Here is a 43,923-nt window from a genome sequence, read left to right as displayed (position 1 = left end):
CGCGGCCGGACGGCGGCGGGGACGGCGCGCGCGCTGCCGCCGGACCGGTGGCCGCCCGCTTGTCGGCCGTCAGCGCCACCATTGCCGCGGTGATGCCCGGGATTTCACGGACCACCCGCTCGGCGGCGGCGCGCAGGGGATCCAGCTCGCGTGCCCGCTCCGCCGGCACGGTGATGGAGAAATAAGCCTTGCCGTCGGCGATGAAAACGTCCGACACCAGACCGAGGTCGACGATATTGTCCTCCATGTCCGGGCCGCGCACCGTCCTCAGACGATCGAGAATCTGTTCCTTGCTGACATCCGTCATGATACCCCCGAGACTTGCCGCGGCATTGGTCCGCGCCTGAGGCGTAGATAATGTACCCAGCCGCATTCGCCAAACAATTTAGCCCCTGAAAGCCGGATGCGATTTGCCGCAGGCAGCCGGCGGACGAGGAAAACCGTGTCGTTTCCGGACCTCAGGCGATCAGGCCGCGGCGGATCGCCTTGACCACGGCCTGGGTGCGGTTCACCGCCTCCAGCTTCCGGGTGACCTGGTTGAGGTAGTGATTGACGGTATGTTCGGAAAGCCCGAGGATTTCGGCGATCTCCAGGCTGGTCTTGCCGGCGGCCGTCCAGCTCAGACATTGCACCTCGCGTTCGGTCAGCGTCACCTGTCCCGATTTCCAGGCCGCGCCGATTTCGGCGAGACGATTGAAAAGGTGAACCGAAATCATCTGCAACATCAACCGGTCGTCGCGCGGCAGCGCGGCGTTTTCGCCCGACCAGAGGATCGCGCCACGGTTGCCGAGCGCATCATGGACCGGAAAGAAGTGCCCGACGCGCATGCCGTGCGTATCCATCAGCGCCCGCAGGTCGCCGGATTCGGGCGCGTCGTTCGATTCTCCCAGCCACTCCTGGAGATCGTAGGAAAAGGGGACCGTGGTGACCCGCAGCTTGCGAATGCCCGCGCTATAGCGGATCATCCGCAGCGCATCGTAGCGGGCGAGCACTTCCTGCGGCCAGTTGCTGACGATCGAATAGGCCGACAGCTTCTCGGCCTCGAAGCCCGGCAGGGTGAAGGCAAGGAAATAGCGCAGGCCGTATTCCTCGCATTTGCGGCGCATGTAGCGCACGATATCGAACTGGGTTTCAAGGGCGGCGATCTCGACGCCTTCCTCGAAATCGTCCGGGATATCGTCTCCGGTCCGCGCCGCCGTCACGACACGACGCCTTTTGTCGGTTCCCGGCTTGCCGGGCGGGCGGGAAGCGGAACGGGGATCGGAGGGACGCACGCTTGATTCTCCATCAGTTCAGCAGCCCGGCACGGACGGCCTTGGCGACGGCCTGGGGCCGGTTGACGGCATCGAGCTTGCGCGTCGCCCGGTTCAGGTAATGATTGACCGTATATTCGGAAAGACCGAGGATTTCGGACATTTCCAGGCTGGTCTTGCCCGCCGACGCCCAGGAGAGGCATTCGATCTCGCGGCGCGACAGATCGGCGCGCGCCGACCGATCGGCCGTGAGGGCCACCATGCGGGTGAAGACGTGATTGGCCACGGCATTCAGCTCGATCATTTCCCGGGCCGTCAATGCCGCGCGACGGCCGCCGAAGGCGAGCGCGCCGCGAAGCCCCGCCGAATTGTGGGCTGGGAAATAGGCGCCCCGCGGAAGACCGTATTTCTCAAAAAGGCAGGCCGCGATTTCCGCCTTGCCGTCGGCGCGGCGGCGGTTGGTCGCTTCGCTGTCATAGAGAAAGGGGATAGTGCTGTTGCGAAGCCGCTCGATGACCGGGCTGCCGAAGACGAGGCCGGCATGATCGTAGGACTTCAGCATCTCTTCCGGCCAGGAGGTCAGGAGGACGCTGGAGGAAAAATCCGTCGAGGTCTCGCCGGGAACCGTGATGAGCACGTAACCGGAAAGGCCGTAATCCTCGACGAGGGCCGAAAGGCTCTCGGCGATGAGAGCCGGCGTATCGAGGGCCGAAGGCGCGCGCTGCTCCGAGCCCTCCAGGCATGCAGGCGCCGTGTCAAGTCGCTCCGTCATGTCCGCCCCCTCCCGCGCCTTCCCTGTTTCGCCGGTCTTTCCCTGCATCGATGGAGCTTCCACGGACCTGCCGCGCCCCGACGCCGCCTCCACCGCCACGCCGAATGGGCCAGCCTCGCAAGAGCTGCCCTGATCCTCCATGCCGCTCCCTGAAAGGACGAGGGGCGACGCATTCCCGACGAATGCTTCAGCGGAAGCTAAAGGCGCACGCCCGACCGCGTCCAGCGGGTTTTTCCAGTTTACCGTAAAACAGGCGGGCAAAACAGCCGCATGCGGTAGGTCCGCGCGCCACGGCTCGCCCTATCGTTGCGGCCCCGGCCGCACCATCGTTCGTCCTATCGTTGCGGCCCCGGCCGCGCCGGCAGTTCGTCCTATCGTTGCGGCCCCAGCCGCGCCGGCAGTTCCGCCATGATGGCGCGCGCCGCCTCGACCACTTGCGGGGCCCAGAGCGCGAGTTGCTCCTGGCTGACGCGATAGGCCGGGCCGGTCACGGATATGCCGGCGAAGAAGGTGCCTTCGACATCCCGGATCGGCGCCGCCACACAGCGGATACCCGGCTCGTGCTCCTCGCGATCGAAGGCGACGCCTTCGGTGCGGACGGTCTCGAACTCGGCGAGAAGCGCAGGCAGGGCGGTGATGGTGTTCGGCGTGTAGCGGCGTCGTTCCGGCCCGCGCAGCGCGGCGTCGAGCGCAGCGGGGGGCAGCGCCGAAAGCGCCGCCTTGCCGATGCCCGTGCAATAGGCGGGGGACGCGTTGCCGATCTGGGAATTCATCCGCACCGCCTGCCGGCTTTCGACCTTGTCGAGATAGATGATCTCGCGGCCGCGCAACACGCCGAGATGGACGGTCTCGCCGGTGTGGCCGTGCAGCCTCTCCAGATGCGGCGCGGCGACGACGCGGAAATCGTTGCGCGCCCAGCTCGCGGCGGCAAGCTTCAGCAAGCGCAGGCCCGGCACATAGACATGATCGGGCGTCAGATCCAGCAACCCTTCGCGCACCAGATGGGAAAGCTGGCGATGAAGCGTACCGCGCGGCTGTCGCGTTACGGCAAGCACGTCGGTGAAACGCATCGGCCGCTCGGCAAGCGTCACCGTTTCCAGCACGGCCATCGCCTTGCCGAGCGTTCCGGTGCCGCCCTCGTCCGTGTCGCGTTCCGTCTCCATGCTTTCCCGCCCTTTCTCTTGACAGTTCGCGAGAGTAGCGAAATAATTCCGAATAATCAAACTAGGTTCCAAATAATGGAACAATCATTGTCAGCAGCGAGAATCATGACCCGCCCCTGTCCTTGCCCGGCGTCGGACGCCGCCGTCACCGCACAAACACCGATCGCCGATGGAGGCATGTTCCGATGACCGAACCCGCCTATGTCGCCATCGACTGGGGAACCACCAGTTTCCGCCTGTGGCTCATCGACGAGACCGGAGAACCGATCGCCACGCGCCGCAGCGGCGAGGGCATGACGACCGCTGCGCGGACCGGCTTCCAGACGGTGCTCGACAGTCACCTTGCCGCCGTCGGCGCGCCGCGGGACCTGCCGGTGCTGATCTGCGGCATGGCCGGGGCGAAACAGGGCTGGATCGAGGCGGGCTATCTCGATACGCCCACCGCCCTTTCCGCCATACCCGCCGCCGCCGTGCGCATTCCGGACGTGGACGCGGATATCCGCGTCCTGCCGGGCCTTGCCCAGCGCGCTCCCGCCGCCGACGTGATGCGCGGCGAGGAGACGCAACTGCTCGGCGCCGCCGATGCGCTTGGTGCCGGAGACCGGCTCGTCTGCATGCCGGGCACCCATAGCAAATGGGTGCGGCTTGCCGGCGGCCGGGTCGAAGGTTTTTCCACCTTCATGACGGGCGAATTGTTCGACGCCATCGCCCGGCACACGATCCTTTCGCATTCCGTCGACGGCTCCGGCCCGGTCGATGGCGACAGTCCCGCCTTCCGCGACGCGGTCGAATCGACCCTTGCAGCGCCGGGCCTTGCGACGAACCGGCTGTTTTGCGTGCGCGCCGCCGGGCTTCTTGCCGGCCTTGCCCCCGCCGACGCCCGGGCGAGGCTTTCCGGCACGCTGATCGGCCTGGAGATCGCCGGCGCCCTGTCGCTTGCCGAGAGCGGCACGCCGGTCGCCCTCGTGGCCTCCGGCGGGCTCGGCGCACTTTACGAGACGGCGCTTGCCGCCGCCAACCTCACCCCCTTCCGCATCGACGCCGACGACGCCGTTCGCACCGGCCTCGCCTATGCGGCGAAAGCCCTCTGGTCTCTCTGAACACGCAAGGCCCTCCCCCGCTCCTTTCGAGAAAGCCGAAACAATGAACCGCACTCCCTTTCCCCCCATGACCTATCCCCTGATCGCCATCCTGCGCGGCCTCCGGCCGGAAGAGACGGAAGCCGTGGTCGGAACCCTGATCGAGACCGGCTTCACGGCCATCGAGATCCCGCTGAACTCTCCCGATCCGTTCCGCTCCATCGGCATGGCGGTGCGCATGGCCCCCGCCTCCTGCCTGATCGGCGGCGGCACCGTTCTGACGGTCGAGGATGTCGACCGGCTCGCCGACGTCGGCGGCCGGCTGATGGTCAGCCCGAATGTCGAACCGGCGGTCATCGCCCGCGCGGCCGAAAAGGGGATGGTGACGATGCCCGGCGTCTTCACGCCGACGGAGGCGCTGGCCGCCGCCCGCGCCGGGGCGACCGGGCTGAAGTTCTTCCCCGCCAGCGTCCTCGGCCCCGCCGGCATCCAGGCGATCCGCACCGTGCTGCCGGCGGAACTCGAAATCGCTGCGGTCGGCGGCGTCTCGGAGAAGAACTTCGCCGATTATGCGCAGATCGGCATTCGCAGCTTCGGTCTCGGCTCCAGCCTCTACAAACCCGGCATGAGCGCTGCGGACGTGGGCGAACGCGCCCGGGCTACCATCGCGGCCTATGACGCCGCCTATGGAGCCGATGGATGACCAAAGCCGTAGCCTTTGCCGGCCGCACGCTCTGCGACACCGCCTGCCGGCTCGGCGAAGGGCCGACCTACGACCCGGCGACCGACACCGCCTTCTGGTTCGACATTCTCGAGCGCAAGCTGCATGAGTTGCAGCTTGGCACCATGCGCAAGCAGGTGCACGACATACCCGTTCACGGCAGCGCGCTGGCGGTGATCGACGGGCAGCGCCAGTTGATCCTCGCCGATGCCGGCCTGTTCATCCGCACGGTCGCGGACGGGCGGCTGACGCCCTTCGCAAAACTGGAGGACAAGCCGCAAAACCGCTCCAACGATGCGCGCGTCCATCCGTCCGGCGCGCTTTGGGCCAGCACGATGGGACGCTCCGCGCAAAAACATTCCGGCGCCATCTACCATGTGGCCGGTGAGCGGGTGACGCGGCTTTTCTCCGGCATCACGATCCCCAACAGCATCTGTTTTTCGCCTGATGGCGCGACCGCCTATTACACCGACACCGACGTCAACCGTCTGATGCGCGTGGCCATCGATGCGAAAACCGCGCTTCCGCAAGGCCAGCCGGAATGCCTGAGCGATCGCTCCGGCGAGCCGGGCGGTATCGACGGCTCCGTCTGCGACGCCGACGGGCTCATCTGGAACGCCCGCTGGGGCGCAGGCGCGGTGGACGTCTACCGGCCCGACGGCACGCGCATCGCAAGCCATTCCATCCCGGCGGCACAGACGACCTGCCCGGCCTTCATCGGCGCGAAAGCGGACCGGCTGCTCGTCACCTCCGCCTGGGACGGGCTCGATGCGGCGGCGCGCGCGGACGATCCGCAGGCCGGCCGGACATTTGAACTCGGCCTGCCGGTCAAGGGACGCTTCGAGCCGAAATTCCTGCCCTGATCAACAACACGCCGGTTTATTTTTATCGGAACCAAAAACCCGTCCCGCCGTTCATCGTGCATCAACAGTGCGCAGGACACTCCCAATCCGGGCGCGCCTTGATGCCAACGCAGACGAAAGGCAGGTTACGATGACTACGAAACTTTTCACCTCGGTTGCCGCTGGCGCACTTCTTCTGGGCGCGTCCCTCGCCCCGGTTGCCTATGCGCAGGACAGCGGCGATCCGGCCGCCGGCCAGACCATGGAACAACCCGGGGCCACGCCGGAACCCGGCACTCTCCCCGACGACACGGCGACCACGCCGGACGCCGCTGCGCCGGACACGACGACAGGCGACGCCACGGACGGCACGACGCCGGATGCAACGACCCCGGATGCCGCGGCACCGGATTCCACGGCCGGCACGGCGACCACCGATACGGACGTCAGCGCTGCGGCGGGTGAGAAATACATCACCGCCCAGTCCGAAAGCCAGGTCAGCGCCAATACCTATATCGGCCAGACGGTCTATAATGGCGCCGAAGAAAACATCGGCAAGATCAGCGACCTGATCATCGAGAAGGACGGCGGCATCGCGGCGGCGGTCGTGGGTGTCGGCGGCTTCCTGGGCATCGGCGAGAAATGGGTCGCGGTTCCCTTCGACACCATTTCCATCACCCAGGCTCCGGATGCCGACGATGTCACGCTGACGACCACCGAGACCTCGGAAAGCCTGAAGGCCGCGCCTGAATTCAAGACCCGGGCGCAGCAGGTCGCCGAACGCAACGCTGCGGCGGCCCCGGCCGACCCGGGAATGGGCGCAGCGCCGCAGCCGGCGCCGTAAATCCCGGTGCGATACCGGCACTGACCTCCAGACCCGGCGGCATCCCTGCCCGCCGGGCTTTTCATTGCCGGGGCCAGCGCCCCTTCATCCGACGGATCAGTACCAGGCGTCGGCCATGGCGGCTTTCCGCCGTTCGACATAATCGACCAGCGCCGCGTCGATCGCCGCATCGAGCGGCGGCGGCTCGTATTCGGCAAGCGTCTTCTTCCATTGGCGATTGGCACGGGTGGCGATATCCGTCGCGCCGCCTTCGTCGCTCCACTTTTCGAATGGCTCGTTGTCGGACAGCGTCGAATCCCAGAAGGCCGTCTGGTAATTGCGCATCGTGTGGGCGGAGCCGAGGAAATGGCTGCCCGGCCCGACCTCCTCGAAGGCGTCGAAGGCAAGCGTATTGTCATCGACGGCAATGCCGGCGAGATAGGTGTGGAGCGCGCCGCAGAGATCGGCGTCCATGACGAATTTCTCGTAGGACATGGACAGCAGCCCATCGAGGAACCCCGCCGAATGCAGGATGAAGTTCGCGCCGCAATGGATGGCCGACAGCATCGACATCAGCCCCTCCTGCATCGCCTGTCCGTCGGGAAGCTTGGAGTTGGTGAAATTGCCGGCGCAGCGCAGCGGCAGGTTCAGCCGTCTTGCAAGCTGGCCGACGACCATCGAGCCGATGGCGGGCTCCGGCGTCCCGAAGGTCGGCGACCCGGAGCGCAGCGACATGGAGGACAGGAAATTGCCGAAGATGACCGGCGCGCCCTTCCTTTCGAGCTGCGTCAGCGCACAGCCGGCAAGCGTCTCGGCATAGGCCTGCGCGATGGCCCCGGCATTGGTCACCGGCCCCATCGCGCCGCCGAGGATGAAGGGCACGATGACCGCCGCCTGATTGGCCCGCGCATAGGCGCGCAGCGACGTCGTCATCGTGCCGTCCCAGACGAGCGGCGAGTTGACGTTGACATTGCCGAGGATGACGCAGTTCCTGTCCACGAAATCCGCACCGAACAGGATGCGGGCCATGTCGATGGAGTCCTCAGCCCGTTCCTCCGCCGTGACCGAGCCCATGAAGGGACGGTCGGAATAGCGGATATGGCTGTAGACCATGTCGAGATGGCGCTTGTTGACGGGAACGTCCACCGGCTCGCAAATCGTGCCGCCGGAATGATGCAGCCATGGGCTCGATTGGGCGAGCTTGATGAAATTCCGGAAATCCTCCAGCGTGCCGTAGCGTCGGCCGTTGTCGGTATCCATCACGAAGGGCGAGCCGTAGGCGGGCGCGAAGACGACGTTCTTGCCGCCGATCTGCACATTGTTTGCCGGGTTGCGGGCATATTGCGTGAATTCCGCCGGCGCGGTCGCGGCGATCTCGCGCAGCATGCCGGGCTCGAAGCGGACGAGGACGCCCTCCACCGATGCGCCGGCGCGCTTCCAGTGGTCGAGGACCGCCGGGTCGTCGCGAAACTCGATGCCGATCTCCGCAAGGATGCGGTCGGCCGTCTTCTCGATCCTTTGCAGGTTCTCCTCCGACAGGACGTCATAGGTCGGGATATTGCGGATGATATAGGGCGCGCCCGGCATCCTTGCCGCCTCCTCGCGGCGACCGGTCCGCGCCGCCCGCCCCCGCCTCGTTCCCACGTCCGCCACCAGAGCCTCGACCATCGCTTCCTCCATAATCCCGCTGCGAGGCTAGGCGGGAAAAAACCCTTTGTAACGCTGGAAAAAACTTGGTGAAGCGATAAGCTCCATTTATGGATAGCTTTCGCCGCCTGCTCCCGTCCGCCTCCGGCCTCATCATTTTCGAAGCGGCCGGGCGGCATCAGAACTTCACCCGCGCCGCCGAAGAACTCGGCATGACGCAGGCGGCGGTCTCCTATGCGGTGCGCAATCTGGAAAGCCAGCTCGGCGCACCGCTCTTCCAGCGCGTTCACCGGGCCGTGCGGCTGACGGAGGCGGGGGAACGTTTCCATGCCGATGTCACCCTCGGACTGTCGCGCATCCAGAAGTCGGCCGAGGACATCCGCAGCAAGGAGCGCGCGGCGAATGTCACGCTTGCCGCCTCCACCGCCTTCGCCTCGATGTGGATGCTGCCGCGGCTGGCCCGGCTGCGCGCCGATCTGCCCGATATCGACCTGCGCATCCAGACGAGCGTGCGCGACATCGATCTCGACGACGAGCCGATCCCGCTCGCGGTGCGCGGCGGCGACCCGTCGATGTGGCCGCGCGACCACGCCGCCCTTCTGGCTCCCGAAGTCATCATCCCCGTCGCCAGCGCCGCTTTCATCGAAAGCCGGGGGCTGCCGGAAGGTCCGGCCGACCTTCTCGGGCTGCCGCTGATCCATCTGGAAGAACCGCTGCGGCGGGCCTGCGACTGGCCCGAATGGTTCGCAAGCGCCGGCATCCGCTACCCGCCGCAGGCGCGCCGTCTGGCGATCAACGATTATGTCCTGGTCATTCAGGCGGTGCTGGCGGGAGACGGCGTGGCGCTCGGCTGGCAGCATCTCATCGAGCAGCAGGTGCGCTCCGGCGCGCTCGTCGCCATCGGCAATCACGTCCTGCGGACGGGATCGGCCTTCCACGTCGTCTGGCCGCGCTCGCGCGAACTCAACAGCCAGGCCCGGCGGGTGCGCGACTGGCTGCTGGAGGAAGGCCGGCGCGGCGGAACGCAGACACCTTGATCCCGGGCGCGCTGATCCCGGCCCTCAGCCCCGCAGCACCGGCGTCGCCGCCCTGTGGAAGAAACGGAAATAGGAGACCACCTGGGCGGCCGCGCGGCTGGTCATGCGATAACGCAGCCCCATGCGGCCATTGACGTACCAGCAGACGATGCCTTCGATCGTCCCCAGTTCCTCGGTCACCACCTCGACAGTCTGGCCCGGCGTCACCTGCAACGGCCGCTCGATATCGAGCGCCATGCCCTGTTGCGACAGATCGACGACCCGCATCGGGCTCGACTGCCGCATGACCCTGACCGTCCCGTAAAGGCGAACCTTCGACCGGCTCGCCGCCCTCTCCCTGCGCATGACGCCGCTCCTTTGCATGACCCCTTCCCCTTTCCGGCTGCCGCCCGACGATGAACCAACGGGCCGTCCCGATACGACACAGGTTAGCGGCATCGGGTTGATGGCCGGATAAGGAAAAGGTTCGGATTCTAGCGACTGGCAAGCCCGCTCCCCGCCGGAGCCGGGACGGACGGCGCGTCAGCGGGCGATCGCCTGCTTGTGCGTGCCGGCCGATCGCTCCGCCAGGAAGCGCAGGGTGGCGGCGGCATCGGCCGGGCGACCGTAGAAATAGCCTTGCCCCATATGGCAGCCCAGCGCCTTCAGCTTCAGCGACTGGGAATATTCCTCGATCCCCTCGGCCACGACGGCAAGGTCGAGTCCCTCGCACATGGCCACGACGGCCTTGACGATATGTTCGGACGCGCGGTCATCGGTGATCTGCGAAACGAAGGCGCGGTCGATCTTCACCTTGTCGAAGCTGAAGTCGCGCAGCCGCCCGAGGCTCGACTGGCCGGTGCCGAAATCGTCGAGGGAGACGCGCACGCCCGAGGCGCGCAATTCCGCCACGACCTTCTGCGCCGTGTCGGCGTCGGTCATCACCGCCGTCTCGGTGATCTCCAGCTCCAGCCGGCGCGGATCGAGACCGACCCGGTTGAGGATCGCCAGCGTGTTGAAGGCGGTCTTCGGATCCATCAGCTGGGCGGACGACAGATTGAAGGAGAGAAACAGTTCCTTCGGCCAGGACAGCGCCGCCTCGGCCGCCCGCCGCAGGAGCGTATCGGAGAGCGTGTCGATGAAGCCGCGCTCCTCGGCCAGCGGCACGAAGACGGCCGGCGAGACATAGCCGAGGTCGGCGTCGCTCCAGCGCGCCAGCGCCTCGAAGCCGATCACGGCGCCGTCGCACAGGTCGACGATGGGCTGGAAATGAACATCCACCTCCTGGGCGATGATCGCATTGCGCAGCGCCTGTTCGAGATGGGTCGCCCGCTTCATCTCCTCGGCGATTTCCTGGGAATAGACCGTGATCTGCCCGCGTCCGCGCCGCTTGGAGCGATAAAGCGCCGTATCGGCGCTTTCCAGAAGATCGGCGAAGTCCTCGCCGGCGAAAGGATAGATCGCAAAGCCGAAGGAGGCGGAAAGCCGCACGTTCCGGTCGCCGAGGTCGAAGGGCGCGGAGAGCACCTCGCGCAGCATCTGGCCGAGCTTCTCCGCCCCCTTGCGTTCGAAGACCAGCGGCAGGGCGAAGGCGAATTCGTCACCGCCATGGCGTGTGACGGTCGCCCCGTCGGGAACGCAGGCCTTGAGGCGGTGGGCGACCTGGCACAGGATCTCGTCGCCGGCGCGCGGGCCGAAAAGATCGTTGATCGGCTTGAAGCCGTCGAGATTGGCGATGCCGATGGTGAAGGGAGCCGGGTCTTCCGCCCTTTCATGGGCGATCTGGCGCACACGGTCGCGCAGCCGATACATATTGCCAAGGCCCGTCAGCGGGTCCGTATAGGCCATGGCATGGAGATCGGTATGGGAGACTTCCTGCGTGGCGTGGTTAGCCGATTTCATCGATGTTTTTCCGTATCTGCGCTGTGTCTCCCTGGATAGCTGCAGGATGGGGCATGAGCGTTAACAAAGTCACTCGCTCGCCTGCCGGAAAACCCGCCCGCACACCCCGAATTCTGGGGGTTGACCCGCCGTCGCTTGTCGGTATCGCGTCAGGCGACCGCATATTGCCCCATCCTTGCGACATGGCGGCGGTAGACGGCCTCGATCATGTCGGGACTGACGGGCTTGGCGATGTAATCGTCCATGCCGGCGGCAAGGCAGCTCTGCCTGTCGACGTTCAGCGCCTGCGCGGTGACGGCGACGATCGGCGTGCGGATGCCGAGCGCCTGCTCCGCTTCACGGATTTCACGCGCAGCATCGAAGCCGTTCTTCACCGGCATGGCGATATCCATCAGCACGAGGCGGGGCCGATGCTTGCGCCACAGCATCACCGCCTCCTCGCCGTTTTCGGCGATGCGGTGGGAAATTCCAAGCCCTTCGAGGATCTGCGAGAAGACGAACTGGTTGATCTGGTTGTCCTCGGCCACCAGCACCTCGATGTCGCCAGCTGCGGCAAACAGCGCGGTCGCATCGTCGGTGGTGATGTACCAGTCGTCATCCGGCGTCGCGGGAAAGGATGCGTCGGGCGCGCTTTCGCCCTGCGCCGGCAGCCAGGCCTGCGCCGCGACAAGGGCACGCAGGAAACCGGAGCCGTCGCCATCGGGCGCGACGCGCAGCACCGGGATGCCGTGGCTCTCCTCGACACGATCGCGCTCGGGCAGATCGCCATCCAGCACCACGAGGTCGACCGGAGCACGCCATTCTGCCGCAAGACCAAGAAAGGCAAGGTATTCACGCGCGCTGCGCACCGCGCAGCAATCCGCGCCTTCCGCCCTGAAGGCCCCGACCAGGATTTCCTCGACGCGCGGGCTTGCCGTCACCACGAGCACCCGCTTGCCCGCCGCCTGCAAGACCGCTGCGGCGACCTGCTCGAGCAGGAGGCGGCGGCCGGCGTCGCGGACCGGATCGAAACAGTTCTGTCCCTCGGCGAAATCCGCCGCCGTGCGGCCGGATGCATCCTCCAGACAGGTGACGAGCACGGGATGATCCGGCGTGCCGATGCGGTATTTGCGGATCATCGCGTAGAGATCGGACCCGTCGACCCGCACGATATGTTCGGCGGCGCTGAAGGGACGCCCCGTTTCCAGCACGGCGCGATCGCTCTGCTCGATCCGGGCCGCCGTCCCGGCGTCGGTCAGATCCCAGGCGGTCCGGCCGAGCACGGCGACCGTCTCCATGCCGTGGAGATCCCGGAACGCGCGGTTGGCGGCGATATGGACGAGATTGCAATCCTTCACCATCAGGGGAGCGGGAAGGGTTTCCAGAAGTTCTTCGAGGAGCACCGTCCGCTCCCGGTCGATCCGCGACTGCTCGTCCTGCTTCCTTTGTTCCGAGATATCGGTGAAGGTCGAAAGGCTGTAGCCGTTCGGCAGGCGGCGCTTGCGGAAATGAACCCAGCGATCGCGGCCGATCCGGTCGTCCGCCTCGTGATACTCCCGCCAGTGGGCCGAGATCCGCGTGGAGATCCATTCTTCCCGGCTCATCGGCCGGTCGAGCCTATCTGCGCCGATGCCGTAGTGCACACCGCCGTCGAACAGGGCGCCCAGGACGTCGCGAAGCCGCGTTCCCGGCACGAGAATGTCGGCTGAAACAGGAAAAAGGCGTGCAAACTGGCGGCTGGCGAAGACCAGCGTATCGTTCCTGTCGTAGACGACCACGGCGGTGGCGACGGTCTCGCATACCGCCTCGAGCATATCGAGCCGGATGTTCGCGTCCTGCGACGCCCCATCATTCATCTGTCCGCCCCCGCCTGTGAAAAGGATACCTGCGCGACATGCTGATGGATGCCGGAAAACATCCTTGGACGGCAAGGCAATGGCAGCGACCAGCGACGCTGCAAACGTCCGCCGGCGGGAGCCGGCAAGCTCGTGCTCATACGAGCGTGTCCCAAGCTGGCAGCATTTTATTAAACTCCGATTAAGGATCGGGCCGCCTGCGGCGGGAGTGCGGGATAACCGGCCGCGGCCACTGGCGTCGTTGCGGCGAATCCACGACAATGCCGCCATGACCATCAGGCATCTTTCCGAAACCCTCATCAACCAGATCGCCGCCGGCGAGGTGATCGAGCGGCCGGCCAGCGCCGTCAAGGAGCTTGTCGAAAACGCCATCGACGCCGGCGCGACCCGTGTGGAGATCGCCACCGCCGGCGGCGGCAAGACCCTGCTTCGGGTGACCGACAACGGCTCCGGCATGACGCCGGAGGACCTCGAAATGGCGGTCCGCCGCCATTGCACCTCCAAGCTGGCCGACGACCTTCTCGATATCCGCACGCTGGGCTTTCGCGGCGAGGCGCTGCCTTCCATCGGCTCCGTGGCGAAGCTGACGCTGCTCAGCCGCCCGGCGGGCGCAAGCGAGGGCGCAGAGATTTCCGTCACCGGCGGCAGGATCGAACCCGCGCGTCCGGCCGCCGCCAATCGCGGCACCGCCGTCGAGGTGCGCGATCTGTTCTTCGCCACGCCCGCCCGGCTCAAATTCCTGAAGAGCGAGAAAGCCGAGGCCGCCGCCATCTCCGACGTGGTGCGGCGCATGGCGCTCGCCTTTCCGGCCGTCCGCTTCGTGCTTTCCGGCGCCGACCGCTCGACGCTCGAATTCCCGTCGACCGGCGGCGACCGGCTCGCGCGCATCGCACAGGTCCTCGGCCGCGATTTTCGCGACAACGCCATCGAGATCGACGCGGCGCGCGAGGAAGTGCGGCTGACCGGCTTTGCCGGGGTGCCGACCTACAATCGCGGCAACAGTCTCCATCAGTTCGCCTTCGTCAACGGTCGCCCGGTGCAGGACAAGCTCGTCTGGTCGGCGCTGCGCGGCGCTTATGCCGAAACGATCCCGCAGGGACGCTATCCCGTCGCGGTGCTGTGGATCGACATCGACCCGGCGCTGGTCGACGTCAACGTGCATCCGGCCAAGTCGGACGTGCGCTTCCGCGATCCCGGACTGGTGCGCGGCCTGATTGTCGGGGCGATCCGCGAGGCGCTGGCGCGCGAGGGCGACCGCGCCGCCACCACGGGAGCAGCCGGCATGATGCGCGCCTTCCGGCCGCAGGCGCCGCATACCGCCGCATCCCGTCCGGCCGCACCCTGGACAGCCGCCGCCTCGCCCTATCGCCCGCTCGAACCGCGGGCGGACGAAGCCGGCTTCGGGGAAAGGCAGGCCGGCTTTTCGGCCTTCGCCGAGCCTTCGGCGCGCAGCGAACCCGCTTTCGATCCAGCCACACCATCCGGGCATGACGAGCCCGCGCGCCATCCGCTCGGCGCGGCGCGCGCACAGATCCACGCGAATTATATCGTCGCCCAGACCGACGACGGGCTGGTGATCGTCGATCAGCACGCCGCCCATGAACGCCTCGTCTTCGAAGCGATGCGCACGGCGCTCGACACGCGGCCGGTGCCCGCGCAGGCACTGCTCATCCCGGAGATCGTCGACCTGCCGGAAGAGGACTGCGACCGGCTGGTTCTCCATGCGGCGGATTTTTCACGGCTTGGCCTCGGCATCGAGCGCTTCGGTCCCGGTGCGATCGCCGTGCGCGAGACGCCGGCCATGCTCGGCGAGATGGACGCCGCCGGACTGATCCGCCAGCTTGCCGACGAACTGGCGGAATGGGATACGGCCAGCGGCCTGAAGAACCGGCTCGACTATCTGGCCGCCACCATGGCCTGCCACGGTTCCGTCCGTTCGGGCCGGCGGCTGCGGCCGGAGGAGATGAACGCCCTCCTGCGCCAGATGGAGGCGACCCCCGGATCCGGCCAGTGCAATCACGGCAGGCCGACCTATATCGAGCTGAAGCTTGCCGATATAGAACGGCTCTTCGGCCGGAGCTGAAGACCGATGCGGCGAAAAGGCTGGATATTTGCGGGCCGGCGCGATATGGCAGCCGGACCCGCCGCAAACCGACGACCGAGGCTGAGAGCGATGATGAACCGTTTGGAAGGACGTGGCAGCCGCGAGGCGAAGATCCGATATCTCGACGGGGATTTCCAGATCCTGGTGCCCGGCTCGCATGTCGTCTGCGCCATCACCGGCGAGATCGTGCCGATCGACGAATTACGCTACTGGAGCGTGGCGCGTCAGGAGGCCTATAGCGGCGCCGAGGCTTCGCTCGAAGCCGAAAAACGCGCCGGCAGGCTGCCGGCGCGCACGCCCTGAACCGCCGAAACCCGCTGCTCTTTCCGTTCCGTTCCGAATTTCAACCGGCGATGCGGCGTTTCAGCTTGCGCCGGCGGGCCGCCGCAATGGCCGCGTCGATGATGGCGTCCGGGCCGCGCGGATCGTCGAAGCGCATTTCCACGGCGATCACCCGACTTCTTTCCCGCAGTTCCGCCGAACGGCCGTGGCCGCCGGCGAGCCTCACGCTGTCCTTGGCGGTCGTCACCAGCCGGTAGCCGAGCGCCTCGGCGTGGTCGAGAATTTCCTCCACCTCGTCGTCGGAGAGATAATGATGATCCGGGAAACCGCGCGTCACATAGAGATGCGCGCCGGTTTCGGTCACGGTGCGGAAGAACTTCTCGTTGTCGCCGATGCCCGACCAGGCCATGACGACCTCGCCGTCGAGGTCGCCCGCCCCCACCGTCACCAGTATCGCCTCGTGGATCGCCTTGCCGGCGCGGGCGGCCTGACGGATGACCCCGTCGGCGGCATCGCCGTCGCCGATGGCGAGCAGGGCATCGGCAAGGCGGATCTGTTCGGCAAGCGGCGCGCGGACAGGCCCGCCGGGAACGAGATGGCCGTTGCCGATGCCGCGCCGCGTGTCGATGACCAGAAGCGCGTAATCGAAGACGATCTGCGCGCTCTGGAAACCGTCGTCCATGATGATGAGGTCCGCCCCCTCCTCCACCAGCTTGCGCGCGCCCTTCAGACGCCTGCGGGCGATGACCGTCAACGCCTCGCGGGCCAGCAGCAGCGGCTCGTCACCCACCGCGCGCGCGTGGTGGCGATCCGGGTCGACGCGCGTGGTGACGTCGAGGGAACCGCCATAGCCGCGTGACAGGAAGCCGGGCTTCAGCCCCCGCACCTTCGCCGCCCGGGCGATCGCGATCGCCGTCGGCGTCTTGCCCGCGCCGCCCACCGTAAAATTGCCGACGCAGATCACCGGCACCGGCACGTCGGCGCGCCGGCCGCGACGCATCCGCCGTCCGGCGATCAGGCCATAGAGTTTCGACACCGGCCATAGCGCATAGGCGCGCCAGTCGGCCTTGGTCCACCAGAAGGGCGGCGCTTCGCTGACCATGCATTTTCCCCCGGCGCCGCCGCGACGACGGGCCTTGCGGCAAGAAACGCGAAAACCTGCGGAAAATCAACCGGGTGCGGGTGAAACGCAGATGCCCAGCCTTTCAGCCGGCCGCCGCCGGCATCAGGGCGACGAGTCCGGTGATGTCATCGAGGCAGAAATCCGAGGCGGCGGCCAGCGATTCCCGCGATCCGGTACCGGTGAGAACGGCGACGGTGAGGCCGACGCCCGCGCTACGCCCCATGTGCAGATCGTGATTGTTATCGCCGACCACCGCGACCTGATGCGGCTCCAGCCCGGTCGCGGCGCAGAAGCCCAGCACCATGCCCGGCTCCGGCTTCGTGCCGAAGCCGCTGTCATAACCGGCAACGTAATGCAGATAGTCCGCAAAGCCGAAGCGCTCCGCGGTCGCCCGGATGGAGGCCTCGTTGTCGCTGGAGGCGACCCCCAGCCGGTAGCCGCGGGCATGCAGCGTCTTGAAGAAATCGGCAAGATCGGTGACCGCCACGGCAAGGGCCGCCGACGTCGCGAAGAGACCGTCGAACAGCTCCGTCAGCCCTTCGCGCGTGAAGGGTGCGCCGGCGGCGACCATGCCCTCGGCGATCTCGACGGTGTTGCCGGCGGCCAGCAGACTGTCGGGCGCGACGTGGCCGCTATCGGGATCCATGCCGCCGGCGACGAGCAGCGTGCGGGCAAGCGTCTCGTCGCCACGCGCGGCGATGCGCGCCAGTTCGTAATTCACCGGCACCCAGCTCCTGGCGTAGTCGAGCAGCGTCCCGTCCTTGTCGAACAGGATTCCGGAAATCTGGGCGGCCTTGGTCATGTCGATCTTTCGTTGGGAAGACGCGTCAACCGGGCTGGCGCGGGTGCAGGCGCGCCTTCACGGTCAGCGGATTGATATAGGGCTCGAGCCCCTTGACCGTTGCGCGCAGCGCGCCGCGCATCTCCTGCACGCTCTCCTGCCCCGCCTCGATCATCTGTTTGCGCCGGTCGTCGTTCATCAGCAGATAATGCACGCCCTTGGCGAGCATTTCCACGTCGCGCACGATCCGCGCACCGCCGCCGGCGACGAGCGTCTGATAGGTATCGCGAAAATTCTGCACATTGCTCCCCGACAGCACGGCGCAGCCGAGCATCGCGGGCTCCAGAGGATTCTGGCCACCCTCGCCCGCCAGCGAGCGGCCGACGAAGGCAAGTTCCGTCAGGCGCAGATATAGCCCCATCTCGCCGATCGTGTCGCCGAGGAAGATATCGGTTTCCGGCGTCAGCGGATCGTTGCGGGTACGGCGCGCGACCTTGAGGCCTCTCGCCTTCAGCATCTCCTCGATGGCGTCGGCGCGTTCGGGATGGCGCGGCACGAGAATGGTGAGAAGGCCGGTGCGCGGGCGCAGCGCCCGATGCACATTGGCCACCGCCTCCTCCTCGCCCTCGAAGGTGGAAATAGCCGCCCAGGTGCGCCGCTCGCCGATCTGGTCGAGGTAGGTCCGCAGCACCGCCCGGTCGACCGGCGGCGCATCGGTGTCGACCTTGAGGTTGCCGGACACGAGGACCGGCAGGGCGCCGAGCGCCCTGAAGCGTTCCGCATCGCCCTCCGACTGGGCGACGACGAGCGCGAAATTCTCAAACAGCGCGTCGGCGAAGGCCGGCCGGCGCTTCCAGCGTTCGAAGGAACGGTCGGAGATGCGGCCGTTCACCAGCACCTGGGGAATGCGCCGCGCGCCCAGCTCCAGGATGGTCATCGGCCAGATCTCGGATTCGGCGACCACGGCGAGGTCGGGATGCCAGTACTCCAGGAAGCGGCTGACGGCGGGCTTGACGTCGAGCGGCACATATTGGTGGACGACGGTATCGCCGAGCCGTTCCGCGACGATCTTCGCCGAGGTCACCGTGCCGGTGGTGAGCAGCACGGCGATGCCCCGGCGGCGGACTTCCCGGATCAGCGGCACCAGCGCGTTCGTCTCTCCGACGCTTGCGGCATGGAACCAGACCAGCGGACCGGCCGGGCGCGCCGCACTCGCGACGCCGTAGCGCTCGCGGCGGCGGGCGCGGTCCTCCTTGCCCTTGGCGACACGCAGCGCCAGGTAGGGGCCGACGACCGGATAGAGCGCAACGCCCCCCCAGCGATAAAGCCACAACGCAAAGCGGGCAAGACGGCCGCTCATGGGCGGATCGCCTTCGTTACGGCCGTCTGGCGTTGCAGGATCATGAGGGGTCCGCTTGCTGGGAGCCTCCGGAAATGCGCCACGGCCTTCCGGATCTGGTGAATTTCCGCCCGGAGCATCCTTGCCGGCCGGGAACCGGCGAAACGTCGAGGCTGTCCGCCTCAGTCCGTGCCGGGATCGAGCAAACGGTGCATATGCACGATGAAGTAGCGCATATGGGCATTGTCCACGGTCTGTTGCGCCTTGGCCTTCCAGGCGGTGAGCGCGCTGGCATAATCGGGGAAGATTCCGACAATATCGAGATTGTCGAGATCACGGAACTGCACATCCTTCAAGGTCGTCAGTTCACCACCGAACACCAGATGCAGGAGTTGTTTCGTATCGCCGCTTTCCGTCATGTCTTCTCTCGTTCTTCTTCAGCAGGTTTTGCGTGGGTTTGGGGCATTCCGCAGCAAACGTCAATGCCCGGAAAATGGCCGTGCGGCCGTCAGCAGGCCCGGCAGGCGGCCCGCTCCCGCCGCGCAGAGCGTGCCGTGGCGCACCACCGCGCGGTTGTAGGTGATGGCGGTGCCGTCGATGTCCACCAGCGCGCCACCGGCCCGCGCGAGCAGGAGATCGGCGGCGGCCAGATCCCAGTCGTTGGCGTCGCGCTTGACCAGCGTCGCATCGATGCGTCCGTCCGCCACCATCGCGAGGCGATAGGCAAGCGAGGGGACATGGGCGATGCGCTCGACATCGCCGAACGACCGGCGATCGAGATGATCGGCCATGTCGGCGGGCGCGGCCATCCGCGTCGGGCGGGCGGCATCCGGCGGCGTGACGGCAAGCCGCCGGCCGTTGCAAAGCGCCGGTCCGTCGGCGGCGGCCGTGAACAGCTCGTCCAGGGCCGGGGCGAAAAGCACGCCGGCCACCGGCCGGCCGGCATGGACGACGGCGGCGCTGACGCACCAGACATCCTTGCCCGCGATGAAGGCGCGGGTGCCGTCGATGGGATCGATGACGAAGACGGTCGGGCGGGCAAGGCGCGCCGCGTTATCGTCGGTTTCCTCCGACAGCCAGCCGTAGTCCGGCCGCGCCGAAAGCAGCATTTCCTTCAGGATATCGTTGGCCGCGAAGTCCGCCGCGCTGACCGGCGAACGCCCGCCGTTCTTCCACCAGACCTCCGGCTGCCTGCCGAAGAATTCCAGCGCGCGCGCGCCGGCGCGCCGGGCCGCCGCCGCCAGCAGATCGAGATCGGCGCTCCAGTCTGTGCGGGCGGCGGGCCGGGCCGGGAAATCAGGCGCCGGCAAGCGTCATGCCCTCGATGGCGAGCGTCGGCGCGGCGATGCCGAAGCTGCGGTCGATATCGCTTGCCGGCGTGATGCGCATGAACATGTCCGACAGATTGGAGGCGATGGTGACCTCGGAGACCGGAAAGGTCAGTTCGCCGTTCTCGATCCAGTAGCCCGCCGCACCCCGACTGTATTCGCCCGTCACCATATTGACGCCCTGACCGATCAGTTCCGTGACGTAGAGGCCGGTTCCAACCGAACGGATCAGCTCTTCCGGCGAAACCTCGCCGGGCTCCAGCGCGAGGTTCGTCGAGGCGGGATTGACGGCGGGGCCGCCGCGCACGCCGCGTCCGTTCGTCGAAAGTCCAAGCTCCCGCGCCGTCGAGGTGGAGAGGAACCAGTGCTTCAGGATACCGTCCTCGATCATCGCAAGCTTTTGGCCGGAGACACCCTCGCCATCGAAGGGACGCGAGGAAGCGCCGCGCACCACCAGCGGATCGTCCGTCACCGTCAGCCCGGCCTTCAGCACCTGCCGGCCCATGCGATCGCGCAGGAAGCTGGTCTTGCGGGCGACGGCCGCGCCGTTGATCGCCCCGGCGATATGGCCGGCGATGCCCCGCGCCATGCGCGGATCGTAGACGACCGTGACGTCGCGGGCGGTCGGCACCTGGCGCGGATCGAGCCGCCGCACCGTCCGCGTCGCCGCCTCGCGGCCAATCGCCGCGGGATCGCGCAACCGGTCGAAATAGAGCTGGCTGTCGAAGTCGTAGTCACGCTCCATCTTCGTGCCCTCGCCTGCGATCACGCTGACGGAGCGGCCGAAACGGCTGGCCATATAGCTGCCGGAAAAGCCGTGCGAGGTCGCGAGCACCAGGCCGCCCATGCCGGCGGACGCCCCGGCACCGCCGGAATTCGTGACGCCCGCCACGGCCAGCGCGGCGGCTTCGGCGGCCAGCGCCGCTTCGGCAAGCGCCTCCGAGGAAACCTCGGTCGGATCGAAAAGTTCGAGATCCGGCCATTGGCGGGCAAGATTCGCCTCGTCGGCAAGCGACGCGAAGGGATCTTCCGGCGAGGCCTTCGCCATGGCGACGGCCCGTTCGGCGAGTGTCTTCAGGTCGAAGCCCGGACTGGCCGAAACGCTGGCGACGCGGCGGCCGACGAAGACGCGCAGCGAGAAATCGTCGCTTTCGGAGGCCTCCGTGCCTTCGACCTTGCCGAGGCGCACGCTCACCGAGCGGGAGCGGCCGCGCACGATCACCGCGTCGGCGGCGTCGGCTCCTGCCGAAACGGCGCGCGCGATGAGTTCCTCGGCGCGCGCAAGCAGGCTTGCGGAATCGATCGTATCGGACATGACTTGGCCTTTCTTTGCTGCCCCATTTATTGTGCGCCGGCACGGGCATCAAGGGCGGTCACGCCGATTTGCCTGTTTCGCCGCCGGGGGGATATTCTTTCGTATGACCTATACACACAGTTCCTATTACGAAGTCCTCCTCATGCTGGGCGGCGCGCTTCTGGCCGCGCCGCTTTTCAAGCGGCTGGGGCTCGGCACGATTCTCGGCTATCTTGCCGCCGGCGTGGTGATCGGCCCGCTGCTGCACCAGATCCGCGACGGCGAGGAACTGCTGCATGTGGCCGAACTCGGCGTCGTCTTCCTGCTGTTCCTGATCGGGCTGGAGCTGAAGCCCTCGCGCCTGTGGGCGATGCGCCGCGACATTTTCGGCGTCGGGGCGGCACAGGTCGCCGTGACCGGAACCGGGCTTGCCGGGCTGGCGCTTTTGACGGGCCTCGTCGACTGGGCCGGCGCGCTGATCGTCGGCTTCGGGCTGGCGCTTTCCTCCACCGCCTTCGCGCTACAGATCCTCGACGAGAACGGCGACACCAACACGCGCTACGGCCAGCGCGCCTTCTCGCTGCTGCTCTTTCAGGATCTCGCCATCGTGCCGCTGCTCGCGGTGATCCCGCTTCTCGCCCACCAGTCACCGGAGGACCCGACAACCGCCCTGGAGGACTTCGCGGTGGCCGTCGGCGCCATCACCGCCCTGCTGGTCGCCGGCCGCTACCTGCTCAATCCGCTGTTCCAGGTGATCGCCCGCACCGGCGCGCGCGAGGCGATGATCGCGGCCGCGCTGTTCGTGGTGCTGGCGGCGGCGAACCTGTTGCAGATGGCCGGGCTCTCCATGGCCATGGGAGCCTTTCTCGCCGGCGTGCTGCTCGCCGATTCCTCCTACCGCCATGAATTGCAGGCCGATGTGGAACCGTTTCGCGGCATCCTGCTCGGCCTGTTCTTCATGGCGGTCGGCCTGTCGCTGCATATCGACGTCATCTTCTCCGGCTGGCCGGTCATCCTCATCGCCACGCCGGCGATGATGCTCGCCAAGAGCCTGATCATCTACGGGCTCAGCCGGCTGACGGGCTCGCCGCACAATGATGCCGTGCGCATCGCCCTGCTCTTGCCGCAAGGCGGCGAATTCGGCTTCGTGCTGTTCACGGCGGCGGCCGCCGCCGGCATCTTTTCCGGAAGCACCGCCTCGCTGCTGGTCGCCATCGTCACGGTTTCGATGGCGCTCACCCCCATCTCCGCAGCGCTCGCCCGCTTTTTCCTCACCGAGGAGGCAGCCGAGGAAATGGACGAGGATTTCGACGGCGCGGGGGCGGACGTGCTGATGATCGGCTTTTCGCGGTTCGGCCAGATCGCCGCGCAGATCCTGCTGGCCGGCGGCCGCGAGGTCACTGTCATCGACCATTCGACCGAGCGCGTCCGGCAGGCCGCAAGCTTCGGCTTCCGCATCTATTTCGGCGACGGCACGCGCAAGGACGTGCTTCTGGCCGCCGGCATCGAGCGGGCGAAGATCGTCGCCATATGCACGCACAGCAAGGCCACGACGGATCGCATCGTCGATCTGGTGCGGACCGAATATCCCAATGCCGATCTTTTCGTGCGCTCCTACGATCGCATCCATACGCTGTCGCTGCGCGAGCGCGGGGTGCAGTACGAAATCCGCGAAACGCTGGAGTCCGGCCTGCTGTTCGGCCGCAAGGTGCTGGAGGCGCTCGGCCTTGGCGAGAACAATTCGCTCGACATCGCCGACGATATCCGGGATCGCGACGAGGCCCGGCTCCAGTTGCAGGCGGTCGAGGGGCTGTCGGCGGGCCGCGACATGCTGCACACCAAACCCGTCAAGCCCGAACCGCTGCTCAAGCCGAAGCGCAAGACGGAGGACGCCGGCGACGAAACGGTGGAGGCCTGACCCTCAGCCGAGGGCGGCAAGGCGCGCATCGAGCGCCCGTCGCAGATCGTCGCGCACGGCTTCCGCCGCCACCAGGATTTCCTTCGCCTTCAGGAAATCGAGCACCCGGAAGCGCCCGACATCCGGCTGGAGGAAGATGTCGGGAGCCCCCCTCTCCAGCTTCAGCGTGACGATGGAACGCATGGTGAGTTGCGTGGCGCCATAGAGCGTGTCGAGCCCGTTGGGCGTTTCGGTGACGCCGGCCAGGGGCGCGCCGATCACGTCGACCCCGATGGTGATGCCGGCGCGGCCGGCGATATGATCGAAGGGAACCGGGTTCCACAGCCCGCCGTCGATCATCAGGCGGCCGCCGATGGCCACGGGAAGGAAGACCGCCGGCAAGGCGGCGGAAGCGGCGAGCGCGGGAAACAGCGGCCCGCTCTCGCAAAGGCATTCGCATTGCCCGTAATAATCAGAGGCCACCACCTTGAGCGGGATCGCCAGTTCCTCGAATGTCTCCGGCAGGCTTTCGGGCAGGAAGACCCTGAGAATGCGTTCAAGATCGAACTGGCCGAAACGGAAGCCGCCGGCCACCACGCCGGAAAGGCTTGCCGGACGCAGGCTCCAGAGCCGGTTCAGGATCTCGCCCTTGCGGCCGATGACGGAAAGCGTGTGATCGCGGATCTCCGCCCCGGTCATGCCCGCCGCCAGCGCCGCTCCCATCAGCGCGCCGATGGACGCGCCGGCGACAAGCTGCGGCTGCAGGCCGTATTCGTCGAGCGTCTCGATGACGGGGATATGGGCAAGGCCCCGCGCGCCGCCGCCGCCGAGCGCCAGGGCGACGGCCGGATTCGAATGCGGGAGGGGTCGGGGAAGATCGGTCATCGGCGGACTTGCCTCGGGCACGGGCTCTGGATCGCGATGAATCCGGGGCAACCGGCCTGAATTCATCGATCCGGGCGGATCCCGCTCTAGCCGGCCCGGTAACGATAGAAATGCATGCGTGTATCGCCGAAACCGCGTTCGTCAAGCAGGGCGAAACCGTCTATGGCGGCGGGCTGAATATCGGCCCGCTCTTCCAGGATCGCAAGAGCGCCATCGACGAGCCAGCCGCCACGCGCCGCCGCATCGAGCGCCCGTTCGCCGAGACCCTTGCCATAGGGCGGATCGGCGAAGAGCAGATCGAAGGGCTCCATCGTGCCGACGCCGCCCAGCGCGGTGGCGTCGCGGCGAAAAATCTTCGCCCGGCCGATCACCCCGAGCGCCTCGATATTGGAATGCAGCAGCCCGCGCCCCTCGACGCCCTGTTCCACGAACAGCGCCGCGCGCGCGCCGCGCGACAGGGCCTCAAGCCCCACCGCGCCGGTGCCGGCGAACAGATCGAGGACCCGGCCGCCGTCCAGCGCTTCGGGATAGGCGTGGGCGAGAATGTTGAACAGGCTTTCGCGCGTCCGGTCGGAGGTCGGCCGGATCGCATCCGAGCGCGGCGCGGCAAGCGTGCGCCCGCGAAACTCTCCACCGACGATCCGCACGACCGGTTACTTGCCCCGCCCGCGCGGACGGCCGCCCCCGGCCGGCTTGCCGCCGAAGGGTCTTCCACCGGGCTTGCCGCCGGAAGGTTTGCCGCCCATGGGTTTGTCGGGCCGGCCGCCAGAGGGCTTGCCGGAGTTTCCGAACGGCTTTGCGCCCTCGCGGCGCGGCGGACGGTCGCCGAAGGAGCGCTCGCCCTCGGCGCGCGGCGCGCGTTCACTGCGGGGCGGCCGATCGCCGAAATCGCGGGGACCGCGACCCTCGCCACCGGGCGACCGCTTGCGGCCAAAGCCACCCTCGTCCCTCTGCGGCTCCGGTTCGCCGGCGCGGATCCATTCCCCGTCCTCGTCGCGGGTCTTCAAGACCCGCGGCGGCATCGCGGCGCCGCCTTGCGGGCGGGGCCTCGCCGGCCCCTTGTGGTCGGGATCGAATTTCCGCGCCGATTTCGTCAGGGTTCCCTCGGCCGTGCGGCCGTAACGCTTCGTCTTCGGCGCACCCTCGGGGCGGAGGCGCGGCTCGCGCTTCGGGCCGTCGGCCTCTTCAGCCTTCCGTTCGGCGACCGGGCGCGCACCGGGCGCCATCCAGACATTGGACCTGCGCGTACCAGCGGGCGGCCGCGCCTTTGGACGATCCTCGAAGCGGTCGTCGCGATCCCGGCCTTCCCCGCGCTTGGCGGGGAAACGGTCGTCGCGCTTCGTATCGAGCCGGTCACGCGCGGGCTCGCGGCGGTCGGCCCGCCTGGCGGGGCCGCCCCATTCCCGGCCCGCCGTCTCTCCGGCCGGCTTCGCCTTGCGGACGGGTTCTTCCTCGGACAGGGCCTGCGGGCCGTCGAAAAGCGGCGCGTCGAAATTGGCTTTCGCCTCTTCCACCAGCCGGGGGCCGAGCTGGTCGCGAAGCGTCCGGCCACGGATTTCCTGCGCCTGGCCTTCCGGCAGGTCGCCGAGCTGGAACGGACCGTAGGAAAGCCGGATCAGCCGGTTGACCTCCAGACCCAGCGAACCGAGCACGTTCTTGACCTCGCGGTTCTTGCCTTCACGTAGCGCGAGCGTCAGCCAGACGTTCGATCCCTGCACCTTGTCGAGCGTCGCGTCGATCGCGCCGTAGAGCACGCCGTCGACGGCGATGCCCTCCTTCAGCGTATCGAGCTGCGCCTGTTCGATCTTGCCATGGGCGCGCACCCGGTAGCGGCGCAACCAGCCGGTGGTCGGCAGTTCCAGGACGCGGGCAAGCCCGCCGTCGTTGGTGAGCAGCAGCAGGCCTTCGGTATTGATGTCGAGGCGGCCGATGGAGATCACCCGCGGCAGGTCTTCCGGCAGGTTCTCGAACACCGTCGGGCGACCCTCCGGATCGGCGTTGGTGGTGACCAGGCCGGCCGGCTTGTGATAGAGCCAGAGGCGGGTGCGCTCGATGCCGCGAATACGCTCGCCGTCCACTTCGATCTGGTCGGCGAAGGTCGCGTTGACGACCGGCGTCTCCAGGATCTTGCCGTTGAGGCTGACACGCCCCTCCATGATCATCCGCTCGATATCGCGGCGCGAGGCGATGCCCGCGCGGGCGAGTAGCTTGGAGATGCGTTCGGGCGCAAGCGCGGCATCGCCGCCGGCCGCCGCGGGAGCGGGCCTTTCGGCTTTCTCGCCACGGCCGGCCGCGGGCTTGCCGGAAAACGGCTTGCCCGTCCGCTCGCCATTCCTGGCCGCGGCGGGTTTTGCGCCCGAAAAGGGCTTCTTGCCGGGCGCGGCCGAAGCGCCGCGCGGCTTGTGATCCCGGCCCGAGGGCTTGCCGCCCGGCCGTTTTGGCTTGTCTTTGGATGTCATTTGTGCTGCCTGCGTTTTGCCGTGTCCTATCAGGTCAGGCGTCCGGGGTTAAGAGGAATTCGTGCCGGCCATGACAAATCGCTTCATGGAGATCGCGCTTGCCGAAGCCCGCGCAGCCGGATTGCGCGACGAAGTGCCGATCGGCGCGGCGCTGGTGCTCGACGGCCGCGTCGTGGCGCGCGCGGGAAACCGCACCCGCGAGGATAACGACGTCACCGCACATGCCGAGATCGCCGTCATCCGCGCCGCCGCGCGCGAACTCGGCCGGGAGCGTCTTTCCGGCGCGGACCTCTATGTGACGCTGGAACCCTGCACCATGTGCGCCGCCGCCATATCCTTCGCCCGCATCCGCAGGCTTTATTATGGCGCGGAGGATCCGAAAGGCGGCGCGGTCGACAACGGCGTGCGCTTCTTCGCGCAACCTGCCTGCCATCACGCGCCCGACGTCTATTCCGGTATCGACGGCATGGCGGCGGCCGAAATCCTCAAGGCCTTCTTCAGGGAACGGCGCGCGCCGGGCTGACAGGGCTCAGCCGTCCGCGAAGTTCCTCAGCTTTTCCCCTGAAAGACGGTAGCGGATCCACTCCGCCTGCGGCTCGGCGCCGACAGCATCATAGACACGGATGGCCGGTGTGTTCCAGTCGAGAACGCTCCACTCGAAGCGCCCGCAGCCCTCCGCGACAGCGATCCGCGCGAGATGGCGCAACAGGCGTTTTCCGACCCCCGCGCCGCGATGGGCCGGCGTCACATAGAGATCCTCCAGATAGAGGCCGTTCTTCGCCTGCCAGGTGGAATAGGTCTTGAACCAGACGGCGAAACCCGCCGGCGCGCCGTCCGCCGCTTCGCAGATCACCGCGCGCGTCACGGAATCCGGGCCGAACAGCGAGGCGGTGACGGTCGCTTCCGTCGCCTCGACCTCATGCAGCGCCTTTTCGTAATCCGCCAGTTCGCGGATGAACCGCAGGATCGTGGCGGCGTCCCCGGCCGTCGCCGGGCGGATGCTATAGGTCATGGAGCGCTCAGAAAGGCCACCACTTGGAGCCGCCCTTGGCTTCTGCCTGCGCTTCCTTCCTGCGGCGACGCTCCTTGTCCTTCTCGGGTTCGCCGAGATTGGCCTGATCTTCCTCGGCGAGACGGCGATAGTCCAGCGGCGGATCGCTCAGGTAGCGGCGTTTGTCCGAATAGGTCCCCATCTGCAACTTGCGCGCATCGCGATAGGCCTGCTGCTGTTCGGCGGCCGAAAGCTTGCGCCCCGTCGCATGCTGGGTGATCAGCGGCGAACGGTAGCTCGGGTCGTCCTGATTGGCGGTCGCCTCCGCGCGCAGGCGCTCGCGCATTTCCTCCGGGCCTTCGACCCATTGGCCGTTGTCCTTGTCGGCAAGCGAGGGCTGCGGCGCGACAAGCGCGGTCTCCGTGGTCTTCGGCACCACCAGCGAGCCGCGCGGCTGGTATTTGATCTTGCGGGCCTCGGTGTTGTCCGGCGCAATGCTGGCGATGCTGCCGATATCCTCGACCAATTGTTCGCCCGCCGTCTTGCCGGTGCCATAGGTCGGCCCCATGCAGCCGGTCAGGAGCATCCCGCCGCCGATCAGACCGAGAAGCCCGCCATGCACTCGATAATTCCGCGTCATTCCGATGAACATCCTTCCAGCTGGGCCGGCGCAACCATGCTCCACAGGGAGCGGGAACGCCGTCCCATGGCGGAAAATTCCGACCATTTTCAGGCAGCAATAGCGGATGCCGGACGCAAGCGCAATTCGTCCGGCGGCGGCCGGGGTCCGAAAAATCCCGGCCGTCAACAGGCGGCCGCCGTCAGGCAGCGCGCCGGAAACCGAGTTCACGCAGCGCCGCGGCGTCCCGCGCCGAGACGTCCGGATAGTCCGGATCGGAACCGATATCCGTCGTGATACGCCAGGAGCGGGCGCATTTGCGGCCTTCGGCAAGCTTCGGCTCGACGGAGACCTTCGCCACATCGGCCAGACGGAAGGCCGTGGCCGGACCGTCGCCGGCAACGACCGTGATCGCCGAGGTGATGCAGATTTCCGCGAAATCCTCGCCTTCGAGGGCCGCGATCAGTTCCGGATCGGCGATATGGACGACCGGGGCGGCTTCCAGCGAAGCGCCGATGCGCTTCTCGCGCCGCTCGATCTCCAGCGCGCCGGTGACGACCGAACGGACGTCGCGGATTTTCTCCCATTTCGCCTGAAGCGCATCGTTGCGCCATTCGGCGGGAACCGCCGGGAACTGTTCCAGATGCACGGAAACCGCCTCGGGCTTCCGGGACAGCCATGCCTCCTCCATGGTGAAGGGCAGCATCGGCGCCAGCCAGGTGACGAGGCATTCGAAGATCCTGCGGATCGTCGAAAGCGCCGCGCGGCGCTTGAGCGAGGACGGCGCGTCGCAGTAAAGCGCATCCTTGCGCACGTCGAAATAGAAGGCCGACAGTTCGACATTCGAGAAATCGATCAGCGCGCGGGCGATCTTCTTGAAGTCGAAGGCGTCGTAACCTTCGCGCACCTGCGCGTCGAGTTCGAACAGCCGGTGCAGCATCAGCCGTTCCAGTTCCGGCAGGTCGGCGTGGGGGACATCCTCTCCCGTGTCATGGGCGAGCGTGCCGAGCATCCAGCGGACGGTGTTGCGAAGCTTCCGGTAGGCGTCGATATTGGTCTGGATGATCGTCTTGCCGAGCCGCTGGTCTTCCCAATAGTCGGTGGTCATCACCCAGAGCCTGAGGATATCGGCGCCCGATTCCTTCATCACGTCCTGCGGCGAGACGACATTGCCCTTCGACTTCGACATCTTCTCGCCCTTCTCGTCCATGGTGAAGCCATGGGTGACGACGGCGTCATAGGGCGCGCGGCCGCGCGTGGCGCAGCTTTCGAGAAGCGAGGAATGGAACCAGCCGCGATGCTGGTCGGAGCCTTCGAGATAGACGTCGGCCGGCCACTTCAGGTCCGGGCGGTCTTCGAGGGTGAAGGTGTGGGTCGAGCCTGAATCGAACCAGACGTCGAGGATGTCCATGACCTGATGCCAGCGATCGGCATCGTGATTTCCGCCGAGGAAGCGTTCTTTCGCCCCCTCCGCAAACCAGGCGTCGGCCCCTTCCTGCTCGAAGGCTTCGAGGATGCGGGCGTTGACCGCCTCGTCCACGAGGATCTCGCCCTTCTCGTCGGCGAAGATGGCGATGGGCACGCCCCAGGCGCGCTGGCGCGACAGCACCCAGTCGGGGCGGCTCTCGATCATGGCGCGCAGCCGGTTCTGGCCGGCGGACGGCACGAAGCGGGTGTCGTCGATGGCGGCGAGCGCGCGCGTGCGCAGCGTCGTCCCGTCCGAAAGGTCCTTGTCCATATAGACGAACCATTGCGGCGTATTGCGGAAGATCACCGGCTTCTTGGAGCGCCAGGAATGGGGGTAGGTGTGCTTCAGCCGGCCGCGCGCGAAGAGGCGGTCGGCGGCGATCAGCGCCTTGATGACCGCATCGTTGGCGTCGCCCTTCTTGCCCTTGTCGTCGATCACCCGCGCCGCGCCGCCGTCGCGATCCGGGCCGAAGCCGGGCGCGTCGGCGGTATAGAAACCGGCGTCGTCGACGGTGAAGGGGATCTTCGAGGAGATGCCCCGCGCCTCCAGATTGCGGGCCTCGGCCATCCAGGCGTCGAAGTCCTCGCGGCCATGGCCGGGGGCGGTGTGCACGAAGCCGGTGCCGGCGTCGTCGGTGACGTGGTCACCGTCGAGAAGCGGAACCTTGAAATCGTAGCCGCCGCCAAAACCCTTCAGCGGATGATCGCAGGTGACGCCGTCAAGCTCCGACGGATCGAGATCGCGCAGGAGCGCGAGCGTCACCTTGGCCTTGGCCGCGCAGTCATCGGCAAGCCGCTTGGCGAAGACCAGCTTTTCGCCCGGCTGCGGGCCAAAGGCGTTTTCCGCCGCCGTCACCTCATAGAGGCCATAGGCATAGCGCGACGAAAAAGCGATGGCGCGGTTGCCGGGGATCGTCCAGGGCGTGGTGGTCCAGATGACGATGAAATTGCCCTTGAGGTCGTCCCCGCCCTCCACGACCGGGAACTTCACCCAGATCGTGTCGCTTTCGTAGTCCTGATATTCGACTTCCGCCTCGGCCAGCGCCGTGCGCTCGACCACCGACCACATGATCGGCTTGGAGCCGCGGTAGAGCTGGCCGGATCTGGCGATCTTCAGGAGTTCGCCGGCGATGCGGGCTTCGGCGTGGAAGTTCATCGTCGTATAGGGATTGTCGAAGTCGCCCTCGATGCCGAGGCGCTTGAACTCCTGCGTCTGGATCTGGATCCATTCGGCGGCGAAGTCGCGGCATTCCCGGCGGAATTCGTTGACCGGAACCTCGTCCTTGTTCTTGCCCTTCTCGCGGTATTTCTCCTCGATCTTCCATTCGATCGGCAGGCCGTGGCAATCCCAGCCGGGCACGTAATTGGCATCGCGGCCGCGCATCTGGAAGGAGCGGGTGATGACGTCCTTCAGGATCTTGTTCAGCGCATGGCCGATATGGATGTTGCCATTGGCATAGGGCGGGCCGTCGTGCAGCACGAATTTCTCGCGGCCGGCGGCCGAGGCGCGCAGCTGCTTGTAAAGGCCCATCTTCTGCCAGCGGGCGACCGTCTCCGGCTCCTTCTGCGGCAGGCCGGCGCGCATCGGAAAGTCCGTCTGCGGCAGGTAGAGGGTGGAGGAATAATCGACTTTTTCGGGCGTTTCGGTCATGGGTATGGCTATCGTCTCATCGCGCGGTCGCCGCGCAGGCGGAAAACAGGGTCAATTTTCTTTTCGCATTTCCGGACGGAAAACCGCTTCACACTTTTCCTGAAAATGCTTTCACTGACGGCGGGGACGTTTCCGGAACGTCCATCATCCCGGACCTTCCGGCCTCGCTCAGAGCGCGCGGAAGGCCGGGCCGATAATTCGCGGATCGATGGTCAGCCGGTCGAGCATCATGGCGCGGTCTTACGGGTTTTTCGCCGCTTTGAAAAGACGGCAACACCGTTTGCGGTCAGAAACAGAGGCGCCGGTCGAGGCCGCCGAGCGGCCTGACGCCGGAAAGCAGCGTCCTTGCCTCCTCCTCGTCGCGCTTCATCTGCACGACAAGCGCATCGAGACCGTCGAATTTCAGTTCGTCGCGCAGGTGCCCGAAGAAGGAAACGGCAGCGACTTCGCCGTAGAGATCCCCGGAAAAGTCGAAAAGGAAGGTTTCGAGCAAGGGGGCTCCGTTCGACGTGACCGTCGGCCGGCGGCCGTAGCTGGCGACGCCGTCATAATGGCTGCCATCGGGTCGGCGGAAACGCACGGCGTAGATCCCGTTGCGCAGTTCCGTTTCCGGCGGAAGCTGCATATTGGCCGTCGGATACCCCAGGGTGCGGCCAAGCCGCTTGCCGCCGATGACCTCGGCCTCGACGGTATAACGGTAGCCGAGCTGGCCCGCCGCCTCGGCGACCGCCCCCTCGCCGACCAGCTTGCGGATGAAGCTGGAGGAAATGACGGACGCGTTTTCGTCGCGAAAGGCGTCGACCAGCGTCACGCCGAAGCCGTTATCCTCGCCGGCCGCCATCAGGAAGGCCGGACCGCCCTCCCGGCCCTTGCCGAAATGGAAATCGAAGCCGGTGACCACCTGCGAGCCATGCAGCCAGTCGAGCAGCACCGCGCGGATGAAGCCGGCGGCCGACAGCTCCGAGAAGGACCGGTCGAAGGGGTATTCGATGACCGCGGAAAACCCCATGCCTTCGAGGATGCGCGCCTTCAACGGCGCGGGCGTCAGGCGGAAAACGGGCGTCTGCGGACGGAAGACGGTGCGCGGATGCGGCTCGAAGGTCAGTACGAGCGCGGGTGCGCCGCGCTCGGCCGCAATGTCCAGCGCCCGTTGCAGCACGGTCTGATGGCCGCGGTGCACGCCGTCGAAATTGCCGATGGCGATCACGCCGCCGCGCAGATGCTCCGGCAAAGGCCCCTTCGTCGCGTTCCGGTGGAATACGGTCATTGGAACGTCTCCGTCCGGTCACTGCAACCGGGGCATCCACCATTTCGGCGACGCATTCTCGCGCGCGAGGAACGCCGAAAGGCGCGCCTCGTCGGTTCGCCCGTCGACGACATATTCCGCCGCGTGGATACCGCCCGATATATAGACGACGTCGAGGCCCGCCGCTTCGGCGCCGCGGATGTCCGTCGGCATGCCGTCGCCGATCGCCACGATGCGATTTAGGGCGACGTCGCCCCGCACCGCCCGCACCTCGGCCAGCGACCTCTCGTAGATCGGGCGATGGGGCTTTCCGGCGATCCGCGTCGTTCCGCCGATTTGTTCGTAAAGAACCGCGATCGCACCGGCGCAGGGCACGATCTTGTGGCCGCGCTCGACGACGAGATCGGGATTGGCGCAGATCAGGGGCAGCCCCCGCGCGGCAAGCGGCGTCAACTCGCCGCGATAATCTTCCGCCGTCTCGATCTCGTCTTCACGCAGGCCCGCACAGACGATGATTTCCGCCGCCTCCGGCGCGACCGGCTCGACATCGAGCCCGTCGAGCAGCGCCCGATCGCGTTCCGTACCGATGAAATGGATCTTCCTCGGGCCGGCGGCGATCAGCGACCGCGTCACATCGCCGGAGGTGACGATCCGGTCATAGGCGGCGTCCAGAACGCCGAGGCCCCGGATCTGCGCCTTCACGCCGGGATGGGGACGGGGCGAATTGGTGATGAGGACGACGGCAAGCCCGGCGGCCCGGGCCGCGGCCAGCGCCTCGGAGGCCGCCGCGAAAGCCTCGACGCCGTTGTGGAGGACACCCCAGACATCACAGAGCACCGCATCATAATGCCGGGTGATTTCATCGAAGGATTGAATGCGTTGCGTCATCTGCCGTTCCCGTGAAAAATCGAGCCCGGCTGACATCGCAAAGGCGGCGCGAGAATACAAGCCTTTCGCGCCGGATTTTGCCGCCGGCGGCGGGCTTGCGCGGACTTGACCGGCGGCGGCCGGAACCCCATCTGAAGGAAAGCCATGACCGTTCGGGACGAAATATTTTCAGACGGCCGTCCTTGACTCGCTCTTTCCCAGATCCTATTTCCCATTCGCTAGCACTCGACAGCTCTGAGTGCTAACACCATTCCAACGGATCCATCGCGGATCCGCAATGTCATTTGATCGAGGGATTAGACAATGGCAAGCACCAACTTCCGTCCGCTTCACGATCGCGTCGTCGTACGTCGCGTCGAATCCGAAGAAAAGACCAAGGGCGGCATCATCATCCCGGACACCGCCAAGGAAAAGCCGCAGGAAGGCGAAATCGTCGCCGTCGGCTCGGGCGCGCGTGACGAAAGCGGCAAGGTCGTCGCTCTCGACGTCAAGGTCGGCGACCGCATCCTGTTCGGCAAGTGGTCCGGCACCGAAGTCAAGCTCGACGGCGAAGACCTTCTGATCATGAAGGAAGCCGACATCATGGGCGTCATCGGCTGATCCGCCGCCAACCTCCCTACCTTTCCCTTCAATAAGCCGGTCTCTCCGGCGTTTCGAAACCAGGAGTTTTGAAAAATGGCAGCCAAAGAAGTCAAGTTCGGCCGCAGCGCGCGTGAAAAGATGCTGCACGGCGTCGACGTTCTCGCAGACGCCGTCAAGGTAACGCTCGGCCCCAAGGGCCGCAACGTCGTCATCGACAAGTCGTTCGGCGCTCCGCGCATCACCAAGGACGGCGTTTCCGTCGCCAAGGAAATCGAACTGGAAGACAAGTTCGAGAACATGGGCGCCCAGCTCGTCCGTGAGGTCGCTTCCAAGACCAACGACATCGCCGGCGACGGCACGACGACGGCAACCGTTCTGGCCCAGGCCATCGTTCGCGAAGGCCACAAGGCCGTTGCCGCCGGCATGAACCCGATGGACCTGAAGCGCGGCATCGATCTCGCCGTCGCCGAAGTCGTCAAGGATCTCCAGGCCAAGGCCAAGAAGATCAACACCTCGGAAGAAGTCGCCCAGGTCGGCACGATCTCCGCAAACGGCGACAAGCAGGTCGGTCTCGACATTGCCGAAGCCATGCAGAAGGTCGGCAACGAAGGCGTCATCACGGTTGAAGAAGCCAAGACCGCCGAAACCGAACTCGAAGTCGTCGAAGGCATGCAGTTTGACCGCGGCTACCTGTCGCCCTACTTCGTGACCAACCCGGAAAAGATGATCGCCGATCTCGAAGACGCTTACATTCTCCTGCACGAGAAGAAGCTCTCGAACCTCCAGGCGATGCTCCCGGTTCTCGAAGCCGTCGTCCAGAGCGGCAAGCCGCTGGTCATCATCGCTGAAGACGTCGAAGGCGAAGCCCTTGCAACGCTCGTCGTCAACAAGCTGCGCGGCGGCCTGAAGATCGCTGCCGTCAAGGCTCCGGGCTTCGGCGACCGCCGCAAGGCCATGCTCGAAGACCTCGCCATCCTGACGGGCGGCACGGTGATCTCCGAGGACCTCGGCATCAAGCTCGAGAACGTCACGCTCGACATGCTCGGCAAGGCCAAGAAGGTGTCGATCTCCAAGGAGAACACGACGATCGTCGACGGCGCCGGCCAGAAGGCCGAAATCGAAGGCCGCGTCGCCCAGATCAAGGCGCAGATCGAGGAAACCACCTCGGACTACGACCGTGAGAAGCTTCAGGAGCGTCTCGCCAAGCTCGCTGGCGGCGTTGCCGTCATCCGCGTCGGCGGCTCCACGGAAGTCGAAGTGAAGGAAAAGAAGGACCGCATCGACGACGCCCTCAACGCGACGCGCGCTGCCGTTCAGGAAGGCATCGTACCGGGCGGCGGCGTTGCGCTCCTGCGCTCCTCCGTCAAGATCGCCTCCAAGGGCGAAAACGACGATCAGGACGCCGGCGTCAACATCGTCCGCAAGGCGCTCCAGTCGCTCGTTCGCCAGATCGCGGACAACGCTGGTGACGAAGCCTCCATCGTCGTCGGCAAGATCCTCGACAAGAACGAAGACAACTACGGCTACAACGCCCAGACCGGTGAATATGGCGACCTGATCCAGCTCGGCATCGTCGACCCGGTCAAGGTTGTCCGCACGGCGCTCCAGAACGCCGCTTCGGTCGCCTCGCTGCTGATCACGACGGAAGCCATGATCGCCGAACTGCCGAAGAAGGATGCCCCTGGCGGCATGCCGGGCGGCATGGGCGGCATGGGTGGCATGGACATGATGTGATAGGCGAAAGCCTATCGCAGCATGACCATCGAGCATCCCCATGCAGTCAAAGCGGTTCAGCGCGTCAAGCGCGCTGAACTGGCGGCATGGACATGATGTAAGACCTTCGGGTCCGACATCGGTTCTATTCGGAAAGGGCGGTCTTCGGGCCGCCCTTTTGTCATTCCGGCCTTGCCGCACCGTTGCGAATTGGCCGCGCGCAGACATTTTCTTACCCAGGACCGTTGCCGCGGGAACAAAAGCCCCTATAAGGCGCTTTCAAGTGAACATTAAGATTCACACGGGATTTCAAGGGGACGGGAAAGCGAGTGTAGAGCGGCGGGCGTCGGGGACGCCGGTCGTGGGGGCGGACACAGCTTCATCAATCTTCGACAGATGCGACGGGCCAGACCGGCTGGATCGGTTCGGCGGCGGCATTCTCATGCATGTCACACATCCGGGCTGCCGATCCTTCGGGCACGGTTTGACCGGAGCGGTTCAATCCTGCGAAAGCGGCTTGAGGCGACCTGTCCGTACAGCGTGCGGATGGAGCCGACGAGCCGTGGACAAAATACCCTGAGGGGGGAACAGGTGTTCAAGATCGTCAAGACGGATTTGTCGTCGCCATTCCTGCCCGGCTCGCTCGACGGGAGCGAGACCGGAAACGAGCTTCTGGCGCAATATTGCATCGCAGAGCGCTGGACGGGCGACCTCGCCAACGGGGTCTTCATGCTGGGCGAATGCACCGCCCGGGCCCACGGCCTCGACGAACGCGCCTGTGGCCTGCTGAATCTCATCCGCTGTTACGAGACGGCGGATCGCAACAATCTGCTCGACCTGTTCGAGCAGGCGGCGACCGCCTCCTCGTCGTTCTGCTTCTCCACCACCATTCATCTCGACGGCGTCCCGCGCCAGCCGGTCTTCTGTATCGGGGAATCGACCGGGCTCGAGGACAATTACGCCGGATCGCTGACCGGCCTGTTCGCCTTTCCCCGCTTCCAGCTCGCAAACCCCGGCGGGCCGCTGCGGCGGCAATAGCGCCTTTCCGGCAAAAGTGCGAAGCCGTTCTACCGTCCCTGCGAGAACCGGAACCGGGCAATCGACGCCGGCCGCTTACCCGCGCAACCGGACGATCACGCCGTCAGCGCCTTGAGATCGGATGCCGGGTCCGCCAGCACGGCCCGCTCGGGCGTGCGGCCCATCTCGATCAGTTTCTTGCCGACCACATAGGCCTTGGCGTCGTTGACCGCATCCACGGCGATCAGGCGGTGGTCACGGAAATACCATACCGAGACGCTGCCTTCCCGCTGACCGGGCCGCACGAGCGTATCGTCGAAACCCATGCAGAAGCCGGCGATCTGGAGTTTCACGTCGTATTGATCCGACCAGAACCAGGGCTTCGGCTCATAAGGCGCATCGCCTCCGGCGATCACCGCCGCTGCCGCTTCCGCCTGATCGACGGCATTTTGAACCGACTCGATGCGCACGCGCGCCTCGCCGAAAGGCAGAACGGTGCAGTCGCCCATGGCGAAGATTGCGGGATCGGAGGTGCGGGCATGGGCGTCGACGACGATGCCATTATCCACCTCCAGCCCCGCCGCGCGCGCCAGACCGTCGTTCGCCGTCACGCCGATGCCGGCGATGACCAGATCGACGGGCAGAACGAAACCGTCCGTCAGTTCGGCACCGGTCACCCGGCCGTTTTCCCCGACAAGCCGGACAAGGCCCGTCTTTTCCCGCACGTCGACGCCGCGCGCGATATGAATCGCCTTCAGGATCGTGGCGGTGGCCGGCGAGGCGACGCGCGCAAGAATACGGTCGGCCATCTCGATGACCGTCACATGAAGCCCCCGCCCCCGCGCGACGGCGGCGGCCTCGAGGCCGATATAGCCGCCGCCGACGACGAGCGCCCGTCGCCCCTCCCGCATCTCGATGCCCAGACGATCGGCGTCGAGATAATCCCGCACCGTGAAGACGCCTTCGAGATCGCCGCCGATCGCCGCCGGCAGGCGGCGCGGCGTCGCGCCGGTGGCCAGCGCCAGACAGCCATAGGAAAGCGTGGATCCGTCGCTCAGCGCCACCGTCCTGCCGGCGCGATCGATCGACACGACCTCGGTCGAAAGCCGCACCTCCACGTCGTTTTCCGCATACCAGCTTTCAGGGCGGAATTTCAGCCGCTCCAGATCCGCCTCGCCGAGCAGGTATTTCTTGGAGAGCGGCGGACGCTGATAGGGATGGGTCGCCTCCGAGGAGACGAGAGTGATCGGGCGTCTGTCCCCAAGCGCCCGCAATTTGGCGACAAGCGCAAATGCGGCCTGACCGCCGCCCGCAACAACCAGTCTTTCGCTCACGATGGCTCCGTTCCGTTTCGCCAGAGGTTGCGTTGCGGCGAGCCGGAGGTCAATCCGGCCTGCGTCGTTAACTGCCGTATTTGCGTCAACCCTTCGAGGGAACCTCCAGCCCGCGGATTGCCGCCGGCCGGGCGAGGCAGCGCTCCAGCCAGGCCATGACCGCCGGGAAGCCCGCATAGTCGAGGACCTCGCGGCCGCCGTAGAAGACATCCGCGCCGCGCACCCACGGATAAAGCGCGATATCGGCAATGGTGTGCTCTTCGCCCATGATCCACCGGCGGTCCTTCAGGCGCTCTTCCAACACGGACAGAAGGCGTTTCGTCTCGTCGCGATAGCGTTCCATCGGATAGGAATTGTTGGCGACCTTGTCCGCGGCAAATTTATAGAAATGGCCGAACTGGCCGAACATCGGCCCGACGCCTCCCATCTGGAACATCACCCAGCAGAGCGTCTCGTATCGGGCGGCGGCATCGGCCGGAAGGAGCTTTCCGGTCTTCTCCGCCAGATAGATCAGGATCGCCCCCGATTCGAACAAGCCGATCGGCTTGCCGCCGGGGCCGTCCGGATCGATGAGCGCAGGAATGCGGCCATTCGGATTGAGCGAAACGAACTCCGGCGACTTCTGCTCATTCTCGCCGAAATCGACATAATGCGCCTCATAGGGCAGACCCAGTTCCTCCAGCGCGATCGACACCTTGACGCCGTTCGGCGTCGCGAGGGAATAAAGCTGGATGACGTCGGGATTTTTCGCCGGCCACTTCTTGGTGATGGGGAAGGATGACAGGTCCGCCATGGAGAACTCCTTTTAAGGGAGCCTATAGATAGGACAGTTTTTCCGGCGATGGCAGATGGGGCCGGAAATTTCCCGGCCGTTTCCTGGAAGGCGGATAACGCAATGGCCGGGCCTGCCGGCGTTCAGGCCACCCGCCGCACCCGCTCTATAATCTCCGCCACGGCCGGATCGCCCTCATGCTCCGGCTTGCGGGCGCGAACGAGGCAGGCCTGCGACCTGAGGATCACCCCGTCCGTCAGGATTTTCAGGTGGTTGGCTGCAAGCGTCGAGCCCGTGGAGGTGATGTCGACGATGATGTCGGCCGAGCCGGACGCCGGGGCGCCCTCGGTCGCGCCGAGGCTTTCGACGATACGATAGAGCTGGATGCCGTGATTGCCGGAGAAGAACTGCTGCGTCAGCCGCCAGTATTTCGTGGCGATGGTGAGGCGGCGGCCGTGACGGGCGCGGAAATCGGCGGCGACATCGCCAAGATCGGCCATGGTGTCGACATCGAGCCAGATTTCCGGCACCGCGACCACCACATCCGCATGACCGAAACCGAGCCGGGCGCAGAACTCGACGCGCGCATCCGCCTCCGCCATGCCCTCGCGCACCAGATCCTCGCCGGTGACCCCGAAATCGACCGTGCCGTTGCCGATCTCGCGGGAGATTTCGGAAGCCGAGAGAAAGGCGATCTCGATATCCTCGCGCCCCTCGACGCGGCCGCGATAGGAGCGGTCGTTGCCGACGGCGGCGACCGGCAGGCCGGCGCGCGCCAGGATGGCGGAGGCCTCGTCCTTCATTCGCCCCTTGGAAGGCAGGCCGATGGTGATCATGCGGAAGCTCCCTTCACCGCCTCGATGCGATCGAGCCAGAGCGAAAAGCCGACGGCGGGGATGCGTTCGCGCGCGCCGAGCAGCGTCATGAGCCGGTCGAAGCGGCCGCCGCCGGCCAGCACCGAGGAAACGCCGGCCGGCGCGATCTCGAAGACGAGGCCGGTATAATAATCGAGCGGCCGGCCGAAGGCCGCGCGATAACGGATGCCCGCCGGATCGACGCCGGCGGCCACCAGCGCATCGACGCGGCGCCCGAAGCGGCCGAGCGCGCCGTCAAGGGCAAGCCCGCTCCGGGCGGCGAAAGCGGCGAGCGCCGCGGGCGCTTCGGCAAGGCCGGTCTCCAGCGCCAGGAATTCGGCAAGCGGGCCGAGCGTATCGCCGCCGAGACGGGTGTTGGAAAGCTCGATCTTCTCGCGCAGCCGGCGGGCGATCTCCACCGGGCTGCGGCCGGTGTCGGAGGAATAGCCCGTCGCCGCCATGGTTTCCTCGATATGCGCGACGAGCTTCGCCTCGTCGTCAAGCTTGCCGAGAATGGCGAGGCGGTCGACCTCCGGGCCGAAGACGCCGGAAGGCCCGGGCGAGGACAGATCGTCGATCAGCCGCGCCAGCCGCGACTGGTTGCCGAAAGCATGCACCAGCCGCTTCTGCCAGCCGCCCGGCAGGCCGCAGGCGGCCACGACCGCCTCGAAGACCGACTGGTCGCCGAGCGTCACGGAAAGCTCGACGCCCGGAAGGCAGCCGGAAAGCGCCAGACACGCATCATGGATGGCGCGCGCATCGGCGCGGGCGACGTCGGGATCGCCGAGATCCTCGATGCCGGCCTGATAGAACTCGTTTGCGCCATCGCGGCGCTGGCGGAAGACCTCGCCGAGATAGGCGTAGCGCTTCGGCGTTCCGGCCGCCGTCTCGATATGGCGCATGCAGACGGGAATGGTGAATTCCGGGCGCAGGCACAGGCTCTTGCCCGTTTCGCTCTCCGTCATGAAAATGCGGCGGCGCAGGTCCTCGCCCGCCATGTCGAGGAAGGGCTCGGCCGGCTGGATGACCGGTGTGTCGACACGCTCCGCGCCGAGCCGCTCGAAATCGGCGACGAGGCCGGCGGCGAAAGGTGGAAGACCGGTCAGCGGCATGGGGACGGCTCCCGGCGGGTCATCCATGCGTCAGGCATCGCGCGCCCGATCCTCCGCCTGCTGGGCCAGCATGGCGCGCACCTTGGCGACGAGATCGCCTTCCGGCACCGAGACCTGCGCCACGCGCGCCTCGCGCCAGGCGGCATTGTCCTCGATCTCCGACGAAAGACGCTTGCCTTCGATCAGATCCTTGATCTGCACGATTCCCTCGGCCCGCTCGTTGCCGCCCTGGATGACCGCGAGCGGCGCGCCGCGCCGGTCGGCGTATTTGAGCTGGTTGCCGAAGTTTTTCGGATTGCCCTGATACATCTCCGCGCGGATGCCCGCATTGCGCAGGTCCTGCGTAAAGCGCTGGTAGCGGCCGAGGCTTTCGGCATCGCGGTCCATGACGCAGACGATCACCGGCGCGACGATGTCCTCCTGCCCCAGTTTGCCGAGGTTCTTGAGCGCCGTCATCAGCCGCGAGACGCCGATGGAAAAGCCCGTCGCCGGCACCGGCTGGCCCATGAAGCGGGAAACGAGGCCATCGTAGCGCCCGCCGCCGCCGACCGAGCCGAAGACCACCTTCTCGCCCTTCTCGTTGGTGACGGCAAATTGCAGTTCCGCCTCGAACACCGGGCCGGTATAATATTCCAGCCCGCGCACGACCGAGGGATCGATCCTGATGCGGTCCGGGCCATAGCCGGCGGACGTCACGAGATGGGCGATCCGGTTCAGTTCCTCCACGCCCTCGACCCCGCGCGCGCTGGCTTCGACCAGTTTCACGAGGTCGGCCATGCTCGCCGCGTAATCCGTGATGCCGACGAAGAACAGCACCTTCTCGATCTGGTCGGCGGCAAGACCCGCCCCCTTGGTGACATCGCCGGACTCGTCCTTGCGGCCTTCGCCGAGCAGCAGGCGCACGCCTTCCGGGCCGAACTTGTCCAGCTTGTCGATGGCGCGCAACACGGTGAGGCGGGCGTTCGCATCGGCTTCGCCGCCAAGACCGATGGCCTCCATGACGCCATCGAGGACCTTGCGGTTGTTGACCCGGATGACGTAGTCGCCACGCGCGATGCCGAGCGCCTCCATCGTATCGGCCATCATCATGCACATTTCGGCGTCGGCCTGGACGCCCGCGGCCCCGACCGTATCGGCGTCGAACTGCATGAACTGGCGGAAGCGGCCCGGTCCCGGCTTCTCGTTGCGGAAGACATAGCCGGCGCGATAGGTGCGGTAGGGAAGCTGGATCTCGTTGAAATTCTCGGCGACATGGCGGGCAAGCGGCGCCGTCAGGTCGTAGCGCAGGCTCAACCACTGCTCGTCGTCGTCCTGCAACGAGAAGACGCCCTCGTTGGGGCGGTCGCTGTCGGGCAGGAATTTTCCGAGCGCATCGGTATATTCGAAAAGCGGGGTCTCGACCGGATCGAAGCCGTAGCGCTCGTAGACCTCGCGAATGCGCGCCGTCATCGCGTTGACGGCGCGGATGTCGGCGGCATCTCGGTCGATGAAGCCGCGCGGCAGGCGCGCCTTCAGCTTGTGCGGTTTTTTCTGCTTTTCGCTCATCGGGATACCCGGAATTCCTGTGGGTTCTTGTGCGGGTTTCCCTAGCGGATTGGGCCGATGGCGGCAAGGGCGCATGCCGCCTGAATGCGGCGGCGACGCATGCCGCCTGGATGCGGCAGCCGCGATATCACTGCAAACGGGGGATCACTCTCTCATCTGCCGCGGACGGGACGATTCCCGCGCCTCGACGAGCGAGGCGGCGATGGCCCGCGCCATCCGCAGGCTCGTCTCCCGGATGTCTCCGGGCGTGCCACTGCGGGCGGAATGGATCAGCCGGAACCCCTCCTCCAGCATGATCGTCTGCGCCCTGTCGCAGGCCCAGTGTTCTATGGACGCGTCCATAGATAAGGCTTCGCCTGGCATCCTCACCCCCGTGCCAAATCATCGAGCATCACACGGCGCGCCGCAAACCACGAGCACGAAGCCGGTTGCGATTACCCCTACAACGCTTCCGCTGCCTAACCGCAGGTTACATGATTCGCCCCGAACTGAAACCGCCGGCACTCCCGCCAACCGTCAGGGGCGTGTAAACAGGCCGCGGGCGCGCTCCACTTCCGCGCGAAAGCAGCAGCCCTCGACGTGATCGTTGACCAGGCCCATCGCCTGCATGAACGCATAAACGGTGGTGGGGCCGACGAACGTCCAGCCGCGCTTCTTCAGGTCCTTCGAAAGGCGGATGGACGCGGGCGTCGTCGCCATGGCGGCGAGCGTCTCCCAGTCGCAGCGGGCGGGGCGTTCCTCCGGCTGCGGCTCGAAGCCCCAGAAATAACGGGCGAGCGAGCCGAATTCGTCGCGCAGCGCCTGCGCGCGGCGGGCGTTGTTGATCGTCGAGACGATCTTGCCGCGGTGACGCACGATGCCGGGATCGGCAAGGCAACGGGCGATGTCCTCTTCTCCGAAGAGAGAGACGCGGTCGAAGTCGAAACCGGCAAAGGCGGCGCGGAACCCCTCGCGCTTGCGCAGGATCGTCAGCCAGGACAGTCCCGACTGGAACCCCTCCAGGCAGATCTTCTCGAACAGGCGGCGATCGTCCGTCACCGGCCGGCCCCATTCCTCGTCGTGATAACGGCGATAATCGTCGAGATTGCCGTGCCACTTGCAGCGGTCACGCCCGTCCTCGCCCGTCAACAGCCCCTGCCCGGCCATGGCCTTCTCCGTTTCCGTTTTGTTCGCATTTACCATATGTCAACCAGTTTTGGAAAGCCGGTAATAACCCTACCGGAAGCTTTATCCGGCCGATTCCCGCCGCACACGCCGGCGTTTACCTTTCGCTTGCGCGAAGGGTGCAAGCATTTTTCCGAACCGCGCCGTCCGTCGTCTTCACGGCGCAACCCAGCGACGATCAGTAGCGAGTACGTCCGATGTCGATACGCTTTCTCCTTGCCACGACCATTCTGTGCGCCGCGACCGCGGTCCATGCGAACGACCGATACATGAGCCGTCCTCCGGTCATCGTCAGCCCGGACCTCACCGCGCCCTGGGTGATGCAACTCACCGGCCAGGGCGTCCGGCCGGCGGTCGCACCGCGGCGCGCGGTGGAGCGCCCGCCGGTGCAGCAGCGGCGGGTCCTCCGGCGCGAGGCCCCGG

Annotated in this window: 41 protein-coding genes; 12 read left to right on the top strand and 29 right to left on the bottom strand. The window is 66.5% G+C overall.

Going from position 1 to position 43,923, the window contains the following annotated elements; translation table 11 throughout:
- The 4 genes from KYK29_RS21575 to KYK29_RS21560 all read right to left on the bottom strand — a co-directional run.
- The coding region (locus KYK29_RS21575) for an iron-sulfur cluster assembly protein (RefSeq protein WP_254692945.1) at positions 1 to 307 on the bottom strand (307 nt) is incomplete at its 3' end.
- A gap of 151 nt (positions 308 to 458) precedes the next feature.
- Complete coding sequence (locus tag KYK29_RS22595; protein ID WP_254692944.1) at positions 459 to 1,202, bottom strand: helix-turn-helix transcriptional regulator; 744 nt, start codon at positions 1,200 to 1,202, stop codon at positions 459 to 461.
- Between the two features lie 85 nt (positions 1,203 to 1,287).
- Complete coding sequence (locus tag KYK29_RS21565; protein WP_254692943.1) at positions 1,288 to 2,025, bottom strand: helix-turn-helix transcriptional regulator; 738 nt, start codon at positions 2,023 to 2,025, stop codon at positions 1,288 to 1,290.
- Between the two features lie 371 nt (positions 2,026 to 2,396).
- Complete coding sequence (locus tag KYK29_RS21560; protein WP_254692942.1) at positions 2,397 to 3,188, bottom strand: IclR family transcriptional regulator; 792 nt, start codon at positions 3,186 to 3,188, stop codon at positions 2,397 to 2,399.
- Between the two features lie 185 nt (positions 3,189 to 3,373).
- On the opposite strand from KYK29_RS21560, the gene KYK29_RS21555 reads away from it, so the two are divergent.
- The 4 genes from KYK29_RS21555 (at position 3,374) to KYK29_RS21540 (ending at position 6,674) form a co-directional block, all read left to right on the top strand.
- Positions 3,374 to 4,288, top strand: a complete 915-nt coding sequence (locus KYK29_RS21555; RefSeq protein WP_254692941.1) for a 2-dehydro-3-deoxygalactonokinase — start codon at positions 3,374 to 3,376, stop codon at positions 4,286 to 4,288.
- A 43-nt stretch (positions 4,289 to 4,331) separates the two neighbouring features.
- Complete coding sequence (locus KYK29_RS21550) at positions 4,332 to 4,970, top strand: 2-dehydro-3-deoxy-6-phosphogalactonate aldolase (RefSeq protein WP_254692940.1); 639 nt, start codon at positions 4,332 to 4,334, stop codon at positions 4,968 to 4,970.
- Positions 4,967 to 5,851: an SMP-30/gluconolactonase/LRE family protein gene (locus KYK29_RS21545; protein WP_254692939.1), complete on the top strand. Its 885-nt coding sequence runs from the start codon at positions 4,967 to 4,969 to the stop codon at positions 5,849 to 5,851. Before KYK29_RS21550 ends, KYK29_RS21545 begins: the two co-directional genes overlap by 4 nt.
- A gap of 130 nt (positions 5,852 to 5,981) precedes the next feature.
- A complete protein-coding gene (locus tag KYK29_RS21540) occupies positions 5,982 to 6,674 on the top strand; it encodes a PRC-barrel domain-containing protein (protein WP_254692938.1) in 693 nt (230 codons plus the stop codon).
- Positions 6,675 to 6,770: 96 nt separating this feature from the next.
- Here KYK29_RS21540 and KYK29_RS21535 read toward each other — a convergent pair whose 3' ends face one another.
- Positions 6,771 to 8,321 carry a trimethylamine methyltransferase family protein gene (locus KYK29_RS21535; protein WP_254692937.1) on the bottom strand — a complete coding sequence of 517 codons (1,551 nt, stop codon included), beginning with the start codon at positions 8,319 to 8,321 and terminating at the stop codon, positions 6,771 to 6,773.
- 89 nt (positions 8,322 to 8,410) lie between these two features.
- Here KYK29_RS21535 and KYK29_RS21530 point away from each other — a divergent pair, with 89 nt between their 5' ends.
- Positions 8,411 to 9,337 carry a LysR substrate-binding domain-containing protein gene (locus KYK29_RS21530; RefSeq protein ID WP_254692936.1) on the top strand — a complete coding sequence of 309 codons (927 nt, stop codon included), beginning with the start codon at positions 8,411 to 8,413 and terminating at the stop codon, positions 9,335 to 9,337.
- Between the two features lie 24 nt (positions 9,338 to 9,361).
- Here KYK29_RS21530 and KYK29_RS21525 read toward each other — a convergent pair whose 3' ends face one another.
- From KYK29_RS21525 to KYK29_RS21515, 3 genes are all read right to left on the bottom strand, one after another.
- A complete protein-coding gene (locus KYK29_RS21525; protein ID WP_254692935.1) occupies positions 9,362 to 9,682 on the bottom strand; it encodes a PilZ domain-containing protein in 321 nt (106 codons plus the stop codon).
- A 177-nt stretch (positions 9,683 to 9,859) separates the two neighbouring features.
- A complete protein-coding gene (locus KYK29_RS21520; RefSeq protein ID WP_254692934.1) occupies positions 9,860 to 11,218 on the bottom strand; it encodes a putative bifunctional diguanylate cyclase/phosphodiesterase in 1,359 nt (452 codons plus the stop codon).
- A 149-nt stretch (positions 11,219 to 11,367) separates the two neighbouring features.
- A complete protein-coding gene (locus KYK29_RS21515) occupies positions 11,368 to 13,053 on the bottom strand; it encodes a response regulator (protein WP_254692933.1) in 1,686 nt (561 codons plus the stop codon).
- A gap of 268 nt (positions 13,054 to 13,321) precedes the next feature.
- Between KYK29_RS21515 and mutL the strand changes: the two genes are divergently transcribed.
- On the top strand, positions 13,322 to 15,136 hold the full coding sequence (mutL, locus tag KYK29_RS21510; protein ID WP_254692932.1) for a DNA mismatch repair endonuclease MutL: 1,815 nt from the start codon (positions 13,322 to 13,324) through the stop codon (positions 15,134 to 15,136).
- 90 nt (positions 15,137 to 15,226) lie between these two features.
- Complete coding sequence (locus KYK29_RS21505) at positions 15,227 to 15,460, top strand: DUF2093 domain-containing protein (protein WP_254692931.1); 234 nt, start codon at positions 15,227 to 15,229, stop codon at positions 15,458 to 15,460.
- Between the two features lie 40 nt (positions 15,461 to 15,500).
- Here KYK29_RS21505 and lpxK read toward each other — a convergent pair whose 3' ends face one another.
- The 6 genes from lpxK to KYK29_RS21475 all read right to left on the bottom strand — a co-directional run bounded on the left by lpxK (position 15,501) and on the right by KYK29_RS21475 (position 21,325).
- Positions 15,501 to 16,541, bottom strand: coding sequence for a tetraacyldisaccharide 4'-kinase (lpxK, locus tag KYK29_RS21500; RefSeq protein WP_254692930.1), 1,041 nt, complete (start codon positions 16,539 to 16,541; stop codon positions 15,501 to 15,503).
- Between the two features lie 103 nt (positions 16,542 to 16,644).
- On the bottom strand, positions 16,645 to 17,364 hold the full coding sequence (locus KYK29_RS21495) for an HAD family hydrolase (protein WP_254692929.1): 720 nt from the start codon (positions 17,362 to 17,364) through the stop codon (positions 16,645 to 16,647).
- 25 nt (positions 17,365 to 17,389) lie between these two features.
- A complete protein-coding gene (gene waaA / locus KYK29_RS21490) occupies positions 17,390 to 18,703 on the bottom strand; it encodes a lipid IV(A) 3-deoxy-D-manno-octulosonic acid transferase (protein WP_254692928.1) in 1,314 nt (437 codons plus the stop codon).
- 161 nt (positions 18,704 to 18,864) lie between these two features.
- Positions 18,865 to 19,101, bottom strand: coding sequence for a DUF4170 domain-containing protein (locus tag KYK29_RS21485; protein WP_254692927.1), 237 nt, complete (start codon positions 19,099 to 19,101; stop codon positions 18,865 to 18,867).
- A gap of 60 nt (positions 19,102 to 19,161) precedes the next feature.
- A complete protein-coding gene (locus tag KYK29_RS21480; RefSeq protein WP_254692926.1) occupies positions 19,162 to 19,992 on the bottom strand; it encodes a 3'(2'),5'-bisphosphate nucleotidase CysQ in 831 nt (276 codons plus the stop codon).
- Positions 19,979 to 21,325: a TldD/PmbA family protein gene (locus KYK29_RS21475; protein WP_254692925.1), complete on the bottom strand. Its 1,347-nt coding sequence runs from the start codon at positions 21,323 to 21,325 to the stop codon at positions 19,979 to 19,981. Before KYK29_RS21475 ends, KYK29_RS21480 begins: the two co-directional genes overlap by 14 nt.
- A gap of 103 nt (positions 21,326 to 21,428) precedes the next feature.
- Between KYK29_RS21475 and KYK29_RS21470 the strand changes: the two genes are divergently transcribed.
- Positions 21,429 to 23,222, top strand: coding sequence for a monovalent cation:proton antiporter-2 (CPA2) family protein (locus KYK29_RS21470; RefSeq protein ID WP_254692924.1), 1,794 nt, complete (start codon positions 21,429 to 21,431; stop codon positions 23,220 to 23,222).
- Between the two features lie 3 nt (positions 23,223 to 23,225).
- Here the strand turns inward: KYK29_RS21470 and KYK29_RS21465 are convergent, their stop codons facing one another.
- The 3 genes from KYK29_RS21465 to KYK29_RS21455 all read right to left on the bottom strand — a co-directional run bounded on the left by KYK29_RS21465 (position 23,226) and on the right by KYK29_RS21455 (position 26,545).
- Entirely contained in the window at positions 23,226 to 24,086 is an 861-nt protein-coding gene (locus KYK29_RS21465; RefSeq protein ID WP_254692923.1) for a patatin-like phospholipase family protein, read from the bottom strand.
- An 86-nt stretch (positions 24,087 to 24,172) separates the two neighbouring features.
- Positions 24,173 to 24,733, bottom strand: coding sequence for a 16S rRNA (guanine(966)-N(2))-methyltransferase RsmD (gene rsmD / locus KYK29_RS21460; RefSeq protein ID WP_254692922.1), 561 nt, complete (start codon positions 24,731 to 24,733; stop codon positions 24,173 to 24,175).
- A 6-nt stretch (positions 24,734 to 24,739) separates the two neighbouring features.
- Entirely contained in the window at positions 24,740 to 26,545 is a 1,806-nt protein-coding gene (locus tag KYK29_RS21455) for a pseudouridine synthase (RefSeq protein ID WP_254692921.1), read from the bottom strand.
- A 70-nt stretch (positions 26,546 to 26,615) separates the two neighbouring features.
- On the opposite strand from KYK29_RS21455, the gene KYK29_RS21450 reads away from it, so the two are divergent.
- Positions 26,616 to 27,068, top strand: coding sequence for a nucleoside deaminase (locus KYK29_RS21450; RefSeq protein ID WP_254692920.1), 453 nt, complete (start codon positions 26,616 to 26,618; stop codon positions 27,066 to 27,068).
- Positions 27,069 to 27,074: 6 nt separating this feature from the next.
- On the opposite strand, the gene KYK29_RS21445 is transcribed toward KYK29_RS21450, so the two are convergent.
- The 5 genes from KYK29_RS21445 to KYK29_RS21425 all read right to left on the bottom strand — a co-directional run bounded on the left by KYK29_RS21445 (position 27,075) and on the right by KYK29_RS21425 (position 33,407).
- Complete coding sequence (locus KYK29_RS21445; protein ID WP_254692919.1) at positions 27,075 to 27,557, bottom strand: GNAT family N-acetyltransferase; 483 nt, start codon at positions 27,555 to 27,557, stop codon at positions 27,075 to 27,077.
- A 7-nt stretch (positions 27,558 to 27,564) separates the two neighbouring features.
- Complete coding sequence (locus tag KYK29_RS21440; RefSeq protein ID WP_254692946.1) at positions 27,565 to 28,182, bottom strand: hypothetical protein; 618 nt, start codon at positions 28,180 to 28,182, stop codon at positions 27,565 to 27,567.
- 175 nt (positions 28,183 to 28,357) lie between these two features.
- Complete coding sequence (ileS, locus tag KYK29_RS21435; RefSeq protein WP_254692918.1) at positions 28,358 to 31,273, bottom strand: isoleucine--tRNA ligase; 2,916 nt, start codon at positions 31,271 to 31,273, stop codon at positions 28,358 to 28,360.
- Positions 31,274 to 31,559: 286 nt separating this feature from the next.
- On the bottom strand, positions 31,560 to 32,540 hold the full coding sequence (locus KYK29_RS21430; RefSeq protein WP_254692917.1) for a bifunctional riboflavin kinase/FAD synthetase: 981 nt from the start codon (positions 32,538 to 32,540) through the stop codon (positions 31,560 to 31,562).
- Between the two features lie 18 nt (positions 32,541 to 32,558).
- Positions 32,559 to 33,407, bottom strand: a complete 849-nt coding sequence (locus tag KYK29_RS21425) for a TIGR01459 family HAD-type hydrolase (RefSeq protein ID WP_254692916.1) — start codon at positions 33,405 to 33,407, stop codon at positions 32,559 to 32,561.
- Between the two features lie 303 nt (positions 33,408 to 33,710).
- On the opposite strand from KYK29_RS21425, the gene groES reads away from it, so the two are divergent.
- The 3 genes from groES to KYK29_RS21410 all read left to right on the top strand — a co-directional run bounded on the left by groES (position 33,711) and on the right by KYK29_RS21410 (position 36,740).
- On the top strand, positions 33,711 to 34,007 hold the full coding sequence (gene groES / locus KYK29_RS21420) for a co-chaperone GroES (RefSeq protein ID WP_254692915.1): 297 nt from the start codon (positions 33,711 to 33,713) through the stop codon (positions 34,005 to 34,007).
- Positions 34,008 to 34,082: 75 nt separating this feature from the next.
- Positions 34,083 to 35,723 carry a chaperonin GroEL gene (gene groL, locus KYK29_RS21415; RefSeq protein ID WP_254692914.1) on the top strand — a complete coding sequence of 547 codons (1,641 nt, stop codon included), beginning with the start codon at positions 34,083 to 34,085 and terminating at the stop codon, positions 35,721 to 35,723.
- A 570-nt stretch (positions 35,724 to 36,293) separates the two neighbouring features.
- Positions 36,294 to 36,740: a hypothetical protein gene (locus KYK29_RS21410; RefSeq protein WP_254692913.1), complete on the top strand. Its 447-nt coding sequence runs from the start codon at positions 36,294 to 36,296 to the stop codon at positions 36,738 to 36,740.
- Between the two features lie 95 nt (positions 36,741 to 36,835).
- Here the strand turns inward: KYK29_RS21410 and KYK29_RS21405 are convergent, their stop codons facing one another.
- The 7 genes from KYK29_RS21405 to KYK29_RS21375 all read right to left on the bottom strand — a co-directional run bounded on the left by KYK29_RS21405 (position 36,836) and on the right by KYK29_RS21375 (position 43,482).
- Positions 36,836 to 38,053 (bottom strand): NAD(P)/FAD-dependent oxidoreductase, encoded by a 1,218-nt coding sequence (locus tag KYK29_RS21405; RefSeq protein WP_254692912.1) that lies wholly within the window; start codon positions 38,051 to 38,053, stop codon positions 36,836 to 36,838.
- An 85-nt stretch (positions 38,054 to 38,138) separates the two neighbouring features.
- On the bottom strand, positions 38,139 to 38,846 hold the full coding sequence (locus KYK29_RS21400) for a glutathione binding-like protein (protein WP_254692911.1): 708 nt from the start codon (positions 38,844 to 38,846) through the stop codon (positions 38,139 to 38,141).
- 122 nt (positions 38,847 to 38,968) lie between these two features.
- Positions 38,969 to 39,661 (bottom strand): ATP phosphoribosyltransferase, encoded by a 693-nt coding sequence (hisG, locus tag KYK29_RS21395; protein ID WP_254692910.1) that lies wholly within the window; start codon positions 39,659 to 39,661, stop codon positions 38,969 to 38,971.
- Positions 39,658 to 40,791, bottom strand: a complete 1,134-nt coding sequence (locus KYK29_RS21390) for an ATP phosphoribosyltransferase regulatory subunit (RefSeq protein WP_254692909.1) — start codon at positions 40,789 to 40,791, stop codon at positions 39,658 to 39,660. Before KYK29_RS21390 ends, hisG begins: the two co-directional genes overlap by 4 nt.
- 30 nt (positions 40,792 to 40,821) lie before the next feature.
- Positions 40,822 to 42,336, bottom strand: coding sequence for a histidine--tRNA ligase (hisS, locus tag KYK29_RS21385; protein WP_254692908.1), 1,515 nt, complete (start codon positions 42,334 to 42,336; stop codon positions 40,822 to 40,824).
- 144 nt (positions 42,337 to 42,480) lie between these two features.
- Complete coding sequence (locus KYK29_RS21380) at positions 42,481 to 42,678, bottom strand: hypothetical protein (protein WP_254692907.1); 198 nt, start codon at positions 42,676 to 42,678, stop codon at positions 42,481 to 42,483.
- 174 nt (positions 42,679 to 42,852) lie between these two features.
- Complete coding sequence (locus tag KYK29_RS21375) at positions 42,853 to 43,482, bottom strand: DNA-3-methyladenine glycosylase I (RefSeq protein WP_254692906.1); 630 nt, start codon at positions 43,480 to 43,482, stop codon at positions 42,853 to 42,855.
- Between the last annotated feature and the right edge of the window lie 441 nt (positions 43,483 to 43,923).

Source organism: Shinella daejeonensis (assembly GCF_024281235.1).
In the GTDB taxonomy this organism is placed as follows: domain Bacteria; phylum Pseudomonadota; class Alphaproteobacteria; order Rhizobiales; family Rhizobiaceae; genus Shinella; species Shinella daejeonensis.
Note: the sequence above shows the minus strand (reverse complement) of the source record. Positions and strands in the feature narration are given on the sequence as shown.

Coding starts and splice junctions, on each gene's coding strand:
- KYK29_RS21505 (WP_254692931.1), top strand. CDS start 15,227: ATGATGAACCGTTTGGAAGGACGTGGCAGCCGCGAGGCGAAGATCCGA.
- KYK29_RS21390 (WP_254692909.1), bottom strand. CDS start 40,791: ATGCCGCTGACCGGTCTTCCACCTTTCGCCGCCGGCCTCGTCGCCGAT.
- KYK29_RS21530 (WP_254692936.1), top strand. CDS start 8,411: ATGGATAGCTTTCGCCGCCTGCTCCCGTCCGCCTCCGGCCTCATCATT.
- groES (WP_254692915.1), top strand. CDS start 33,711: ATGGCAAGCACCAACTTCCGTCCGCTTCACGATCGCGTCGTCGTACGT.
- KYK29_RS21545 (WP_254692939.1), top strand. CDS start 4,967: ATGACCAAAGCCGTAGCCTTTGCCGGCCGCACGCTCTGCGACACCGCC.
- KYK29_RS21465 (WP_254692923.1), bottom strand. CDS start 24,086: ATGACCGATCTTCCCCGACCCCTCCCGCATTCGAATCCGGCCGTCGCC.
- KYK29_RS21540 (WP_254692938.1), top strand. CDS start 5,982: ATGACTACGAAACTTTTCACCTCGGTTGCCGCTGGCGCACTTCTTCTG.
- KYK29_RS21485 (WP_254692927.1), bottom strand. CDS start 19,101: ATGACGGAAAGCGGCGATACGAAACAACTCCTGCATCTGGTGTTCGGT.
- KYK29_RS21455 (WP_254692921.1), bottom strand. CDS start 26,545: ATGACATCCAAAGACAAGCCAAAACGGCCGGGCGGCAAGCCCTCGGGC.
- KYK29_RS21520 (WP_254692934.1), bottom strand. CDS start 11,218: ATGAAATCGGCTAACCACGCCACGCAGGAAGTCTCCCATACCGATCTC.
- KYK29_RS21430 (WP_254692917.1), bottom strand. CDS start 32,540: ATGACCGTATTCCACCGGAACGCGACGAAGGGGCCTTTGCCGGAGCAT.
- lpxK (WP_254692930.1), bottom strand. CDS start 16,541: ATGGTCAGCGAAGCGCCGCCCTTCTGGTGGACCAAGGCCGACTGGCGC.
- KYK29_RS21425 (WP_254692916.1), bottom strand. CDS start 33,407: ATGACGCAACGCATTCAATCCTTCGATGAAATCACCCGGCATTATGAT.
- mutL (WP_254692932.1), top strand. CDS start 13,322: ATGACCATCAGGCATCTTTCCGAAACCCTCATCAACCAGATCGCCGCC.
- KYK29_RS21565 (WP_254692943.1), bottom strand. CDS start 2,025: ATGACGGAGCGACTTGACACGGCGCCTGCATGCCTGGAGGGCTCGGAG.
- KYK29_RS21560 (WP_254692942.1), bottom strand. CDS start 3,188: ATGGAGACGGAACGCGACACGGACGAGGGCGGCACCGGAACGCTCGGC.
- ileS (WP_254692918.1), bottom strand. CDS start 31,273: ATGACCGAAACGCCCGAAAAAGTCGATTATTCCTCCACCCTCTACCTG.
- KYK29_RS21525 (WP_254692935.1), bottom strand. CDS start 9,682: ATGCGCAGGGAGAGGGCGGCGAGCCGGTCGAAGGTTCGCCTTTACGGG.
- hisS (WP_254692908.1), bottom strand. CDS start 42,336: ATGAGCGAAAAGCAGAAAAAACCGCACAAGCTGAAGGCGCGCCTGCCG.
- KYK29_RS21550 (WP_254692940.1), top strand. CDS start 4,332: ATGAACCGCACTCCCTTTCCCCCCATGACCTATCCCCTGATCGCCATC.
- KYK29_RS21495 (WP_254692929.1), bottom strand. CDS start 17,364: ATGACCAAGGCCGCCCAGATTTCCGGAATCCTGTTCGACAAGGACGGG.
- KYK29_RS21450 (WP_254692920.1), top strand. CDS start 26,616: ATGACAAATCGCTTCATGGAGATCGCGCTTGCCGAAGCCCGCGCAGCC.
- waaA (WP_254692928.1), bottom strand. CDS start 18,703: ATGAGCGGCCGTCTTGCCCGCTTTGCGTTGTGGCTTTATCGCTGGGGG.
- KYK29_RS21470 (WP_254692924.1), top strand. CDS start 21,429: ATGACCTATACACACAGTTCCTATTACGAAGTCCTCCTCATGCTGGGC.
- KYK29_RS21515 (WP_254692933.1), bottom strand. CDS start 13,053: ATGAATGATGGGGCGTCGCAGGACGCGAACATCCGGCTCGATATGCTC.
- groL (WP_254692914.1), top strand. CDS start 34,083: ATGGCAGCCAAAGAAGTCAAGTTCGGCCGCAGCGCGCGTGAAAAGATG.
- hisG (WP_254692910.1), bottom strand. CDS start 39,661: ATGATCACCATCGGCCTGCCTTCCAAGGGGCGAATGAAGGACGAGGCC.
- KYK29_RS21475 (WP_254692925.1), bottom strand. CDS start 21,325: ATGTCCGATACGATCGATTCCGCAAGCCTGCTTGCGCGCGCCGAGGAA.
- KYK29_RS21555 (WP_254692941.1), top strand. CDS start 3,374: ATGACCGAACCCGCCTATGTCGCCATCGACTGGGGAACCACCAGTTTC.
- KYK29_RS21445 (WP_254692919.1), bottom strand. CDS start 27,557: ATGACCTATAGCATCCGCCCGGCGACGGCCGGGGACGCCGCCACGATC.
- KYK29_RS21375 (WP_254692906.1), bottom strand. CDS start 43,482: ATGGCCGGGCAGGGGCTGTTGACGGGCGAGGACGGGCGTGACCGCTGC.
- KYK29_RS21400 (WP_254692911.1), bottom strand. CDS start 38,846: ATGGCGGACCTGTCATCCTTCCCCATCACCAAGAAGTGGCCGGCGAAA.
- KYK29_RS21380 (WP_254692907.1), bottom strand. CDS start 42,678: ATGGACGCGTCCATAGAACACTGGGCCTGCGACAGGGCGCAGACGATC.
- KYK29_RS21535 (WP_254692937.1), bottom strand. CDS start 8,321: ATGGTCGAGGCTCTGGTGGCGGACGTGGGAACGAGGCGGGGGCGGGCG.